This is a genomic window from Pseudomonas sp. PA-1-6B (assembly GCF_021609545.1).
Classification (GTDB): domain Bacteria; phylum Pseudomonadota; class Gammaproteobacteria; order Pseudomonadales; family Pseudomonadaceae; genus Aquipseudomonas; species Aquipseudomonas fluorescens_BV.
On the sequence record NZ_WJZM01000025.1, the window covers coordinates 1 to 56,372 of the forward strand.

Here is a 56,372-nt window from a genome sequence, read left to right on the forward strand (position 1 = left end):
TCTATATTCTGACTTGTTGCAATAAATTTTACTTGATATGAATAATATATGTCGTATGCCCAAATACCGCCACCTCGAAACGTCTTGTAGTCGTTACCTGTATCCTGTATGTAAGGCCCTGTATTTGCACAAATAGAACCGCCAAGCTGGCAATCTCTTGCATGCGTCCTCAAAACAAATCCAATACCTGATGTACGTCCATCAGGCAGGACAACGTGGTATACCGTGTAGCTATTTCCAGCCTCAGAGTAAGATACAGTTGACGGACTGGAAGTAATGGTCAGACCAAACGAACGATAACCCCCAGTAACACCTGTCACCACTGTCTGCCTACCGCTGTCAATCCAACCGGTTAACGCCTCACCTATTATCGAGCCATTGAGCGCAGGCTTTTGGATGTAAACGTTCTGGGTGCTTATAGATGAAGGACGTAATTCCGCCAAAGTGCTGTTAGATGTGAATAACAGCAGCATCGAAAGAACAACAGCACTGCCTTTGCTCATCGCTGTCATGAAAGTTTTCATTACTGATACTCCAAAACAAAATTTGCAGTCGCGTTGGCGGGCCCAGCGATAACCGTACTCGCAGTGGAGCGATACTGCGCATAAAACAACAGGTTATTTTCCCCTTCTACTTGGCTGATCAGAGAATCCGATGCCTGGGTGTTAATGGGAATGCTTGCACCGTTTACATCGAGTATTTCAATAGCCAGGCCTTTGGCAAAGCTGTCCCCCTGTGTAAGTTGTAGAAGATTAGGGTTATCTGTATCGACAGCGCCTTGAAAAGACACTCTCACTGCCCTTGCATCACCACCACATCTTTCAAGGCCAATCACAAACTTCTGCTTGCCCCAAGGAATGTTACTTGCATAAAACTGTTTAGTGGCGACATTACCAAAGTCCACCGTCATCTGCTGCGAAGCGAACGAAACCATACAACCGTTAGCAGCGATCGCACCGTTGATATTAACCAGCACGTCATAGGCCGCGGCGTGATGACAGAAGACCCACCCTGCAATCACCCAAAGAAAGCGCTTTCCCATTACACACACTCCGCCGCCAGTTTGCTAATGTCTTTAAGTTCACTGCCCTCGTCGAGCTGGTAGTTAACCGTGCACTGCCCTCCAGGGCCGTCTTGCCACCACACCTGCAATTGCCCCTCCAGAGCAAGGCCGGACAGGAATACCTGACCGTTGTTACCCACAATGTTATCGCCAGGGTTTGCCGCCTGGGTCACACTCGCACCAAAGGGCACGGGCATACCTTTATAGGTAATATTCATAAGTGCACGCACCCCGACTCGCACAGCGAAGGTGCTACGCACCAGAGCACCTTGAGTCGGCACGGCGTAGGCGACTGGGTTGTCCAACTCGATGTTATTGGCCAGGGAATTGATATCCAGGGCTACCCTGTTTTGTCGGTAAGTCGAAGCTGAAGGCACCACGGCATAACCGCGAGAATCGGTTTTTATCCCCACGCCGCTGGCAAGCTTCACTTCCTTGGCCAGTGGAGCTTTCACCAGGATGTTGGTTTCCCCCAGCGGCTGGCTGAACGTCATACCATCCTCGTGAGCCACGATACCGCCACTGAAACCATAGTTAAGGCGACTATTGCTGTTGCTGTTGTTGTAGCTATAGCCGACATTGGCGTTACCGGAAGCCCCCCGATAATGTGCATTCACGTTACTGCTGGCCACATGATCCTTGTCGCTATAACTCTGTTGTGCGCCATAACTCAGATTATTGTGTTCCAGCGCAGTGCCGTTCACGCCCGCGCTGTATAGTGCATGGCCTTTGTTATCGAGTGTCTGCCCATAATTGGCATACGCAGAATTATTTCGCGGACCTCGTTTACCCGTCCATGCGCCGTCGCCCAATGGCAGGGAGACACTCAGCGCAAAGACCTGATCCGTACTGTTAACCCAAGCGCTTTTGTTATAGCTATACGACAGCGAATAATTGACCCCTTTCAGCGACGTGTGATAGCCAGCCTGCAGCAGGTCGGTTACTTCCGGCGTATTCCAAAAGGTCTGGCGATGACCGCTGACATACACAGAACCAAAGCTGCCCAATGGTTGAGAAATATTGAGCTGCGCACTGCTGCGCTTTGGGTAGTTCAAATTGTAATAATCGTAGAACTCAGGTTTTTGATAAACCTCGCCGTCTTGAGTTATAACCGACGGTCGCCTTTCCATCATTTTACTGGCCGTGTCACTCAGGTTATAAAAGCCACGAGTGGAATACTGATAACCCGCCAGCTTGAAATTGGTACCGGAGCCTATCAGGGTTTTGGCATACAACATGCGGATCGAATAACCGGTATGCTGGCTATCGTCCGCCAGAATGCTGTGGGCCGAAGTCACATCCAGCGACAACGCTCCCAAGTCTCCCAGGTTCTGGCCCGCGCCTAAGGAGTACGCTTTGTATTTCTCTGCATTCTGTACACCGCCGTATAGGGTCAGGCCATGGGGCAGGCCCCATGCCAAGGTGCCCTGGAGAATCGCTGGGCTGCTCTGGTAATCAGCGCCCCGTAGCGTACCGGCAACCAGATCGTATTTGAGCCGACCTTCGCGCTGCAAAACCGGCAGCGAAGAATACGGCACGCTGTATTGATTCACCCGACCATCCGCTTCACGCACACTGACTTGCAGATCGCCATTGGACGAGCTCGGATAGAGGTCGTTGATCGTAAAAGGCCCGGCGGCTACGTAGGTTTGATAGATCACGTTCCCGCCCTGACGGATAGTCACTTCGGCGTTGCTGTTGGCAACCCCTCTGACGACAGGAGCGAAACCTCTTTCACTGTCCGCCAGCATGTTGTCATCCGACAACAGCCGCGCCCCTTCAAAGTTGAAGTTGTTGAAAACCGTATTCGATGTCGATGTCTGCCCCAGTATCAGGCTGCTTTTGATCCCCGGCAGCGCACGTTGCGCGTAACTATTCAAGGTTTTCCAACTGACGCCGGCATCCGAGTAGTAGCCATTGCCCTTGTCAACCGTCGAGTCATTCCTCAAGCGCCAGGCACCGATATTCAGTCCGGTGTTAAGGTTCAAGAAATAGTTATCACTGGATGCACTGTTGGAAGCGGTACTGTGGGCGCCCGTGAAGTTGTAACTGACCAAGAGTGCACTAATGCCGTTGTCCCACTCTTCAACAGGTACGAAGCCTCTGGCCTTGCCGGTCAACATTGCCTGGGGCACGCTCACGTCCAGCCGCAACTGTTCCAGGTTCAAGCGACTTTGCGCTTCAGCCATTAATGACTGTAATTGAACGCAACTACCCGGCAATACAGAGTCCAAACCCGGGACAGCGGCAGGGTTGATATTGAAGTCCTTGATCTCCTGAGCACTGAAACACGCAGCAAGCGCAGGAGCGCCGTCTGTCGAGTATGCATTTTCCTCAAACACCACATCACGAGTATTGATAAACGCGCCATTCAAGTAGACGTCGACTCGATAGGTGCCTGGCTGAATGGTGTCCGCCGCTGAAAATCTGGAAAGGTCTGCAACTTTCGTTTTGGTGTCGGACAGAAAGGCCGGATCAAAGTATTGATCGGCGTTTACCCAACCCCCATAAATCGAGGCAATCAAATACACATAGATCTTGGTATAACGAAAAGCCGTCACGTTGACTGCAGGACACTTAGTGGCTAAATCCATATTAGCCGGTCGGGGACACCATCTCATTCCGCACACCCTAGTTATTCTATCCATATAAATATCGAGGTTTGTAAACCTTCATCCAGTGAACTATCTGACAGGCACCTCACACGAAGTGGCCGGCTTCAATCCGTATCATGTTCAGTAGTGGCTCATGGCTTATTCAAGGACGAACACATACGAGCCGCCATTAAGAAGCTCATTGAACAAATGCACAAAGACCAGGAATTACCGCTGCTTTATTTCAGCTTTATCAAAGCGCCGTAATCATTTACAAAGGAATAGTGAATTTCACCTTTGGCATTTTCCGGCACACGGATCTTCCCTTGTTCATAAGGTGCGACCATGGTGTTGTCCAACACATGCTCGCCAACTGATACTTTGATCAGACTGATGAAATAAGGTGTTGGGTTATTAATGGCCAAGGTGTTACCCACACGCTTGACTTCTACTTTCGATGCGGAGTCCTGAAGCCCGTTTACCAACGCTTTAGGTCGGTAAAAAAGCTTGACGCGACTGACCACCGCCAGCCGGAGTTTGCTCTGCCCATCATCTGCATCCCGCTTTGTCGAAGGGATCGCCTTGACATTGACCCAGAACAGCGTCTCACGATCCTGTGCCAAGGGCGGACCAGCGTAGACCAGGCGTAAGGTATTCTCGGCGGGTGCGCTTTCTGTTGCTTGCTTGATAACGAACAGCGGTGGCGTCATCATGAAGTCTTGCGTGACTCCACCTTCAGCGGTATCGATCCAAGATTGCAGCAAATAGACATTATTTTTATCCGTATTACTAACAGACAGAGAAACCTGCTTGCTGTCTGCCGGATAAACGACCCGTGTCGCTCCCAGCCCTACTCCTCCGGCGAAAGATACGGTCGAGACTAACGACACCAAGAGTGCAACACAGGCAACCATCTTTTTTTTGTACGCATTAAAAACGTCCAAAATCTATTCCTCATCAATTTCCACAATGCATTTTTACATCTTTGCGCTTACTGATAGACCAGGGTGAAGTCGACTGTCGCGTTGGCAACCCCAGGGTGGACAAATTGCTCGACCAATCGATACTTCGCAAAGAAACTTAAAGTATTGACACCTTTGCTCAACGACGCATACTCAATGGGGTCGGCATTGACTGCTAGCAACTGGTTATCAGCATCAAATAACGCCAGACCAATACCTTGCGCTGCGTCGGCGCCTCCAGTAATTGCCAATACCTGTAAATCCTCCTCATTGGCGATGCCGCTAAAGCTGATGCCGACAGACTCACTGACATTACTGTTACAGTCATCCAACTGAATGGAGAAGGGTACTGCCTGGCCGTCACTGCCAACCCCCATAAACTGATTACTTCTAACAGTACCCATGAATACTATCTTGTCAGAATTACTGATACTGACGGAGCAAGCCCCGGTAGTCACGGCGCCAAACACCGCGACTCTTCCACCGGGGAGTGTGACGACAGTATTAGAGCCGCCTGCAGCATTGACCACTGAATGGGCTGAAATCGTCAAAAAGGCTATCAGAACGCTGACCCATATAGACACTCTATATACGCTCAAGCTTATACACCCCCTGCCAGCAAGTTTGTATAGTTATAAAATGCCCGCGCGGGCACTTTATAACCATTTTTTCATCTCCGTTATTGATAGTTCACAACGAAGTCAATATTGGCGCTTGCATCGCCTGCTTCGACAGCAGCCACCAAAGAAATATAGTTCACTTGAAATGGTAAAATATTACGACCCGGAATTAACTGGGTCTGCGCGCTTATCCCGGTATTGGGAGTAACAACAACGCCGTTCTGGTCCCTAATCTGCAGACCAATGCCCTGGGCTCTGCCACTTCCCATGCCTGCATCAAAAGCCTGAGGATTAGAGCTGGCGGTTGCTTGAAATTTTATACTCGCAGTTTGCGAAATAACTGTATCGCAGTCCAGTAGCTCAATGGTGAAGGGTGTTCTGGATGCCTCAACCCCCTGCCCCGTAAAGGACGCGAGTCGTACCTGCCCCATATTTACTGTCAATTGCGAAGATGCCGCACTCACTGCACAGGCCGCGTTGACCACGGAACCGGTGAATTTGATTGTGCCTCCCGTTACGGCCGTGACAGCAGCGCTGGCTATGCCACAAGACATCGCTAAAGCTACACCACAGAATGCCGAGATTCCTTTATTCATTACTGATTTCCATCCGTTATTGATTGCCATTAAGGGTGTAAGCCTCCCCCTTGATATGAGCGCGGACACCAATGTAGTGTGATCTCCGACCTCATAAAATATGACAGCTAAACAACACATAAAGAAATCAATCCGAACCTTTTCACAGCTTTTCACAACAAGGCACTTCTTTTCTCAGCGCTTTTAATGCGCTTTATCGAGCGCAGACGCTATAAAGTCTCAGCGTTCGAGGGGCGACGCAGGTCGTTATCGAGTTGTTATTTATTTACACCAATACGCCGTGAGAACTGCCGACGTAATAGCGTGACCACGCCCGTCGCCAGCACAATGGTCGACAGCGGCAATGCCAGTAATATGCCGTTAACCCCAAGCCAGGGCGCTAGTATCAGCAAAAACGGAATTTGAATGCACATATTTGCCAGGGTAATCATAGTCGCCCTTCTGCTGTCGCTGATCGCTTGATAATACGCCGCGGCGAGCACTAGGAATCCGTCCAGAAACAGCACAAACAAATGCAGGCGAACAGCGTCAATGGCTGCCACATCCAACGCTGGGTCTTCGTCGCTGATAAATATTCGCGTGCCAATGTGTGGGAAGATCAAAATCATCAGTACCAACACCACGCCCGTGCCCACCACCCAGCGCATGGCCAGAAAGAACACCTTACGGACTAAAGCCGATTGCCCCGCTCCATGAAAGTAGCTGACCAGAGGTTGCATACCACTGGCCAAGCCTTCGGCCAGCAGATAATAAACCGTCATCAAATACCCGGTTATGGCATAGGCTGCGACGTTCACAGTGCTGCCGTAATGCATCAACGCGGCGTTGTGCAATAACGCTGCGAAGCTGGCGTAAAGGTACATCAATAAACTGGAAAACCCATTAAGCAGAATCTGCCGACAGGATGCCGGCTGTAGGCCGAACTCGCCTAGGGCCAGGCTCAATGGCAAGGAACTGTAACGGGTGAATAGAAATACCAAGCCGATCAGTGCCGAGAGCGACTCGCCGGTTACTGTCGCAATGGCCGCCCCCTGCAGACCCCAGCCCAACTCAACGATAAATACGTAGTCCAGCACTATATTAGTGAGTGCCCCTACGAGCATCATGATCGTGGCCAACATGGGAGCGCCCAGGTTCCTGACCAGAATGGGCATGGCAATACTGGCCATTACCAACGGTGAGGACCAGCCGATAATTTGCAAATAGCCACTACCATGGCGCTGCACGCTGGCATTGGCGCCTTGCAAAGCAAGCAAGCTATCGCGCCCAGCGATAATCAACAGGCCAACGACAACGCCTAATAATGCCAACAGCCACAAGCCTTGTATGAGAAAGGCCTTGGCCCTTTGGAAGTGCCCTTCGCCCTGGGCGATTGAACAATGAGTGCCCGCCCCCGCACCAATCATAAGGCCAACACCGGCCATCAGGCCGATCCAGGGCCACGCCATGTTAATGGCTGCCAGTCCTTCGGCGCCCACTACATGCCCAATAAAGATCCCGTCGACGATCTGATACAAACCACTGACCAACATTGCCATGACCGTGGGCAAGGCATAACGCCAATAGGCTGCGGCCACGTTATCAGGCGTAATAGCGATTGAGCGCCTGTTCATAGTGCTGACCTGAGCTGATTTGAGAGTAAGGAGTTGCAGTCACTTGCCATATGCATAGTCCAGTATTGCTCTCGTTGAAAATAGATCCACCTCAAATTCAAACAACGTAAACGCGCGGCGCACGCTACACCAATCTCGAGAAAAAAAGGCTAAAAAGTCATTAATTCACAGTTACTCACATGCCTGGCCAGGGGTGCCATTGTATACGCCGCGGCGAGACGCTTTTCATAGAAAATAGAGGCGACCATTAAAACCAAGCACAAACACCCCTATTCACCGCCAATAATAATTCTTCATAAGGTTATAGATGACAAATTAAAAACTCGGCCTAAACTGCGTATAGATCGAAGAGTTTACGGCTTACGATTTATGTGCACCCAAAAACTAACTGTAGGGCAAAAACCTCCAACCCTCGCAGTTATTACGTTGGCTCCAAAAAAGAGCAGATTCTTTAAAGCCCTCGCCTTCGAAACCATAAATCAATGAGCAATCTATTCCTATGCCGCCACCCACCATCATTGTCAACATGGGAAAATCCGTTTCCCTGATCGGAGGGGACGCTATCCTTTCCACCAGCGGGCTCTCTGACTGTTCTGCCTTGGCGATATTATCAAACTGGAACGGGCATACTTACCATAGGCGCACACTGATGCATTTAGTCGGCAGTAGCCTCGACAGAGGGTTGTGGGGCATAGATGTTTACTCTGTAATCTCACGACTTAAAACTTCACTAAGTGCTGGTGGAAAAATCATTCTTGTGGGCGGCCTCAGTTCACAATCCAATTGTGGGCTAGCGTTGACGATCGGACAATCTACAAACTCGGACAGCATGCCATTAGCGGATATTTTAAGAACAAAAAATGTGTCAATCGTCATGGCCGGCGCGTCCTCAGTCTCAATAAATCCCAACGGTGAGTTTGATCTGCTCGACAACGGGCGAGGTGTACTAAACGAGGCCGACGTAAAAGCTGTTTTTGACTCCATCTGACACAGGCCAAACCAACGCAATAGTCTTCAGGAGCAAACATACTATGGATACTCAAGCCAAATTGACCTGGCAGCATTTCCCTGCTGGCTTACAGGGCTTTTTCCGAGCGCCTGTTCTGATTTCCGGTGAGCGCGAGGCTATTCTGATTGACGGTGGCTTTACGCTTTCAGATGGGAAATTAATAGTTGAAGCCATTAAAAACAGCGGAAAGGTCCTGACAACGATTTATATCAGTCAAAGCGATCCCGATTACTACTTCAGCCTGCAGCCAATCAAGGCTGCGTTCCCGGAGGCCAGAGTAATCGCTGCTTCGGCGACTATTGCCGCGATCAAGGAAAGCGTCGAAATGAAGCTGGCGACCTGGGGGCCTCAGCTCAAAGAGAACGGCCCGCAAACCTTGGCAGATGTGGTGATTCCCGAAGCCTTTGACGAGCCTGCCCTCAACCTGGAAGGCCATATCATTGAGGTCGTCAAGGCCGATGGCCTCGTCAATCGCAGCTATCTGTGGGTGCCATCGCTCAGCGCCATTTTCGGCGGCGTCTTGGTATTTTCGGGGGTCCACGTATGGACCGCTGATACCAAAAATCCTGGTACCCGTGCGGCTTGGTTGAACAACCTCGACGCCATGATCGCACGCAAGCCTCAAGTAGTTGTCCCTGGCCACTTGCCCCCCAATGCTCAGGTAAACGCCTCAGCAATCCACTATACCCGCGACTATCTACTCGCCTTCGAGCATGAGCTTGCCAAGGCCGCCGACAGCGCGGCAGTGATAGAAGCCATGACCCAATTGTATCCCGATGCCGGTATGGGTATTGCGCTACAACTTGGGGCCAAGGTTGCCAAAGATGAAATGGAGTGGAGTTGAGTGCAATAAAAAACCCAGAGCGACGATCCGCTATTTCACTTAGCAATGGGCGTTGGAGAAAGCAGCTTTTCTCCCCCGCCAGAAAGCTAAGCTATTTTTAATTGGAGAAATCAATGAGCAAAAAAATTAACGTACTTCTCGTCGGCTGGCACCCTAACGCAGTGGATTACAGCAAATGGCCGGGGCTGACGCACGAGAAACTTCAGGCCGCTCTGGACGCCGATAAAAACACGTTTGAAAGCCTCGGCTACGCGACTGAACTAGGCTTAATCCAAAGTGAACAGACCGCAGAAACGCTCCTTCTCAGTCTTCTTCAGGAGAAACCACGTGATTGCGTCCTGATCGGCGCAGGCGTCCGTACTGATGCAGCGTATCTAAGCCTCTTTGAACGCCTCATCAACACAGTTCATGAACATGCACCCAACGCAAGAATATGTTTCAACAGTGGGCCATTCGACTCGCTTGAGGCTGTGCAACGCTGGGTTCCTTGAGCACAACCGCCAATATGCAACGCCGCTCATTGTCATTTCCCGATGTCAATACACGCGTATTCTTCGTAGCCAAGGTCCAGCAAAGCCATTCCGAATAGGATACTTTTAGAGATAGCACTCTCAAAAACGCCGTACAAACAACAAGGTTTTCAATCGTTTACCATGTCGTTCGATTCCGGGTTCGACCATAGATATCAAGGGCTTGCCAGGGAAACCTGGGCAGGCTCTTATCTTTTCTGCTCCGCAATTCTCATCAGCGGCGTCCTGCCGACCGAACACAATCCGTTCGGCCCATGAAGCGCCACCCCACTACTGCCGCAATGTGGGGCGGCTGCACGGTTTCCCTAGTTGATTTCAGTGACGAAGTTTTCGCGAGACCGCCGTACTTTTTTCAGGTTTACCAGCCAGTCAGACTCTGCTGCCCGATACCCCAACGGCAGGAGCACCACACTGCGTAGATGCCTGGCCCCCAGTCCCAGAATCTCATCGACAGCCGAGGGATCGAAACCTTCCATGGGCGTTGCATCGACTTGCTCGGACGCCGCGGCGATTAAAGCCGAGCCCAGGCCAATATAGGCTTGGCGCGCAGCCGCTTGATAATTGGCCTCCTGCCCACGTTCGGCGACTATGCCGAGGAGCATTTGACGGTAATCTTCCCAGCCCTGGTTGACAGTGGCTCTTACAGTATTGGTCAGGTCGAACATCATGTTGACGCGCTCAGGCGTTATGTCATCCCAGGCGGCGAACACCAGTAAATGAGAGCAGTCGGTCACCTGGGACTGATTCCAGCTGACCGCCTTGATCTTTTCGCGAATGTGCGGATTAGTCACCACCAGCAATTCAAATGGCTGGAGGCCGCTCGACGTCGCCGTCAGTCGTACCGCTTCCAGAATTCGCTCCAGCTTTTCAGCCGGCACGGTCTTGGACGGGTCATAACTTTTCGTCGCATAACGCCAATTCAGTAACTCGGTTATTTTGCTCATTCTTCATATTCCACGTAGGTCAACGGTCTTTATCCAGCCCAATCCGAATACCTTCAGGATTGCGCTCCGGCTTATACTGCGGATTAAAGTCAACTTGAAGGTCAAGCAAAAAATGAAGATCGGCGAGATTTCGCGACGCACAGGCCTTGCTGCTTCAGCAATACGCTACTACGAGGAGCAAGGCCTGCTGGACGCTCCCACGCGTGACGTGAACAACTATCGCTATTACAGCGAAACCACCATTAAACGCTTGGAAGTCGTGATCCACGCGCAAAGGCTGGGGTTTTCTCTCGACACCATTCGTGGCCTCTTCCTTCATGACGGTAGCTGCTCCAAATCCCTCACTCTGGAACAGATCAATGTACGCCTTGAGGAGATACAGCACATCGAAGCCACGTTAAAAGTGCAGCGTGAGGAGTTGTTGATGCTGCAAAAAGTCCTCGAAGAAAGCCTTCGTACGGGCATCGCACCTGGATTGGATTGCCCAAGCAGCGTGGAGCGATTACGACCTGATCGAGCCGTAGTCATGCGAAGCAAACACATGATGGCTACCAGCAAGTAAAGAAAGCGCAATACTGCGAGATCTCGATCTCAACCAAATACAAACCTGATGCTGCCTCTCGCACTGACAGATTGCTATAAAGCGATAAGCAAAAAAAACCCCACAGCCTCAACGATCCTGTGAGGTTCTATCACCGGCTTTACCGATCCGGCATCAAGCCACGCTGATCATCTCTGCACTCAACTGCGCCGCATTGAACCCCACCAAGGTGACACTGCTGTCCCCCGCCAGAATCACGCTGTCACTGCCGTGCTGGGTAGTCGCACCGAGCACAGCATCGGCGCTGGCAAACAGCGACTTGGCGAACACCAGCAGGTCTTTCCCATTCTGATGAATATTGAAGTCACTGATCACGTCGTGACCGAACCCTCGCTGGTCGAAAACAAACAGGTCGCTGCCCACGCCACCGCTGAGTTGGTCATTACCCTGCCCGCCGATCAAGACGTCATTGCCGTTGGCGCCATACAGCGCGTCGTTACCGGTGCCGCCCAGCAGTGTGTCGTTGCCCTCACCGCCGTGCAGCAGGTCATTGCCGGCGCCACCGTCGAGCCGGTCATTGCCGTTCTGGCCGAATATCAGGTCGCGAGCGCCGGTGCCTTTGAGGGTGTCGGCCAGCTGGCTGCCTTCGATGGATTTGGCATACGCCTTATCGGCGCCGAACAGGCCTTCGAAGTCGAGTTTGCCACTGGTCACCGTATAGGCCGGCGTGAGGGCCTCGCCGATACCACCGAAGAGCCCGCCGAGCACGGGCACATGGCCGAGGCTGTTGGCCAGGCCGGTTTCGAACTCCACATGCTCTACGCCGTGCAATTCCTTCAGGCCATATTGGCCGCTGCTGTCGTTCAGAAACAACGTGCCATCGCTGAGTTTCACCGCTTCGTAGGAAGATGCGGTGCCTTTGAGGAAAACTTTATCGTTGCCTTCACCGCCGGCGACGATATCGGTACCGGTACTCACCCGGAAACTGTCGTCACCCTTGAACCCGTCGAGGAAGTCATCGCTGCGGCCGTCCTGCAGCTTGTCCGAACTGTCGGTGCCCAGCAGGAAGGCCGGTGTGCCGTAGTGGTTGGAGGTGGCGGTCTGTTTGTCGCTGACCCAGGTAAAGCTGCGGCTGATGGCGTCGAGGTTACTGATGATGATGGTGCTGTCGCGCTCGATGTAATCGTAGAAGGTCGATTGGGCGATACGCTGGATAGGGTTGATGAAAATGCCTTCCAGGTGCGCGGCCCATCCTGACAGGTTGGCAATCGAGAACGGACCATTGGGCCAGGTTGGCAGCGCGTAGATTGTGTCGAACAGCACGATGTTGTCAGTCGTCGAGGTGTAACTGGCATCACTGCCTTGAAGCGCATCGATAATGGCGCTGCCCACGTTGGTCTCTTGACCCGTGAGACGGTGGACCACATCGTTTTCAAAACCGAAGTTGAAGATGCCGTCGCTGTTGCTGGACTTGGGCGACTCCATGCCAAAGTAGTCCGAATCCTTGAAAAAACCGTCGGCCAAAGTGTCCTTGCCGATATACATGCTGTTGGTAACGGAGCCACCCTGGCTATAGCCGGTGACCAGAACATCCTTGCCGCTCAGGTTATGGCCGGTGGCGTAATCCTTGATTGAGTTGAGCAGGTAGTCGTAGCCGTTGATATAAGAGTTATCGATCATCGCCGGCCAACCCAGCAGATCAATTGGCGAGTTGGTGCCGGCAATGGAAAAACCCATTTTGACTAATTGGCCGCTGTCATCGTATTGACCAAACACCCTGGCTTGAGAACCAAAGACGCCGTCGCCGGTAAAACTTCCAGTGATGTCGGTGTGACTGCTATCAACCTGCAGTTCGCTCGCGCCGATCTCACGCCAGCCCTTGGGCAGCGCGAAGGTGTTGCCCTCGCCCAGCACAAGCCCCGGAATATTGTAGAGCGCGCCCACGGTCGCAACGCCACTGGTATAAGTAGCGAGGTTCCAGGCATCTGAAATCAGGACGCGGGCGTCTTGCCCCTTGTAATCGAATATAGCCATGTCAGTACTCCTTGAGCCCAGCGATCAACACCGAAAGTCAACGGTAATACCTGATGCGTCGGGCTAAACAATATGCATTGAAGTTGTTGTTGTGCATTCTGTTCAGGCTGCTTCGTTGCTTAATATCGAGGTTGACCATTAAGGAAGCTCGTCAACACTAGCCTAGAAGTGCCGCGTTAAAGTGACCGACTATCGGATGACAAGGGTAAGTACTTGGGGACATAGACGACAAAAGCGCCATAAGCGCTGTTTGTCGAACAAGAGGTGAAGTTCTGTGTTGTTCGTGACTGGCGAGTCAAAAAAAATTAAACCCTTATAGCAAGTTGTGAACTGCAATAAGGGCTCAAGAAGTTCAGGTTTCTCTGGAACTCAGGAAGAATAAACCTCAGCACCTTGGCATACAGGCTGCTTGAACCTGGGTAATTGCTGCCGGGCCAGTTGCGCCTGCACGCCCGCGACCGCTTCAAGCACTCGTTGCGCCCAATGCTCATCCTGCGGATCGACCACCACCACGCGAAAGCCGTGGTCGTTACCTTCAAGGCGCACACCCTCGGAATCATCCACGTGCAAATCAATGTCGAAGGCCGGCGGAAACTTCGAGGGGGTGTTCGACAGCCCATGCACCGTGAGGGCGTGGTTATGCCGCACGCTGTTGACTACGCCGTCGACACGAATGCCGTACAGCATCAGCCAACGCCTGATGTAGGAAGGCGCCCTGCCCGATGAGGTGTAGACCCAGATACTGCAACCCTGGCGCCGCAGCTCTCGCGTCAACGAACGTGTGCCAATACGCAGCGGTTCTCCCCACCAGCGATGAGCGCAGGCCGGTAGCCAGCTGCTCTCGACGTCAGCGTGGTGGAGCTGGCAAGCCAATGTGTCGTCGATATCAAAGGAGATGCGTACACGCGGTCGCTTGGCGGCACGCGTGAGAAGCGCCTGCTGGATGGCTTGCACGGCTCGGCTGGCGAGTGTTGGATACCGGCGCATTAATGGCCTCCCTGATAAATAGGCTGTGGTGCGTCGCTCAAGAAAAACGCCTTGGGATCCGGGGCCTGTTCCTCCAGGAAGGCGGCGTACTTTTTCTTGATCTTGGGCAATTCATACAACGCCTTGACCCCATGTTTGGCCGAGTTGCGGATTACCGAGGAAGGATTGAAGTAGCCCTCGGCATTTTCCAGCGTCAGCACGAACGGTGGCAACCCGGCCCGCATCAGCAGATAACTGACGATCAGCGAACCACTGCGGTTGTTGCCCTCGATGAACAACTGCGGCTTGCTGAGGATGCGCACATACACACCGGCCGCACGCTTCCACACCGATTCACTGCGATACGCGCAATACCAATTGAACAAGTCCTTGATACCGCCTTCAACGTTGTTGAAGAAGTGCTCTTCGGTGGCGGCCAGGTGCTGCGCGTATTCCACGCGGCGCGCCGGGTCGCTACCGCAGAGCACCGTGGCGTTTATCTCCAGCATCAGGTCCAGATGATGAAGGTCAAACAGATCAACGCCCCGTGCGACATAGCCGTCAACCAGCGCATAGCCTTCAAGCACGTTGTGCAGCACTTCGTCGGTCAAGGGGTCGCGCGGCTCGGTAAATTGCGTGCTGAGCTGGGCAAAGCGGCTCTGCACTTTGCGGAGCGCGCGTTCAATCGCTGACAAATCAAGACGATGCGTTGCAGACATGGGCGTTCCTGGGCTGACGGTGGCGCATGTGTGGTTTCTATCGAACATGGAGTTACTCAGCTGAACTTGCCGCTGATGTAATCCTCGGTCATCTGTTCACGCGGGCTGCCAAAAATCTGCGCGGTCGGGCCCATTTCCACCAGGTAGCCGGTACGCGTGCCCTGGGAAATATCCACCGAGAAAAACGCCGTGGTGTCCGCCACGCGGATCGCCTGCTGCATGTTGTGGGTGACCAGGGCGATGGTGTAATCCTTCTTCAGTTCCACCATCAGTTCCTCTACCCGGCGAGTCGCAATCGGGTCGAGTGCCGAGCAAGGCTCATCGAGCAACAGCACTTCCGGCTCGGTGGCAATCGCACGGGCAATACACAGCCGTTGCTGCTGGCCACCGGAAAGCGACAGGCCGCTGACCTTGAGCTTGTCCTTGACTTCGTCCCACAGCGCCGCGCCTTGCAGGGCGTGCTTGACGCGGTCGCCCAGGTCGCCTTTGTAGCGGTTCAAGCGCAGGCCGAAGGCGACGTTGTCGAAGATGCTCATGGAGAACGGGTTCGGCTGCTGGAACACCATGCCGATGTAACGGCGCACCACCACCGGGTCTACACCTTTGCCATACACGTCCTGCCCCAGGAAATGTACGTGGCCCTCGAAGCGAAAGCCTTTCACCAAGTCGTTCATGCGGTTGAGGCTACGCAGTACCGTACTTTTGCCGCAGCCGGACGGGCCGATAAAACCGGTGATCTTGTTTTTCTCGATCGGCACATGGCTGTCACGCACTGCCATGAAGTTGCCGTAGAAAATCCTGTCCAGCTTGCAGTCCATGACCACAGGCGATTGGGTAACAAACGGAGCGGCTATTTGCGCAGTTGAGACGTTCAAGATTCAGATGCTCCCGTTCTTAATACTTAGGCTTGCCGAAGATACGGCTCACAATATTCACGACCAGCACGATCATCACCAACACCAACGAGGCCGCCCAGGCGAGCTCCAACTGGTTGTCGAAGGGCATGCCGGAAAAGTTGTAGATCAACACGGCAAGGGAGGCCGTGGGGTTCATCACCGCCAAGTCGCCGTCGTGGTAGATCCAGTAGTTGCTGAACAGCGCGGTGAACAACAACGGCGCGGTTTCGCCTGCGGCACGTGCCACTGCAAGCATTACGCCGGTGAGGATCGCCGGCAGGCCGGTCGGCAAGATGATCTTCCAGATCACTTGGGAGCGGGTGCAGCCCATGCCATAGGCGGCGTCCTTCATGATCTTGGGCACCATGCGCATCGACTCTTCAGCCGTCAGCACCACGATGGGCAGCATCAGTACCGCCAGGGCCACGCCGCCTGCCGGTGCCGAGTAGGTGCCGGTGGTCATCACCACCAAGGCATAGGCAAACACCCCGGCCAGGATCGAAGGCAACCCAGTGAGCATCTTGGCGGCAAAGCGTGCAGCGTTGGCCAATTTGCTGTCCGGCCCCAGTTCGGCCAGGAAGATCGCGGCCATGATGCCGACCGGCACCGCAATCGCCGCAGCGATACCGACCATCACAAAGGTGCCGGCCATGGCGTTGCCGAAACCGCCGCCTGTTTCGAAGCCGGTGGGCGGCAGTTCGGTGAACACCTCCAGGCTCAGGCGTGCGCCGCCACGGGTGATCAGCATGTAGAGCACGGAAATCAGCGGCACACTGGCCAGCAGCGCGCCAAACCATACCAATGTGGTCAACACCAGGCTGCGCAAGGCGCGGCCTTCGAACTTGCGCTGCAGGCTCGGCACAGCGGTTATAGGGGATGTGAGATTAGTCATCATCGGTTACCCCGTTGGGCGTAGAGCATGATCATGGAACCGATGACATTCACCAGCAGCGTGATGAACATCAAGACGAGAGCGGCGTACATCAATACCTCCACCTCGTTGGGCCCGGCTTCGGGGAAGTTCAGCGCCAACAAGGCTGCCAACGTATTGGCCGGCGCGAACAGCGACAGGGAAATGTTGTTGGCGTTGCCCACCAACATCGCCAGCGCCATGGTTTCGCCCAGCGCACGGCCGAGGCCAAGTACCAGGGAGCCAAAAATACCGGTGGCGGCGGATGGCACCATCACCTTGAGAATCGCCTCCCAATGGGTGGTGCCCATGCCGTAGGCGGCCTGCTTGGTCTTCATCGGCACGCTGGTGAGCGCGTCCTGGGATACGGCGGCAATCGTCGGCAGAATCATGATGGCCAACACCAGCGCCGCGGGCAGCAACCCCGGCCCGCTCAGGGACGTGCCGAAAAATGGTATCCAACCCAGTTCGCTGTTCAACCAGGTGGTCAGTGGCCGAATGGCCGGGATCACCACGTAGATGCCCCACAGGCCGTACACCACGCTGGGGATGGCAGCGAGCAGTTCAACGATGGTGCGAAACACAGCGGCCAGCTTGGCCGGCAGAAAATCCTGAGTCAGGAAAATCGCCATGCTGACACCGAAAAAGCCTGCAATCAGCAGCGCGATAAAAGCGCTGTAGAGCGTGCCCCAAATGGCCGGCAAGATCCCGTACTTGCCCTGATTAACGTCCCAGACGCTGCCAAAAAGCACATCGAACCCGTGCTTTTCCATGCCCGGCAAGGCCTTGCGTCCCACCTCGAATACCAAGGCTGCGACCAACGCCAGAATCAGTACCACCCCGATTCGCGCGAGCCCACGGAAGGTGCGATCGACCAGAAAGTCTTTGGCCGAGGGAGGTTGGCAGGCAGAATCCCGGTTAACCGGTAAGACGAAAGGTTTGTTCATTGGCTAATTCCGGAACAGGGGGGAAACGCCCCCGGCGCGGCAAACAGCCCACACCGAGAGCGGCCTCACGGGTGTTACTGAATGTTGGCGGAGGCTTTGCGAACCTGCTCCACCACCGATGGCGGCAGCGGGATGTAACCCATGGAGTCGGCGACTTTCTGCCCCTCGGTCAGGCTGTACTCAACCATTTCGCGCATGGCCTTGGCCTTGGCTGGGTTGCCGTTGTCCTTGCGGAAAATCATCCAGGTGTACGAGGTGATCGGGTAAGACTTGGCACCGTCCGGGTCCGGCAACCAGGCCACCAGGCTTTCCGGCATCTTCACTGCGGCCAGGGCCTCGGCGCCGCTTTCGGCGTTCGGCACCACGTACTGGCCGGCCTTGTTCTGCAACTGGGCGAAGTCAACCTTGGCCAGTTTGGCAAAGCCGTACTCGATGTAGCCAATCGCGCCTGGGGTCTGGCGTACGGTAGCGGTCACACCATCGTTTTTGGGCGACTTGATGAATTTGTCGCTGGCCGGCCAGTTGACGGTGTTGCCCTCCCCCAGTGCCGTTTTGAATTCAGGGTTGATGGTGGCCAGGTGCTTGGTGAATACCGCCGTGGTGCCGCTGGAGTCTGCACGTACCACGACGGTGATCGGCGTGTCGGTGAGTTTCAGGTCCGGGTTGGCGGCGACGATCTGTGGGTCGTTCCACTTGGTGATCTTGCCCAGGAAGATGTTGGAGTAAACATCGCGTGGCAGCTTGAGGCCCTTGGGATTGCCCGGCAGGTTATAGGCCAGCACGATTTCACCGGCAGTCATTGGCAGCAACTGCACGCCTTCGGCAACCTTGGCGATGTCTTCGTCTTTCATGGCCGAGTCACTGGCGGCGAAGTCGACGGTTTTATTCAGGAAGTCCTGCACACCTGCGCCGCTGCCCTTGGACTGGTAATCCACGGTGACGCCAGCGGTCTTCTTGCTGAAATCCTTGAACCAGGTGAGGTAGATCGGTGCAGGAAAGCTGGCGCCGGAGCCGGTGAGGCGTACGTTCTCGGCGGCAAAGGTCACGGAGGAGGCACACAGGGATACCGTAACGGCGAGTGCTGCGGACTTCATCAAGCTTTTCATTAAAAGGAACTCGTTGTGGTGACGGGCTCCCGAACTGTGAAGCAGGGTTGTTACATTTTTATGAAAATTGAATGGCGAGAGGGTGTTTTGTCCCGCTTTGCCGCCACAGCGTTGTATTTTTAGGGCATGGGTTAGTAACAAATTACGACTAAAGTGCTGTCATCCCTCTAGCGGTACTGACCTTGCTTCCGCGACGGTCGACGCCGATCCAACTGTGGGAGCTGGCTTGCCTGCGATGACGGTCTGCCAGCAGACACCTACTTACCTGACACCCACAGTTGGATCGCGCGGTGTCAGATAAATAGGTGCCAGGCGCAATGACGCCATCGCAGGCAAGCCAGCTCCCACATTTGGACCTAGGGGTGTCAGTGAAATAGGCGCTCTACCGTCCCCCTCAGGGCTAGCGGCAGCCTCGCGTCAGGCTTACTTGCCTTCAGTCAACGCGTTGTAGCTGGTGAACAGGTTGCGGTAGTCCGGAATGTGGTTGGAGAACAACGTCCCCAAGCCCTCGATGTCGTTGCGCCAGTCGCGGTGCAGCTCACAGGCCAGGCCAAACCAGGTCATCAGTTGCGCGCCGTTGGCCGACATGCGGGCCCAGGCCGATTGCTGGGTCAGTTCGTTGAAAGTGCCGGAGGCGTCGGTGACCACAAACACTTCAAAGCCTTCGGCCAGGGCCGACAGCGCCGGGAACGCCACGCACACTTCGGTCACGACGCCGGCAATGATCAATTGCTTCTTGCCGGTGGCCTTGATGGCCTTGACGAAGTCTTCGTTGTCCCAGGCATTGATCTGGCCTGGGCGCGCAATGTACGGCGCATCCGGGAACAGTGCCTTGAGTTCGGGCACCAGCGGGCCGTTGGGGCCGGTTTCGAAACTGGTGGTGAGGATGGTCGGCAGCTTGAAGTACTTGGCCAGGTCAGCCAGGGCCAGCACGTTGTTTTTGAATTTGTCCGGGTCGATGTCGCGGACCAATGACAGTAAGCCGGCCTGGTGGTCGACCAACAGTACCGCGGCGTTGTCTTTGTCCAAACGAACGTAAGGTGTAGACATCTTCATACTCCTGATAGATAGACGCGGCGCCCAACATGGGCGAACCGCAAAAGGCCCCAGCGTATTTACATGCGCTGTGAGTCTAGTACTTCGTGGTTGTTTGCCACTTCCTGAGCCTTGATGTAGCTCTCGATGAGAAGCTGATAGTGCGGCATGGCCTGGGTGTAGACGTTGGACCACCCAAAAAACAGTGGAGCCACCTTAATCATCGCGTTCAGGGTTAGGTAGTGGCTGAAACGGGCCGCTCCATCTCAAAAATGGAACAATGCAACCGCACGCCCCTGGGCATGGTGATGCGCAAGACCGAACCGCGCTCGGTCATTGCAGAGAAGTGTTTTGCCGAGGCCAGGCAGTTGTTTGCACCCAATACCCAGGCTTAGCCGGCCTGCGCTTACAACGCGCACAAAAAAGGCGCTCCGCAGAGCGCCTTTTTACCGCCGATTGTTTTACTGCAAGCTGACCTGACGCAGCTCGGGTTTGGCCTCACCACCAATCATGATGCGTTTTGGCTTGGCCTCTTCAGGCACTTCACGCAGCAGGTCGATGTTGAGCAAACCGTTGGTCAGGGATGCGCCACGTACTTCGATATGGTCGGCCAAGCGGAACGACAACCGGAACGCACGTTGGGCAATGCCCTGGTGCAGGTAAGCGACCTTATCGTCGGTTTCGCGTTTTCCGCCGGAAACCGTCAATACACCCCTCTCGACCTGGATATCCAGATCCTCCTCGGTCAGGCCAGCGACGGCGATGACAATGCGGTACGCGTCGTCACCGTGCTTTTCCACGTTGTGAGGTGGATAGGAATTCGGAGCCTCGCTGCGCAGCGCCGACTCGAACAGGTCATTGAAGCGATCAAAGCCCACCGATTGACGGAACAGTGGGGCCAACGACAGGGTAGTAGCCATTTTAAAATCTCCTGAGTTTCTCCAAGTGATTTAGTACGCGACCCGGATTCGGCATCGCGTGATCAAAAATTTATGGACGCGCAAAAGGAATTCAAGAGGGCCGAAAAAAATTTTCTTGTGCAAGGGGCGATCACCCAAGCCCAAGTGTTATGGCGTGTGCTCTAATCAAAATGCCAGGCGTGCTTTACCCCGTGAGCGCCTGAGACAGCCCTTGAGGTACAAAAAAATGAAAATGACATTCCCGGCCCTGGCATTGGGCATCCTGATCTCCCAGGGGGCCCTGGCCGCTGGAGATGGTACGGCCGCGTTGGGAGGCGGTGTCGGCGGCGCGTTGGGCAATGTGGTGGGCCAGCAGCTCGGTGGCTCGACCGGTGCGGCGATCGGCGCCGGCGTGGGGGGCGCAGCCGGGAGTGCAGTGGGTGCGCAGAAGGGCAACAAGACCGAAGCGGCGATTGGCGGCGGTTTGGGCTCGGCAGGCGGTTCGCTGATTGGCAATCGCCTGGGCGGCACCACCGGCTCGACCATCGGCGCCGGCGTGGGTGGCGCAGCCGGTGGCGCGCTGGGTAACAACCTGGCGGATGACGAGAGCGGTCATCGTTCGGGTGGCGGCAAGCACAAAGGCAACAAGCATAAGCACAAGAACAAGCACCACTGATCGCGTGGCACGGCGCTGTTAGCCAACAAACACTGACCTGTGGCGAGGGAGCTTGCTCCCGTTGGGGCGCGAAGCCGCCCCGCTCTTTTGTTCAAAGAGGCTGGGACTGCTACGCAGTCCAACGGGAGCAAGCTCCCTCGCCACAGTTGCCGTTTCGTCGCCTTTACATCGGCGTGCTGCTCACCACCCGCAACGCCAGCCCTTCATAGGCGTCCAGCGTGATCGTGAACGCGCCCTCCTCGGTCAAATCGCCTTCCACCCGCTCATTGATGATATCCACCACCGGGCCCGGTGCGATGTTGGGCAGGTGCAGGGTTTCGGTGATCGGCGTGGCGCCAAAGTTCAGCGCGGTGATTTGCGTGCCCTTACCCGCCGGTAGTTCGTGAACCATGATCAGCAAGCCTGGGTGCTCGACGTCCGGCACCAGGATCTGGCGGCTGGCGGCGATGTCGTAGGCGCGGCGCACGGCGAGGATTTTTTGCAGTTGGGAGGCGAATGACTCCGGGTCCTGCAGTTGGCTGTTCAGGCTGCCATACAGGCTTTTGGAGCGCGGCATCTGCCCGGCCGACAGCTCGGCCTCGGGGTTCAGGTCTACCAGATCATAGGCGCCACGGTGGATCCAGCGAGTGTCGCCATCGGCCATCAGGTGCGCCACTTCTTCGGCCGCCAACGGCAGCGCGCCCACCAGGTCCCAGCCGGACAAGGCAAACACCCCAGGTTGCATGGCGTTGTACATCACCAGCAGCAAGTGGATCTGGCGAATCTGCTGGATATCCGCCGGGGTGATCGCCTCCAGGTCACGAATACCCAGGGCTGCGGTGATGATGCTGGCGGTGGTGCAGGACACGCCGTTGGTGACGAACTTGAGGTTGTACGGCGCATGCTCACCGGTCAGGCGTTCGTACATCTGTTCGCGGATATGCTCGCGCAGGATGTTGCCGGGGAAGGTCTGGCCCTGGAACAGGAAGCTGTCATGGGCGTGCAGCGTCCAGAAGTGCACCAGCTCCAGGGTCAGTTCATCGTGGTTCTGTAGCGCGTGAATCAGCGAGCCGGGGTCGATGCCGAGGCTGTGCATCTGACGCAGCATCAGACGCAGGAACTCGGTGTCGCCCATCAGCAATGCATGCTGGTAGGCCGGCCGGGTGATGAAGTCATAAGACAGGTCAGCGCCACCGTGGGACATCGACGCGATGTCGTCCACGGTGAGGTTGAGCTCCTGGAAACTGAAACCGCCCGCCTTGCGAATGGCGCCGCCGAGCAACTGATTGCCGGTGATCGACAGCGGATGGCTTTCGGACCAGGCCGTGCCATCGAGCTTGCGCTCCACGCCGAGAAAGCCGTTGGCGTCCAGGCGCAGGATTTTCGCGCCCATCACATCAATGGCGTGCAGCGCATCACCGATGATCATCTGCTGCGCAGCAAACGAAGGGTCGAGCCAGTTGAGCGAGGGCTGGCCTTCCTTGAAGTAATGCAGGTACACCCAGCGCCGCGGCTTGCCATCCACGCCGAGCACCACCGGGGTGGCGCTCCAGTCGGTTTCTTTGACGCCGGGCTCGAAGAAAATCACCCGCTGCAATTGGCCGACGATGTAGTGCTTGTCGCGCAGTGCGTCTACCTGGGAGGGGCTAAGGTTGTGTGCATCGCGTCCGGCAGTCACGTCGGGCAGCAACGGCCAGTCTTCCTCGCGTATTTCGACCATGTGGTACAGGCCGGGATAGTCCTCATAGGCCATTTCTGCGAGGCGAAAGTCCGCGCCCTTGCCGGTGTGCGACGGGATCACATCGTCGATGATCACCGCATTGTGCGCGGCAGCCATGCGCGTCAAGGCCTGCAATTGTGCCTCGGTGCCCAGTTGCGGGTCGATGTCGAAGCTGATGCGGTCGAAATTGCCGTCGATGGTCGGGGTGTGCTCGGTGCCAGACAAGCCACCGGACTTCTTCAGCGGGCCGTTGTGAATGCCCTGGATGCCGATCTTGGACAGGGTATGCCACAGGGTTTCGTCCCCCAGCGCCTCCAGCACGGTGCCGCCTTCGCGGGTGACAATCGACGCGGGGTAGGCAGTGAACCACACCGACGACAAGGCTGAAGCGTCACGCGGCCGCGTCTGTGCATAGGGCTGCTGCCACAGGCGGCCTTGCCCCGAATAGAGCTTGGCCCGCTGCCGTGCTGCGTGAAGCATGGACTGTTGCACCAGCCAGTTCACATGATCGTTGTTCGCCGCGGTCATAAGCTCGGTACCTGTCGTGGTGAAAAGGGTCGATGTAAGCATATGAGGGGCGTGGGCGGCATTCGTTGCATCGACTTGGCTTCATCCAAATGTGGGAGGGGGCTTGCCCCCGATGGCGGTGGATCAGATAAAAATATCCTGACTGACACACTGCTATCGGGGGCAAGCCCCCTCCCACATTAGATTTTCATCTGGCCTGCCGCCTTGCGTCGCTTGCCGATACTGCCTCGGGGTAAACCCGGTTGAAGATTTGAACTGCCGGGTAAACGCGCTGTGATCGGTGTACCCGCATTGCAGCGCCACCTCGGTAATCGGCAGCTCGGTATGCAACAACCGCCGGGCATGTTCCAGCCGGACTTTCTGGATCATTTGCCGCGGGGTGAGGTGAAAGACGCGCTTGCAGTAGCGCTCCAGTTGCGCCACGGAAATCCCGGCGATGCGGGTCAATTCCCCCAGGGTGACACGTCGGTTGAAATGGCTGCGGATGTGTTCGTCCACCGCCGCCAGGCGCTGATAGGCCGGGTGGGTTTCACTGGCTGATTGCAGGTCTACCGAGATCCCGGCCAGGCCGATGATCGCACCGAGCTGGTTGTACAGCGGCCACTTGTGGGTCAGGCACCAGCCCGGTTCGCGGGTGCCGTAGAGGTGCAGTTCGAGTTGATCCTCCAGTACCAGGCCTTGCTTCAGCACGCGCCGGTCCTGTTCGGTATAGCCGGGGCCCAATTGTGCGGGAAACACTTCGGCGCTGGTCTTGCCCAGCAGCGGTTGCAGTTGTTTGAGGCCGCAGCGTTGCACCAGGGTGCGGTTGGCGAGCACGTAGCGAGCGTCGATGTCCTTGATGAAAATCGCAGCATTGGGCAGTACATCAAGCATCGGCAGCAACTGCTCTACCCCGCTTAATAGCTGCTCGATGCTGTGGGGGCGGCTGCCCTGGAAAAGGCTCGCGAACGCGCTTTGCAACATGACTTTCTCAGCCCCTTTATTCGTCGACAGCCAGCAGATTGAGGCATGGAGCGAGCGCTGTCGAGCGCGGCAAATTGTGCTGAATTCGTCATCCATCCCTGCGCAAAACATCAATCGTCAGCCTGCCTGATGGGTTCAGGATAGCGCCACTGCATGCCTATCCAATAACTCACAAGAAGGCGCCGCTATGTCAGGCCAAGGCAAGTTCAAGAAACAGCTGTCACTGATGGACCTCACCTTTATCGGGTTGGGAGCCATCTTCGGTTCGGGTTGGTTGTTCGCCGCCAGTCACGTGTCTGCCATCGCAGGCCCGGCGGGGATTTTTTCCTGGTTGCTAGGCGGTTTCGCCGTGCTGTTGCTGGGCATTGTCTACTGCGAACTGGGCGCCGCCCTGCCCCGCGCTGGCGGCGTGGTGCGCTACCCGGTGTACTCCCATGGCCCGCTGCTGGGCTACCTGATGGGCTTTATCACGCTGATCGCGTTTTCCAGCCTGGTGGCGATTGAAGTGGTCGCCTCGCGCCAATATGCGGCAGCCTGGTTTCCCCAGCTGACCAAGGCCGGCTCCAGCGACCCCACCACCTTGGGCTGGCTGGTGCAGTTTGCCTTGCTGTGCCTGTTCTTTGTGCTCAATTACCGCAGCGTGAAGACCTTTGCCATCGCCAATAACCTGGTGAGCGTATTCAAGTTCATCGTGCCGTTGCTGGTGATCGGCGTGCTGTTCACCTTCTTTAAGCCGGAGAACTTCCAGGTACATGGCTTTGCACCGTTCGGCTTGTCGGGCATCGAGATGGCCGTGTCGGCAGGCGGGGTGATCTTTGCCTACCTGGGCCTGACGCCGATCATTTCGGTGGCCAGCGAAGTGAAAAACCCACAGCGCACCATCCCCATCGCCTTGATCCTCTCGGTATTGTTGTCTACGGCCATCTATGTGCTGCTGCAAACCGCGTTCCTCGGCGGCGTGCCTACCGAAATGCTCGCCAATGGCTGGGCCGGCATCAGCAAGGAACTGGCCCTGCCCTATCGCGATATCGCCCTGGCACTGGGCGTGGGCTGGCTGGCCTACCTGGTGGTGGCCGATGCAGTGATCTCCCCCAGCGGCTGCGGCAACATCTACATGAACGCCACCCCGCGCGTGGTGTATGGCTGGGCGCAGACCGGCACCTTTTTCAAGATCTTCACGCGCATCGATGAGAAGTCCGGCATCCCGCGCCCGGCGCTGTGGCTGACCTTTGGCCTGTCGGTGTTCTGGACCTTGCCGTTCCCGTCCTGGGAAGCGCTGATAAACGTGGTGTCCGCCGCCCTGATCCTCAGTTATGCCGTGGCCCCGGTGACAGTCGCCGCCCTGCGCCGCAATGCACCCGACATGGCGCGCCCGTTTCGGGTCAAGGGCATGGCGGTGTTGGGCCCGCTGTCATTCATCATCGCTGCGTTGATCGTGTACTGGTCGGGCTGGAACACCGTGTCCTGGCTGCTGGGCCTGCAAATCCTCATGTTTGTTGTGTACCTGCTGTGCGCACGCTGGGTACCGACCGCGCACCTGAACCTCAAGCAACAGGTGCGCTCCTCGGCCTGGCTGATCGGCTTCTACGCCGTGACCATCCTGCTCTCCAAACTCGGCAGCTTTGGCGGTATCGGTGTGATCAGCCACCCGTTTGACACCCTGGTAGTGGCGGCCTGCGCCCTGGGCATTTACTACTGGGGCGCCGCCACCGGCGTACCCGCCCGCTTGGTACGCCTGGAGCAGGAAGAGGACGAAAGCGAGGCCGTCAGCGATGCGCACTACAGCGCCCCACTGTCCCCGACTACCTACTGATGGAGCGCCTTATGAAACGGCTGCACGTGATTGACTCACACACCGGCGGTGAACCTACACGCCTGGTCATGAGCGGTTTCCCCGCGCTGGTTGGCGACACGATCGCCGACCAACTGGAACACCTGCGCACCCACCACGATCAATGGCGCCGCGCCTGCCTGCTGGAGCCACGGGGCAACGATGTGCTGGTGGGCGCGCTGTACTGCGCGCCAGTCACGCCGGGGGCGACCTGCGGGGTGATCTTCTTCAACAACGCCGGCTACCTCGGCATGTGCGGCCACGGCACCATCGGCCTGGTTGCCTCGCTGCACCACCTGGGGCTGATCCAACCGGGCGTGCACAGCCTTGACACGCCGGTCGGCCCGGTCGCGGCCACCTTGCACGAGGACGGCAGCGTGACCCTGCGCAATGTGCCCGCTTACCGCTACCGCAAGCAGGTGCCGGTTGAAGTGCCTGGGCACGGCGTGGTGCTGGGCGACATCGCCTGGGGCGGCAACTGGTTCTTCCTGGTGTCGGACCACGGCCATGAGTTGCAGATGGATAACGTGGAGGCCCTGACCGACTACACCTGGGCCATGCTCAAAGCCCTCGAAGCCCAAGGCATCCGTGGCGCAGACGGTGCGCTGATCGACCATATCGAACTGTTCGCAGACGACGCCCACGCCGACAGCCGCAACTTCGTAATGTGCCCCGGCAAAGCCTATGACCGCTCCCCCTGCGGCACCGGCACCAGCGCCAAGCTCGCCTGCCTGGCCGCCGACGCAAAACTGGCCGCAGGAGCACCCTGGGTACAAGCCAGCATCACCGGCAGCCAGTTCCTGGGCCGCTATGAATGGGACGGCGAACGCGTACGCCCATTCATCACCGGCCGCGCCTACATGACCGCCGAAAGCACCTTGCTGATCGACGAACAAGACCCGTTTGCCTGGGGCATCTGAGCCCATTATTCATTCCACTGAAACCGGAGTTAGCACCATGAGCGACAACATCTTCACCGGCTGCATGCCCGCCCTGATGACCCCTTGCACCGCCGAGCGCCAACCGAACTTCGACGCACTGGTCGCCAAGGGGCGCGAGCTAATCGACATCGGCATGAGCGCCGTGGTGTATTGCGGTTCCATGGGCGACTGGCCGCTGCTCACCGAGGCCCAGCGCCAGGAAGGCGTGGCGCGCCTGGTGGCTGCGGGTGTGCCGACCATCGTCGGCACCGGTGCGGTGAACAGCCGTGAAGCCGTATCTCACGCAGCCCATGCCGCCAACGTCGGCGCCGATGGCTTGATGGTGATTCCCCGCGTGCTGTCCCGAGGGGCTTCGGTCACTGCGCAAAAGGCCCACTTTGCAGCAATCCTCAACGCCGCCCCCAACCTGCCGGCGGTGATCTACAACAGCCCCTACTACGGTTTCGCCACCCGCGCTGATTTGTTCTTCGAACTGCGCCGCGAGCACCCGAACCTAATCGGCTTCAAGGAGTTCGGCGGCGCCGCCGACCTGCGCTACGCCGCCGAAAACATCACCTCCCAGGATGACGATGTGACCCTGATGGTCGGCGTCGACACCCAGGTGGTACACGGCTTCGTCAACTGCAACGCCACCGGCGCCATTACCGGCATCGGCAATGCACTGCCGCGCGAGGTGCTGCAACTGGTGGCGCTGAGCAAAAAAGCCGCCAAGGGCGATGCCAAGGCGCGTCGCCAGGCCCGTGAGCTGGAAGCTGCGCTGGCGGTGTTGTCGTCGTTCGACGAGGGCTGCGACCTGGTGCTGTATTACAAGCATTTGATGGTGCTCAACGGCGACCTGGGTTACGCCCTGCACTTCAACGAAACCGACGGGCTCAGCGCTGCCCAGCGCCGGTATGCCGAGCAGCAGTACGCGCTGTTCCGCCAGTGGTATGCCAACTGGTCCGCCGAACAGAACGTCGCTTGATTTTGTGTAGGAGCGAGCTTGCTGTGGCGAGGGAGCTTGCTCCCGCTGACTGCGCAGCAGTCTCCGGCTTTTATTGGGGGCGCTTCGCACCCCAGCGCAAGCAAGCTTGCTCGCCACAAAAGCTCGCTCCTACAACACCTCTTTTGTTTTCCAGGATGTCCCCATGACTCTGACAGGCAAGATGCTGATCGGTCAGCAATCCATTTGCGGCCATTGCGATGCGATCCGAGCGATCAACCCCGCCACCAACACCCCACTGGAACCCGCCTATGCCGGCGGGGATGAGCAGCACGTCGACCAGGCCTGCGCACTGGCGTGGGCCGCGTTCGACGCTTACCGCGAAACCACCTTGGCAGATCGCGCCACGTTGCTTGAAACCATCGCCACCCACATCGAAGCCCTGGGCGATGAGTTGATCGAACGCGCCTGCGCCGAAACCGGCTTGCCTCGCGCACGCATTGAAGGTGAACGCGGCCGTACCTGCGGGCAACTGCGCGCTTTTGCCCGCACCGTGCGCCTGGGCGAATGGCTCGACGTGCGCGTCGATACCGCACAACCCCAGCGCCAACCCCTGCCCCGTGCCGACCTGCGCCAGCGCCATATCGCCCTGGGCCCGGTAGCCGTGTTCGGTGCCAGCAACTTCCCCCTGGCCTTCTCCGTGGCGGGCGGCGATACCGCATCGGCCCTTGCCGCCGGTTGCCCGGTGATCGTCAAGGCGCATAACGCGCACCCCGGCACCAGCGAACTGGTGGGCCGCGCCGTCGCCCAGGCGGTGAAAGATTGTGGCTTGCCGGAGGGTGTGTTTTCACTGCTCTATGGTGCGGGTAACGAGATGGGTATCGCATTGGTGCGCCACCCGCGCATCAAGGCTGTGGGCTTCACGGGGTCACGCAGTGGCGGTATTGCCCTGTGCCAAGCGGCGCAGGCACGCCCGGAGCCGATCCCGGTGTATGCGGAAATGAGCTCGATCAACCCGGTGTACCTGTTTCCTGCTGCGCTTGAAGCTCGGAGCGAAGCCTTGACCGAAGGGTTCGTCGCGTCGCTGACCCAAGGCGCCGGCCAGTTCTGTACCAACCCTGGCCTGATGATTGCCCTGCAAGGCGCCGCTCTGGACCGTTTTATTCAGTCTGCCAGTGAGCGGCTCTCGCGTTGCCCGTCCCAGACCATGCTCACACCGGGCATCTTCAGCGCTTACGAAACCGGCCTGAAGACCCTGGCCCAGCACGCTCACATCGCTGCCAAGGGCTTGCCAGCGACCGGGCCGAACCAGGGCCAGGCCCATCTGTTCGTGACCCAGGCCGAGGCGTTCCTGGACAATGAACACCTGCAAGCCGAAGTATTCGGCGCCGCCTCGCTGGTGGTGCAGTGTCGTGATGTCGAGCAAATGCGCCAGGTGTCCGAGCACCTGGAAGGTCAACTCACCGCCACCCTGCACATGGATGACCACGACCTGCCACAGGCGCGGGCATTGCTGCCGGTGCTGGAGCGCAAGGCTGGGCGCCTGCTGGTGAACGGCTGGCCGACCGGCGTAGAAGTGTGCGACGCCATGGTGCATGGCGGGCCCTTCCCAGCGACTTCGGATGCGCGCAGCACATCGGTGGGCACGGCGGCAATTCTGCGGTTCCTGCGCCCGGTGTGTTACCAGGACTTCCCGGACGCGTTGCAGCCCACCGCCCTGCATCACGACAACCCGCTGCAGCTGCGGCGCCTGCTCGACGGCCAGCGAGAAGCATAATCATGGCCGATCCCAAGCAAGCAGACATCGTAGTAGTCGGCGCCGGCATTATCGGCGTCGCCTGCGCCTTGCAGTTGGCGCGCCAAGGCCGGCGAGTCGTTGTGCTCGACCCGCAAGCACCCGGCATGGGCGCCTCCTACGGCAACGCCGGCCACCTGGCGACGGAACAGGTGTTTCCCATCGCCGACCTGTCGATCCTCAAGCGCTTGCCCGCCATGCTGCTGGACCCCATGGGCCCGCTGCGCCTGGACTGGACCTATCTGCCCCGCGCCCTGCCCTGGTTTATACGCCTGCTGCTGAACCTGCGGCCAGCGCGTTACCAGCGCACCGTGGCAGGCCTTCGCGCGCTGAACGAAGGCAGCCTGGGCGCGTGGCAACGCTTGCTGCAATCGATGGGTCAAACGCAATTGCTGCGTCAAGAAGGTTCGCTATTGGTGTTTGAGCGCGCCGAATCCCGCGCAGCGCTGGATGCATTGCAGCACCGCATGACCCAGCAAGGCGTCGAAGTGGACTTCTGGAGCGGCGATGCGGTGCGCAAGGCTGCGCCGCAACTGAGCGACGCCATACAAGGCGGGTTGTTCTTCCCCGCTACCGGACACTTTCTGGACCCGTACACGGTGGTTGGCGAACTGGTGAACGCGGCCAAGGCTGAGGGGGTGCAATTTCTTCAGCAGCGCGTTCTGGACGGACGCCTGGAGGGTAGTGGCGTTTCCCTGATGACCGACCAAGGCGTACTGACAGCGCAGCAAGTGCTGATTGCCTGCGGCGCCCACTCGGCCAAACTCACCGCAGCTCTCACCGGCAAACAGGTCCCATTGGACACCGAACGTGGTTACCACCTGATGCTGCCCCACGAACAACAACGACTGCCCTTCGCGGTCACTTCGCTGGAGAGAAAATTCATCATGACGCCCATGACCGGTGGCCTGCGCCTGGCCGGCACGGTCGAATTCGCCGGCCTCGACCGCCCGGCCAATATGCAACGGGCCTGGCAGTTACACCGGTTGAGCAAAGGGCTGTTCCAACACGACTTGAGCGACAGCGAAGCCACGCCCTGGATGGGGTTTCGCCCTTCCCTGCCCGACTCGCTGCCGATCATTGACCGGGTGTGCGACGGCAAAGTGCTGCTTGCATTTGGTCACCAGCACCTGGGGCTGACACAAGCGGCGGTGACGGCCGAGCGGGTTGGGCAGCTTGCTGCGGGTGAGCAGGTGCCAGAACTACAGCCTTATCGGCTGGATCGTTTCTGAACCTTACTGTGGTAGGCGCGAAGTGCTGAATAACGCATCAGCCGTTTCTTGGATTTCATCGCGCATCCATAGCTTGTTCAACCAACCGACAGGGATAGCCTGGACGCCGTAATACGCCCCCGCCAGTTGCCCAACGATTGCGGCAGTAGTGTCTGCGTCATCCCCAAGGTTGGCGGCGGCCAGTATCGCTTCAGCAAAGTTGGAGGTCTGATCGAAACACCAGAATGCGGCCTCCAGCGAAGCCACCGCATAACCTGAGCCAACGATTTGAGCAGAGGTTTTATCGCGATAGTCGCCAGAGGCGATAGCCTTGACCTTAGGAGCCGACAGCGCGGTGTGGGAAAAACTCAGCACCTGTTTCTTTGGCACGCCGCTCAGGGCATTGCTGATAGCCTCGGCCAGCAGCAGGCAGCACTCGATAGCCTCATGCGCGGCATGCGTAGTTCGCGAGCTTTGCTCGGCAAACAGGTGGATGTCCGCCCTATCTGGAAAGTAAAACAACACGACAGGTGCGAGACGCATCATTGAACCATTGCCGGCCGAATACGGATGCGTTGAGCCCGCAAAAGCGTTGCCACTTTGCTGAAATTGCTCCAGCGCTTCGCGAACCGTCATGCCGATATCAAAGCACTCTCCGGTAGAACTCAAGTAACCCCATTTCCACCAATTCAGATAACGTCCCATCTGGTCCATCGCGTCAAAACCGCCTTTGCGCAACAGGCTTTCGGCCAGACACAGTGCCATGGACGTATCGTCAGTCCATTGGCCAGGCTTGAGGCTAAACGGTCCGCCGCCTAGCATATCCGTCACCGGAGAAAAGCTGCCGCGGGGCATGAATTCAACCGTCGTCCCTACAGCATCGCCACACGCCAGCCCAAGTAGGCTGCCGCGATAACGATCCAAAAGCGTGATGTCCATTGCCACTCCTTGTGAAAATCTTTCTACACCCGCCAGGCTACTTGACCAACCGCTTCTCCTTGGAGGGGCGATAGCCGAAATACGCGCTGTAGCATTTGCTGAAATGGCTCGGCGAGACAAACCCGCACGCCACCAGCACATCCACTTGGGATAACTCGGTGTGCTGCAACAGGCGTCGCGCCTCAGTGACGCGCAGTTCCATGTAGTAGCGCTGCGGCGTGGTACCCAGTTGTTCTTTGAACAGGCGCTCCAACTGGCGGCGGGAACGGCCGGCGTAGACGGCGAGTTGATCGAGTTCCAGGGGTTCTTCGAGGTTGGCGTCCATCAGCTTCACTACCTCGCGCAACGGCGCGCTGACACACATATTTTCAGTGGGTTTGATACGGCGGTAGCGCGACTCTTCGAACGCCAGGATATCTTCGATGCCTTCGACCAAGGCTTTGCCATGCAGGCTCTTGATCCAGTCCAAGGCCATATGGAAAGCCCCCGAGGGGCTGGACGCGGTGAGGCGGTCGCGGTCGATCACGTAGGGTTCGCTGGTGACCTGCGCCGCCTTGGACACTTCGGCCAGCGCCGGGCGATGTTCGGGGTGGATGGCACAGCGGTAACCCTGCAGCAGCCCCGCACGCCCGAGGAACCACGAGCCGTTCCACAAACCGGCGAGGCGCACGCCCGCTTCACCCGCACTGCGCAGCCATTGGATAAATGGCTCGCTGGCCTTAAGTTCGGTGCGAAAACCACCGCAGATCACCAACAGGTCCAAGTCCTGCAAGCTCGCCAGCATCAGGTTCGCATCCGGGCGAATGACCAGGCCCAGGTCGCTGATCACTTCGCCCTCACCCCAGCCGAAGGTGCGCGTAGCGAACAGATCGGGGCGCAACAGGTTGGCGGTCACCAGCGTGTCGAGGGTCTGGGTAAAGGCCGGCAAGGAGAAGTGTTCGAGCAGCAAAAAACCGACACGGGTGACCGAGGTCGATTGCTGGGGATTATCACTGAGGTAGCGCAGGTTCTTGCCTTGCATGCCACCGCTGAACTGGCGTCTTTCCATCGAGGGTCGGCCCACGCTTATTGTTGTGCAGTGGGCGCTATCTTAGGGGCAAATGCGGTGCCTGTCTCAGGTGACGCTCGAGGCTGGCAGCGGCCATTGCACTGATCTTGATAAAAACTGTTCGCTTGAAAAGCCACGGCCCAGGCGCTGCGCGGTGATCTGATACGGTTTTTTCTTTTCGATCTGCGCCTGTATTGAAAACCGCTTGAGGCGGACAATAGCCCCATCCCGACACTCCTGTCGTCCCCTTCCCCTCGGAGGCCTTATGACCAAGATGGCAATTTTCCTGTTTGGCTTTTTGGTGTTGACTATTGGCATCGGCATGTTGGCGACCATCTCGCCGGTCTAAGTCCGCATTAGTGTGGCGAGGGAGCTTGCTACCGTGACGGCCTGACAGCCGACGCCTATCTCCATGACACCCTGCAATCCAACTGTGGGAGCTGGCTTGCCTGCGATGGCGGCCTATCAGCCGACACTTCTCTACCTGACACCCCACAATCCAACTGTGGGAGCGGGCTTGCTCGCGAAGGCGGCCTGGCGGTCAATACAGTTGGATTGTGTACATATCCATTGCTGAGGTAACGGCCACTTAGGGTTCCGCCTGACGGCGGGTCACTTTCGAAAAGCGCGAAAGTAACCAAAGCGCTCTTGCCCCACCCCTCGGCACCTCGCCCAGGCTCGGTGTGCCCGTAATCCGCCAGTGATTTGGGGGGCCGCCGCCACGCGCCATCCATGGCGCGGGGCGGCTAAACCGGCATCCCTGCCGGTTTACCCCCCAAATCCCTGTCGAATTCCGGCCAGCGGGGTTTAACGGGGCGCTTCAGATCAAAAGCAGGTCAAGATCAAGAGCAAGAGCGGCTCGCTTCGCATCGTGGTTACCTACGCCCGACTCAGCCCACAAACAGCATCGGATACAGCGACAGCACCAACAGCCCGGCCATGGACCAGTTGAACATCCGCAACCAGCGCGGCTCACGCAGCAAGTTGCGCAAGCCGCTGCCACACCCCACCCATACGCACACGCTCGGCAAATTGACCACCGCAAACACCAGGGCGATCACCAGCACATTGGTGACATAACCCTCGGCCGGCGTGTACGTGGTGATCGCCCCCAGCGCCATGATCCACGCCTTGGGGTTGACCCACTGGAAGGCCGCCGCACCGAGGAAGGTCATCGGCTTGCCATGTTCATCCGGGTTATCAGACATGCCGCCCGCATTGGCAATCTTCCACGCCAGGTACAACAAATACGCGGCGCCGACATACCGCAACAGCGTATAGGCCCATGGGAACAGCTTGAACACCTCGCCCAAGCCCAGCCCCACACAGATCACCAAGAGCATGAAGCCGATACTGATCCCCAGTGCATGGGGCATCGAACGGCGAAAGCCGAAATTCACGCCTGAGGCCAGCAACATGGTGTTGTTGGGCCCAGGGGTGATCGAAGAGACAAACGCGAACAGCACGAAAGCTGATAACAGGCTGGTAGACATGATCATGGCGCGGCATCCAAGCGGTGGTGATGTGCCTGCGACAGTAGGGGGTTATGGCGCGCTGCGCCCCGTACAGCTAGGGATGGATCGAGGCGTACACTTGCAAAGCCTTCATCGAGAAGTAGCGCTTACCGAGGCGCATCGGGAACCGGTGTGGGAACCTGCCATGCCGGTTTTTTGCCCTCCTGACTGTCGAAAATACGCCGAGCCTTGCGAAAGTCCTCCACGTTTTCCACCACCCAGGTCCAGATAGGCGACATGCGAATCAAAAGCTCTCGGCCCAGGGGCGTCAGCTCGTACTCGACGCGTGGCGGAATTTCACCGAACTCGCGCCGAACCAACAAACCATCGCGCTCCATGGTACGAAGCGTCTTGGTCAACATGCGCTGAGTCACACCCGTCATCTGTCGTTTTATCTCGGCATGACGCATTGCACCGTACACACCCAGGGCATGCAGGATGCCCAATGCCCAGCGGCTACCAGCGTGAGCAAGGACTTCACGCCTGACGCCATCGTCCTCCTCCCTGAGCGACTGGCAGATAACTTCTGCCTGGCTGAGCGTTTCCTGATCGGTCATTTCTACCCCTGGTATCACACGTGTGCCTTCTTATGAGCGCTGCCGAATCGTGCCAGCATGGGCTCATCTTATCGCCAACAGGTCTGCGGAGAAATCATGCCAGAAATGACCCCACTTCCCCCTCAATCGATCCTCGTTCTAGGTGCCGGCGAACTCGGCCTGCCGGTTTTGCGCAACCTGGCGCGTGAGGCCAAACGCGCACCCGGCTCCACCATCAGCGTATTACTCAGGGAATCGACCATCAACACTCAAGCGCCCGAGAAAAAGGCAGACATCGATGAGCTGCGCAGTCTGGGCATCCAGATGGTCGCCGCAGATCTGGTGAACGACTCAATCGATCAACTTGCCAAGGTCTTCGCACGCTTCGATACCGTGATCGGCTGCGCGGGCATGGTCGCGGGCCGAGAAACCCCGATGAAGCTGGCGACCGCCGCGCTCAAATCCGGCGTGAAGCGCTACTTCCCCTGGCAGTTTGGCGTGGATTTCGAAGTGATTGGCCGGGGCAGCCCCCAGGATCTGTTCGATGCCCAACTGGATGTGCGTGAGTTGCTGCGCGCCCAGGACAACACTGAATGGGTCATCATCTCGACAGGCATGTTCACCAGCTTCCTGTTCGAGCCGGTGTTCGAGGTTGTCGACTTCGACAACAACACAGTGAACGCCCTGGGCAGCCTCGAGAACAGCGTGACGATCACGACACCGGACGACATCGGTACGCTGACAGCGCAAATCGTGTTCTTCGAACCGCGCATGCGCAATCAGATTGTCTATCTCGCCGGCGACACCGTCACGTATGGGCAGGTTGCGAGCATGCTGGAACGCGTTCTGGATCGCCCGTTCAAACGCAACGTGTGGACGGTTGACTATCTCATGCAGGCACTGGAAAAAGACCCCACGCACCACATCAAGAAGTACCGTGCTGTATTCGCACAAGGCAAAGGTGTGGCCTGGCCTAAGGCGGCCACGTTCAACGAGCAACAATCGATTCCTGTCACCACTGCTGAGCAGTGGGCTCGGGAAAACCTTGCAGTTCATTGAAAAGCGGATGCTGAAGCCAGCCGTAAAGGCTGGCACGGGTGAAGGGACGGTTAGCGGCTCTGAGCTTCACGCTGCTGGCCAGAAACATGTTGTTTTTTTACATGCTTACGTGACTTGAGCTCGTATTGATGGTGAATAAACCAGGCGATCAACGATAACCCAGTGACGCCAAAAACCAAGACCAACAGCTCTAGTGCAGTACCTTCATGTGAAAACATTTTTCGTTCCTCGTCCTGAAGCCGTATGACCTAAAAAACAGCCACACCGAAATTGTTTGTAATAATTCAAACATTTTCAGGGTAGTCGGCAAATCCGCACGTGACAACCCCTGATCGACCCAGAACCCTTGATCTAGACATGTCACTCGTCGAAAACACGTCTAAATCACAGGCAATAAAAAACCCCGTAGACGCTGATCTACGGGGTTTGTGTTCGCTTACTTGCTGCCAGAAGCGTCCTGCTCGACCACCATATCCAACACATAGACCGTCGAAGGCGCATCCGCTGGCGGATTCTTCCATTCGTACTGCTTGACCCGCAGCACAGTGCGCACGCCGTCATGATGCACAAAGCCTTCGATAGGCTGGTAAAGCGGATGCCAGGTGTCTTGGGTCGCCAGTTGCAGGCCCGCGTCGTCATAGCGACGCTCGCGCACTTGCAGGCACTGATAATCTGGAATCAAAGGATGGCTGCACTTGACCGTCTTGGCCGCCACCTCCAGAAACTTGACCTCACCCTCGCTACCGTAGCGGGTCTGCGGGGTGGCCTCGCCTTGCAGCTTGAGCACCGAGCCATCCGTTGTCGTCAGTTGCAGCATCGGCGCCACGTTATCGCCGGTGATCACAGCGCGCAGATCGCCCTTGAACAGCCGCCCTACCTGGGCATCAAGGTCCATCAGGCTCTTGTCACAGGCCATCAGCGTAGAGGCCAGTGGCTGAACCTTCAGAACCCCGTCCTGATAGTGAAAGCCGCCGAACTGACGATTGCAGCCACCGCTGATGCTCAGGTTCTTGTCACCGAAGGCAACGCGCAACTTGCGCTCGATGCCTTTGTTCATCGCCACAAGAGGCTTGCCCGATGCATCCGTTGCCGAGACCAGGTTCCAATCGTAAGCAGATAAGGTTGGCTGGGCTACAGCGGCTGAGGTAGTTGGCATCGAAGGTGATTCTTCATGGCTTTTGGAAGGGGCGGCACAGCCTTGGATGAGTGCAGCACACACGGCTACAAGAAGAATTTTTTGTTTCATGGGTCACTCTGTCAGCTTTGATGAGTGCGGGCGTTATCCTGCGCTGGCAGGATAAGCGCGCGGCTAAACCGGCATGAGGAGGTCGCTTGAGGCTTTACTGAGCGTAGACCCAATGCGCGCTTGGCGGACCTCTTCCTTGGCCGATAGCAATCGGACATCATTTGCTTCGATCAGTTTCACGGAATCAGGGCGGTGGCGGTATTGCTGCATTTTAGGCATTAAAAAACCCCGTAGACGCTAATCTACGGGGTTTTCAAGAGTGGAGGCCGAGGTCGGAATCGAACCGGCGTAGGCGGATTTGCAATCCGCTGCATAACCATTTTGCTACTCGGCCTCAAACGATCAATGCCCTGGTTGCTGACATTCACCGCATACAAACTTGAGTGGGCTACGTGAAGCCTGCCTCTACTCTAACTCATTGAATACATTGAAGTTTTTAATGCTTCGTTGCGTTCGATGGGCGCCATTATGTACTCATTTGCCTAGGCCTGCAACCCCTTGATTTCAAAAAATATTCTGCCTTGGCATCAAGGGGTTGCGCCTCTGCCCTACTCCTTCACCGTATGGATTTGGTAGTGCGGGTCGGCCTTGATCTGGGCCTCGGTGAAGGGCAATGGGCGCAGTTTTTTCTCGGAGAAGGCTTGGGTCTGGTCCTTTGAATAGGCGGACGCCGGGTTGCTGGACTCGGAGAATGCCAGGACGCCGACTGCGTTGGGGCCTTTGTCGTCGAAGCTGACGATTTGCAGGTAGCTGGTGCCGCTGACGACTTCGCGTTTGCCGTCGGCGCGGGGCACGGTTTGCATGGCGTTGTAGATACCCAGCTCTTGCGGGCCGCCGTGGATGGGGGTTTGGCCGGAGACTTGGATATCGCCCCAGCGGGTCTGCCCCAGTTTGCTGACCTCAGCGCTGGAGGCCAGCATGGCTGCGCGCAGGGCCTTGGCGACAGGGGCGCGGTCAATGGCGAGGCCGCTCGGGGTGGTCAGTGGATGGGCCGGGTCGAAGGCCACGCGCCAGGCGTCAGGGATTTGCTGCAGGTGCTGCACCAGGTTGATGAAGTGCACCAGGCCGACGCCGCTGTCGAGGTTGGCGCGCTGGTCCCAGTTTTTCAAGCTGGTGCACAGCGGCTGTAGCGCAGCGGCGTCAGCGCCCAGGTGTTTGGCGCAGAACGTCAGCAGGTCGGGCATGACTTGGCCCGCCAGGTACACCTCGTTGTCCATGACCATGTCTTGCAGATCAGTGACGGTGATCGGCTGCTGCTCAAGGGTTTGCAGGCGCTGGAGCGCGAAGCGCGCACGCGGGCCGAGGCCGATGTTGTCCTGGCTGATCACCGGCGAAAAGCCACTTAGCGGCGCCTTGGAGTTGGCCATCCAGGCGGAATCGTTGGAGTGTTGCACGTAGTCGGTGCGTTGCAACTGGGGCAACTGGTCGGCCGGGAAGATACCCGGCTGGGCCGCGCGCGGGTCGATGTCCCACGCGCAGGCGCTGTGGGCGCCGTCGAGCATGATCATTTGCAGGCCGGCCCGTGGGTCGCTGCATTTTGCCAGCTTGGCGGCGCTGACGTTGGGCACTACCGACAGGTTCATGTACAGGCTTTGGCCCTGGTCATCGGCGGCCAGGGTGTTGACCCAGGGGATGCCTTGCAGGGTATGCACTGAGGTTTGCAGCTCCTTGAGGCTACCGGCGCGGTTCATGGCGTACCACTGTTGCAACACCCGGTCGTTGCCCAGGTTGGCGTCGCGCAGGCTGAAGGCGTAGTGGTTGTCCCAGTCGAGCTTGCCCGGCCATTGCACCACGGGGCCGAACTGCGAACTGTAGACGGTGTGGGTCACGGCCTTGAGGCTGCCGTCGGCTTGCTTGACCTGTACCGTTACGGCGGTTTTATCCAGGGGGATGGACTTGCCGTCCAGCAGGTAACGGGTGGCGTCCTTGGGGTCGAGGGTCAGGCGGTACAGGGTGAAGTGTTTGGACGTGTCCACGGTGTGGGTCCACGCCACATGCTGGTTGAAACCGATGTTCACCACGGGCAGCCCTGGCAGTGCGGCGCCCATCACATCCAACTGGCCCGGGATGGTCAGGTGCATCTCGTAAAAACGCATGCCGCCCACCCACGGGAAATGCGGGTTGGCCAGCAGCATGCCACGGCCATTGAATGAGCGGTCACGGCCCACGGCAACGGCATTGCTGCCTCGATCCAGCGTGAAGCGTTGCTGGTTGGCGGCGGCCATGGCAAAGGCTTTGGCACCGGGCTGCACACTCGCGGTGGCCTGCGGTGGTGCTGCCCCGACCAAGGCTTCGGCGAATTGGCCGATGCCCCCTTCTACCAATAGCCTGCGGGTCAACTTCACCAGGTCTTGCACTACCAAGGGCCGTACCCACGCGGCCTGGCACTGTGCGGGTGCGCCCTTATCCTTGAGATAACGGTTGTAGCCGGCCACGTACCCTTCGATGCGCTGTTGCATCTCGGGCGTCTGGGCTTTCCAGAACGCCGCCACAGTCTCGGGTGTATTCAACCAGTTGAAGAACACATCGCTGGCGAGGTTGTTGCGCTCTTCCAGGGTCGCTTGGTCCGGCCCGAAAAACCTGGCGCGCTCGCCATTGACCGTGACCACTTCATTGGCCAGCAGGCACAGGTTGTCCTGGGCATAGGCGTAACCCATACCCACCCCCAGGCCACGCTCATCAGAGGCGCGAATATGCGGCACGCCATAACTGGTACGCCGTATATCCGCCGACGTTTGCGTCACTTGCTCGCGTGCCGATACGGCCAGGCTCAAGGCGAGTAACAGCCCTGTCGCGCCCACTCTGGACAACCCCTTGGAAATAATCACGCCGACTCCACAGTCAAATTGAACAGCCTCACGAGGGATGTTTACCCCACCGTAAGAACGCACATGGCCGGGAATAATTTAGCCGCACAAGGTTGCCTATCGACGGCGCAGGGGATGTGACAAACCTGATACCGACAAATTTTCTACATTCATCGTTTCATGATTTGCGTCACTCGTTCGTCTTATTACTCAAGAGCACCATCTTTTTCCTGATCAGGCTCTGAAAAGGAGTTTTTGCATGTATAACCCGCAAGTGCCCACGGATGGACATTCAAAGGCCGCAGATACCCACTATGGCAACGACGCACGGGCATTCGGCAACGCGCCCGAACAGCAGGGCAACCAGCGCATCCGCCATTTACTCAAGTGTTTCGGTTTGCGCACCAGCCTGATCCGGCTGAAGGTCATCGACGCCCTCCTCACCGCCGCCGACAACCAGCGCACCCTCGGGGTCCGCGGCGTGCACAGCCACTTGCTGGAGCTGGGCATTCCGTTGTCGTTTCTCAGCGTGCGCGAGGTACTCAAGCGTCTATGCAGCGAGGGCGTGATCACCCTCAACGCTGACAAGAGCTACAGCCTCCATGAAGAGGCTGCCAAGGTACTCGAAGGTCGTGCCTGACTGACGCCCGTCAGAAGTTAGGCTTGACCTTGCGGCGCATGATGCCGTTGATCACGACGACGACCACGGCAATCGCGATGGCCAGGTACTGGAAGGTTTTTTCGCTGATCACGCCTGTGTTCTGCAGATAAGACAGGCCAAACATCGCGCCCAGTACAGCCAGGGCAATCAGAAGCGAGTATTTCAAGCGTTGCTTTTGGGTCATGACGAGTTCCTGAACCTGAAGAATGTATCCACTGTGTATCGCCGTGCATGCCAAGCACATACCCAGTCACGGGGATGGCGCGGTTTCGGCAGGGTCTTATGTTACAGGCGATGAAAAGTTTTGGCTTGCCCTCCGCCTGACAGGCCTTGCGAATACCCCTTGGAGAACCGTGAAATGCTGCGACGACTCATCCTGCTGGTTCCACTGATGATCATGCTGAGCCTCGGCGGTTGTTTCTTCTTCCCGCGCGGCGGGGGCTGGCATGATCACCGCTATGAGGGTGGTGGCGGTTACCAACGCCGCTGATCTGCATCCGGATAACGCTTCGTGCACAACGCGTGCAGCACGCTTGGGAGCTTCACGCGTTACTGCATCGACATTACCTACTCGTCAGGCGGGTTCGGAACCTCGACGCCGGTTGCAACCACTTAGCCGCCATGCACCCACCGCCGATGCAACCAACGCGCAAACGCATCCAGCGCGAACCCCAGCACCCCGATCACCACTACCATCGCCATCAACTCCGAATACGCGAGCCGATCACGGGTGTCGAGGATGTAATACCCCAGCCCCGCACTGACCCCGAGCATTTCGCAGGGCACCAGCACGATCCACAGGATGCCGATGGCCAGGCGCACGCCGGTCAGCACATGCCCTACCACACCAGGAATGACCACCCGGCGCAAGGTTTCCCAACGCGTGGCGCTCAAGCTCTTGCTCAACTGTAACCAGCGCGGGTCGAGCTGACGCACGCCCGCTGCGGTGTTGAGCATGATTGGCCAGACAGCGGCAAAGGCCAGCAGGAAGTAGATGGGCTGGTCGCCCACGCCCATCAGCATCACCACGATCGGCATCCAGGACAGCGGCGAAATCATCCGCAGAAACTGGAACGCCGGCGTGGTCGCCGCCTCCAGGTTACGCGAACTGCCCACCAGCAACCCGAGGGGTACGCCTACCAACAACGCGATAAACAGCCCGACGAAAATACGCTTCAGGCTCACGGCGATATGCAGGTACAACTCACCCCGCCCGAGCAATTCCCACAAGCTGCTGGCGGTGGCTGCCAGGGAAAAGCGCGCCGACAGGCCATCGGCCTCGCCAAACACTTTCACGCCCAGCCACCACAGCACCAACAAACCCGTCAAGCCACTCAGCCCCAGCCACCAGCCGGGGATTCTGCTGTTATTCAAACGCCGATCTCCTCGCGCCGCTCATAACCATCCGGCAAACCGAAGGTCTGCATGCCGCCCACGGCTTCGATCGCGTTGCGCACGAAGCGGTCGTCCACCAGGTCCTTGGCCACGAAGGCTGGGTCCAGGCCGGCGAGAAACTTTTTGTCGCCTTCGATCAAGGTGTCCTTCAAGCGCCGCACCAGTTCTTCGGTGTAGCTGGGGAACGGGTACGGTTGGAAGTCGATGCGGTGCTCGTCCCAGTTGGCATGCTGGATCGCACCGTCGGCCACATAGGTGGCGCGGTCGCTGGCCGCCGGCGCCAGGACTTTGCTCAACACCGGCTCGGCATGGGGCGTGTAACGGTTCGGGCCATCCTTGGACAGCAGCTTCACCGCCTCTTCACGGTTGTCCCGGGTCCACACCTGGGCCTTGACGATGGCGTTCACCACCTTCTGCGACCACTCTGGACGGTTGGCCAGGTCGTGCTCGTGCATGAACACCACGCAGCACGCGTGGTTGCGCCACACGTCACCCGTGAAGCGCTGCACGCGACCGACCTTGAGGTTTTCTGCCAGGGCATTGAACGGTTCGGCGACGATGTAGCCGTCGATGCGTTTGCTGGCCAGGGCCGGAGGCATGTCCGAGGGCGGCAACACGATCAGGTTGACCTCATTGGCGGCAATCGAACTGCCGGTGGCACGAGTGACCGGCGTGAGGCCGTTATCGCGAAACAGTTGCTGCACCACCACGTTATGAATCGAGTACCAGAACGGAATCGCCACCGACTTGCCACCCAGTTGCTTCACGTCGGTAATACCTGGGGATACGGTCAAGCCCGAACCGCCCACATGGTTCCACGCCACGACTTTGGCCGGCACTTTACTGCCGTAGCGCGCCCATACGGTCATTGGCGACAGCAGGTGTATCACGTTGACCTGGCCGGAGATAAACGCCTCGATCACCTGGGCCCAACTGCGCAACAACACGGGGCGCTCGGCCTTGATGCCTTCGGCTTCGAACAGGCCATTGTTGTGGGCCACCAGCAGTGGCGTGGCGTCAGTGATAGGTAGATAGCCAATACGCACCGGCGCGTCGGGCTCGTTGGCGGCACGCGCCTGCAGGCTGCTCAGCAGAGGCAAGGCGCCGGCGGCACTGAGCACGGCGGAGAGTTTGAGAAAGTCACGGCGCGAGTGGGCCAGGTCATCCAGACACATAAGTAAACTCCTGTTGTTCAAGGGGGTTGGGTTGAGGGCGGCTCGCCTGCCGTAAGGTTTTCAAAATTTCGATACGCAGCGCGCCGATGGCCTCGACCTGTTCTTCCCGAGGGTGCGGCAAATCGATAGCCCACTCGCCCAACGTCCGCGCCGGGCGGTTACCCAGTAGCAGGATGCGGTCCGACAGCAGCAGCGCTTCGTCGATGTCATGGGTGATCAATACCGCCGCCGACCCCTGCTCACGATTGACCTTGAGCAAAAGGTGCTGCATGTCGGCGCGGGTAACTTCGTCCAGGGCGCCGAAGGGTTCGTCGAGCAGCAACACTTGTGGCTGACGCGCCAGGCAGCGAGCCAATGCCGTGCGCTGGGCCATGCCACCGGACAATTGCGCCGGGAACTGCTGGCGCGCAGGTTCCAGCCCTACCGCCGCAATGGCGTGGTCGACACGCCGGCGGCGCTCTTCACCACTCAAGTGCGGTTGGCGGGCGAAATCCAGACCAAAGGCGACGTTCTTTTCCAGGGTCAACCAAGGCAGCAGGCTCGGGTCTTGAAAGGCCACCACCACGCGCGGATGCGGGCCGCTCAATGGCTCGCCCAATACCTGCACACGGCCAGATTGAGGTACCTGCAAGCCAGCCAGCACCCGCAGCAGGCTGGATTTGCCCACGCCGCTGGGGCCCAGGATCGACACCACTTCACCCGGTTGCAAGTGCAAGTCGAAGCCTTGCAACACCGGCCCGCTGCCGTACCCCAGGCAAATGCCCTGGGCCGTCAATACCGCCTGGCTCATAGACTGGCCTGGCGGTGCAGCTCGGTACGCAGTTGCACCAGGCTGGGCGTCACAATCGGCACAAAGGCCGACTCGCGCCAGCGCCGCGCAAAACCGCTGCCGTGGGCGGTAAGGTAGGCCTTTCCGCCACTGGCTTGCAGTTCAAGCTGTACGGCGCTGGCGGCGGTTTCGGCCAAGGCGATACGCAGTTTGAACAGCGGTATGGGCTCGGCGGTAAAGCGCCCGGCCAACAGCCCCTTTTTAAGCTCGCTGACCAGATGATCCAGCGTTACGCGCAGGGCTTCCAACTCGTCGCGCAACACGGTACGACTGGCGCCCAAATGGTGGGCTACTTCAGCCAGGGAACGCCGCGCCAAACCAATCGACATGCCGCACTGCAAGCCCAGAAACGCCGGGCGTACTGCCGGTAAAAACGTGCGCGCATCCTCGTGCAGCAACCACTCGCGACTCAGCTCCACGCCTTCCAGGCCAAGCGCTGCGGTGTTGCTCGATTGCAGCCCGAGCAGCTCCAGGTCGCGGGAGCGCTGCAACCCGGCCACCGAATCCGGAATCGCCAGGATAAATGGCGCGCCGCCCCCTGCATGCTCGATGGCCGCCGCAGCGACAAAGCCATTCTTGCGCAAGTTGGTCACCCAGTGCAGGCGACCGTTGAGGGTCCAACCGTGGTCGTTGGGCTCGGCGCTGATCTGCAACGTCTCGATACCCGACAGGAACTTCATCGCATTCGACAGCCCGGTGGCGCCGGCCAACTTGCCGCTGAGCAGGTCTGGCATCAGCTGCTCGCGCAAGCGCTGATTGGGGCTCTGCAGCAAGTACTCGATAAACGAGCGCTGGCCCCAGCACACAAACGCCGCCGCCAGGGAATGGCTGGCCACATTGGCGATGGCCTCGACCGCACCCGCCACATCCCCGCCCAGGCCGCCCAGGTGGGTGGGCACGCCGATTCTCAGAATATTGGCTTCTGCCAGCCGTGGCAGCACTTCCTGTGGATCGCAACTGCCCACGTCCAGGGCCTGCGCTTGAACATCGAGCCAACGGCTCAAGATTGGGTCAAGCATTCATGTCTCTCCTTTTACAGCAGGTGGGCCAACGCCGAATCAGTTGGCCGGTTTTTCCCAACGGTATTGCGCCAGCTCCGGGTTCAGCGGGGTGCGGGCAAACACGTTGGCGAAGTTGCACAGGGTTGCCAGGCTGACACCCAGGATGACTTCCAGCGCGTGGCCGTCGGTATAGCCAGCGGCGCGGAACGCCTCAAAGCTGGCGTCACTCACATCCCCACGGGTGGCGATCACTTCACGGGTAAACGCGGCAAGTGTCTCATAGCGCGCGTCAGGCAACTCACCCCGGCGGCGCAAGGCCTCGATCACCTCCTCGGGCAACTTGGCTTTGTTGCGGGCAACCGCAGTGTGGCCAGCGACGCAGAAATCACAACCGTGGGTAGTAGCGGCAATCAGTTGCACCACTTCACGGTCGGCCAGGCTCAGCTCGGCCTTGGCATTCAAGCCGGAGACGGTGATGTAGGTTTCCAGCGCAGCCGGTGCGTTGGCCAGTACGCCCAGTAGGTTGGGGATAAAACCCGAGGCTTTGAGCGCGTTTTCCAGGAAGGGCTTGGCGGCTTCCGGTGCGGTTTCAGGCGTGAGCAACGGTACACGGGACATGAAGTGGACTCCTGTTGGGTTTGAATGCCCCAGTCTGTTGGTTCTAAAAAAAGCGCTCAATAGGCTAAAGTAGCGATTACTTGCTCTTGAGTCTTTCCATTAGATGAATTCGTCCGATGTACTTGTCGATTGGTTATTAGATAGCCTCGAACTCAACACCAGCCTGTTTCACGTCGGCCGTTATTGCGGTGACTGGCACGCGAGCACCCATGGCCTGGCGCAGGCGAGCTTCCACTTGATCGTGCAAGGCGAATGCTGGCTGCATATCGACGGTGATCCAACGCCCCAACACCTGAACAATGGTGACGCGGTGTTCCTGCTGCGTGACTTTGCCTTCAGGCTTTCCGGCCAAGCCACGGCGGCCGGCGCCCAGCAGTGCCCACGCCGCTCGATGCTGCCCCTCGATAGCACGGCCACGGACGGCGTAGGACTAGTCTGCGGTTTCTTTCACTTCCAATCCGGATTGTCGACGCTGATCGTCGACACCCTGCCCAGTTGGATCATCCTGCGCGCCGACGACCCGTCGCTGATGGCTGCACGCAACCTGTTCGAATTGATCCTGCAAGAATGCGCACGCACCCCAGCGCCCTCTTCCGCGCTGCTGGAGCGCCTGTGCCACCTGCTGTTCCTGTATGTGCTGCGCCAGCAAGTGCTCGACAACACCGAGCTTGGCGGCCTTGCGGCGCTTGGCCGGGCACCGGCGTTTGCACATTTGCTGGAGCAATTGATCGCCCGCCCCGCCGAGCCCTGGAGCCTGGAAAGCATGGCGGCCTGTACCGGGTTGTCGCGCTCGGCGTTTTTCAAGCGCTTCAGCGAACTGTGTGGGCAGTCGCCCGGGCAAGTACTGCTGATGATCCGCATGCGCCACGCCTGTGGGTTGCTCAAGGCGGACCAGACCGTGGCCGAGGTTTCGCTGGCGGCCGGGTATCAATCGGTGGCGGCGTTTACCCGAGCCTTCCATAAAGTCACCGGGCAACAGCCTGGCGCCTATCGCAGGGCGCAAGCCTAGCCTTGCAAGCCGGTGCCGGGCCGAGCGCACAACTGCACCAGCCAATCGACGAACACCCTCACCCGCTGCGACAACTGCCGATGAGGCGGGTACAACGCAGTCAGCGCCATCTTCGGCACTGCCACATCAGGGAGCACCTGCACCAGCGTGCCCTCGGCCAGTTGGCGCAGGGCGTGATAACGAGGTGCCTGGATCAGCCCGTAGCCGGCTTCGCACGCAGCGAAGTAACCGGCAGAGCTGTTCACGGCAACCACTTTCGGCAGGTTGATCGTACGCAACTCGCTGCCCAGCAGAAATTCCAGGCCAAAACGTTTACCGCTGGCGCTGGAAACGTACTCGACCATTTGGTGACCCGCCAACTGCTCCAGGCAAGTGGGCGTGCCCATGCGTTCAAGGTACGCGGGGCTGGCCAGGGTCAGTTGCTCCATCATCGCCAACGGCCGCGCCACCAGCGATTCATCCAGGGCCGGACCACCGCGCAACACACAATCGACGCCTTCGCGAATCAGATCCACTGGCCGGTCATTGAGGCCGATCTCCAACTCGATCTGTGGGTACAGCGCGGTGAACGTTGGCAAGGCCGGAATCACAATCAAGCTCCCAATGCCTGAGGGCATATCGATGCTCAATGTGCCCCGGGGGTTCTGGCGCCGCGTGGAGAACACCGCCTCGGTTTCCTCAAGATCAGTCAGCAATTGCACACAACGTTGGTAGTACGCCGCGCCATCCAGGGTCGGGCTGACGTGGCGCGTGGTGCGCTGCAGCAGTTGCACGCCGAGATGGGCCTCCAGTTGCTTGATCAGGATCGTCACCGAGGCGCGTGGCAATTGCAGGCTGTCGGCGGCCTTGGCAAACCCGCCCAATTCAACAATCCGAGTGAACACGCGCATGGCGTTAAAACGATCCAAGAGAATGCTCCTGTGGAAGATTGTTTAGATATTACGAACAGTGATAGCACTTTTAGCCGGTTTATCTGCATTTTTTCAAGGGTAACAATGGGCCCCTCATCACAAGGAGCTTCCCTATGCACACTCGACAACTCGGTAAAAACGGCCCGCATGTGTCCGCCATCGGCCTTGGCTGCATGGGCATGACCGATTTCTACACACCTGGCACCGATACCACCGAAGCCACCGCAACCTTGCACCGCGCCCTGGAGTCGGGCGTCAACTTTCTCGATACCGCGGACATGTACGGCCCGCACACCAATGAGCAACTGATCGGCAAGGCTATTGCCGGCAAGCGCGACCAGGTGTTCCTGGCCAGTAAATTCGGGATTGTGCGCGACCCTGCCAACCCCGTAGTGCGCGGGGTGAATGGCCGGCCCGAGTATATCCGCAACGCCATCGACGGCACCTTGCAACGCCTGGGGGTGGATACGCTGGACCTGTACTACCAGCACCGTATCGACCCCGACGTGGCCATCGAAGAAACGGTCGGCGCCATGGCCGACCTGGTGAAACAGGGCAAAGTGCGCTATCTGGGCCTGAGCGAAGCGTCCGCCGCTACTCTGGAACGGGCGCATAAGGTCCATCCCATCAGCGCCCTGCAAAGCGAATATTCGCTGTGGAGCCGCGACCAGCAAGACAACGGCTGCCTCGCCGCCTGCCAGCGCCTGGGCATCGCGTTTGTGCCGTACAGCCCGTTGGGCCGAGGTTTTCTCACCGGTACCTTGAGGAGCCCGGATGATTTCGGCGCTGATGACTACCGGCGCTTCAGCCCGCGCTTTCAGGGTGAGAACTTTGCGAAAAACCTGCTGCTGGTAGAACAGGTCAAGAGCCTGGCGGTAGACAAAGGTGTCACGGCCGGGCAACTGGCGCTGGCCTGGGTATTGGCCCAAGGCGATTACATCATCCCGATTCCCGGCACCAAGCGGCGCACCTATCTGCAAGAGAATGTGGAGGCGCTGTCGATTTCCCTCAGCGCGGACGAACTGGCTGCGCTGGATGCGATCTTCCCTGCCGATGCAACCGCAGGCCTGCGTTACCCCAAGGAAGTGCTGGCCATGCTGGATATCTAGCGTCTGCTGGAAACTCTTGTGGGGGCCGTTCTCAGCGGGATTGACGAACGGCCTGCCGACGCCCGTGCAAAGCGCGGGCGTCAGACTATCCTCACAGCTCCTAGTGTAAAACCCGCCACACAGGAGGTGTGTCATGCACGCGACTGAGCATTCGGTCCGCTTGGAGCAGATCAGTCAGGAACGCTTCATCCAGGCGCCGATCGAGGCGGTTTATGACTATGTGACCCAGCCCGACCGCTGGCACGAGTGGCACCCCACCTCCCTCAGCGCCGACACCGGCATCACCGGCTCATTACCGGTCGGCACGCGTTTTACCGAGATCATCGACCTGCTGGGCATACGCGTCCCCATGAGTTACCGCGTACAAATCGCCCGCCGCCCCAGCGAGTTCAAGACCGTGTTCACCTCCCTGGCGGTTGACGGTTGCATCCATTACTGCTTGCGCGCTCATCAGGGCGGCACCCTGTTCAAACGGGTGCTGACTTACGAGACTGAACTGCAACTGGCGTCTTTGCATGAGCGCATGGTCGCGTTGTCGGCGATTGCGTTGGACCGGCTCAAGCAGCGGCTGGACAATCAGGGTTTCGTATAATTTAGAAACATTACAACCACGTCACATTGCAAACATGCCTGCAAAAGCAGGGAGAATGCCCGGCTTATTGCCGCGCCTTCAGTGAGACCCACGATGAAAACCCCATTGCGATTGGCCCTGCTCAGTGCCCTGTTTACTACCACCCTGGCCCAGGCCGCCGAACTGATCCCCATCGATGTACACCGCGACGCCAACTGCGGCTGCTGCAAGAAGTGGATCAGCCACTTGGAGAGCAACGGATTCAAGGTCAACGACCACGTTGAAGCCGACATGAGCGCGGTGAAACAACGCTTGGGCGTGGCGCCACGCCTTGGCTCCTGCCACACCGCGGTGATCGACGGCAAGTTCGTCGAAGGCCACGTACCTGCCGAGCAGGTCCTGGCTCTGCGCAAGCGCAACGACCTGCTGGGCCTTGCCGCACCGGGCATGCCATTGGGCTCGCCAGGCATGGAAGTAGACGGACGCAGCGAGGCGTATCAAATCATTGGCCTGACCCGCGACGGCGAAGACGTGGTGGTAGCGGACTACCCGGCTCACTGACCGGTGTTGATGGGGTACGTGGGGCTGTTCGGCGCGGCATTTGGCGCCGCGACGTTATTGCCCCTGCAGTCAGAAGCTGTGTTGGTCGGCCTGCTGCTCAGCGGGCATTACAACCTTTGGCTGCTGCTAGGCATCGCGACCCTGGGTAATGTGCTGGGCTCGCTGGTCAATTGGCTGCTGGGGCGCTCGGTCGAGCGCTTCAAAGAGCGACGCTGGTTCCCGGTGAGCGCCAGTCAGTTGAACAAGGCTCGCAGCCATTACGCGCGCTGGGGGCACTGGACGTTGTTGCTCAGTTGGGTGCCGATCATTGGTGATCCGCTGACGTTGGTGGCTGGGGTGATGCGTGAGCCGTTGTGGCGTTTTCTACTGCTGGTAACCCTGGCGAAAAGCCTGCGGTATGGCGTAATCGCAGCGCTGACGTTGCAGTGGGCGTTAATCCCCCGTTAATCCCCCGTTAATCGCGGGCAAAGAGCATCCGGGCATCTGTCTCGGAGCCAAAACCCATGCCTTTTATCCGTACATTATGCGTAGCCGGTTTGTTTTCGGTCAGCGCGGCGCCCGTGTTAGCTGACACCTACGGCCCTGAGTTGCAGGGCTTTGAATACCCCTACCCTTTGAATCATTTTGCCTTCCAATCCCAGGGCAAATCCCTGCAAATGGGCTACATGGACGTCGCCGCCACCGGCACTCCAAACGGCCGCAGCGTGGTGCTGATGCACGGCAAGAATTTTTGCGGCGCCACCTGGGAAGGTTCGATCAAGGCGCTGAGTGACGCCGGCTACCGCGTCATCGCCCCGGACCAGATTGGTTTTTGCACCTCCAGCAAGCCCGACCACTACCAGTACAGCTTCCAGCAATTGGCGACCAACACCCATCAACTGTTGGAAAAGCTCGGCATTCAAAAGGCCACGGTGATCGGCCATTCCACCGGCGGTATGCTCGCCACGCGCTATGCGCTGATGTACCCCCAGCAAACCGAACAGCTGGGGCTGGTGAACCCCATTGGCCTGGAAGACTGGAAAGCCCTCGGCGTGCCCTACCAGAGCGTCGACCAGTGGTACCAGCGCGAGCTGAAACTGAGCGCCGACGGTGTACGCAACTATGAGCGCACCACCTATTACGTGGGGCGCTGGAAACCCGAGTACGAGCGCTGGGTAGACATGCTCGCCGGCCTGAACAAAGGCCCGGGGCATCTTCAGGTTGCCTGGAACTCGGCGCTGATTTACGACATGATCTTCACCCAACCGGTGTACTACGAGTTCAAGGACTTGCAGGTGCCCACCCTGCTGCTGATCGGCACCAGCGACACCACCGCCATCGGCAAAGATGTGGCGCCGGCGGCGGTCAAGGCCAAAATTGGTCATTACGAGGTACTGGGCAAGCAGGTGGCCAAGCTGATTCCCCGAGCCACGTTGGTGGAGTTCCCCGGCCTGGGCCATGCGCCCCAGATGGAAGAGCCGGAACAGTTTCATAAAGCCCTGTTGCAGGGGTTGAACGCCCTTTAATTGCCACTTTTCGAGGCCCGCGTGCATGTCGATACAGATCGCAGTGATGGATGATTGGCAAAACGTGGCCAGCGACGTGGCGGATTGGTCGGCGCTGGCCAGCGTGGGCAAGGTGCATTTTCTCCACGACTACCCCGCCGATACCGCCACCATGATCGAGCGCTTGAAAGGGTTCGAGGTGATTTGCCTCATGCGCGAACGCTCAACCTTTGACAAAGCCCTGCTGCAAGGGCTGCCCCAGCTCAAATTGCTGGTGACCGGCGGCATGCGCAATGCCGCCATCGACCTTCCCGCAGCCAAGGCCCTGGGCATCCAGGTATGCGGCACCGACAGCTATAAACACGCGGCTCCGGAACTGACCTGGGCCTTGATCATGGCCTCTACACGCAACCTGCTCGCCGAAGCCAACTCACTGCGCGGGGGCGGATGGCAGGTCGGCCTGGGCGGCGATCTGCATGGCAAGACCTTGGGCATCCTGGGGCTGGGCAGTATTGGCCAGAAAGTCGCAAGGTTCGCCCAGGTGTTTGGCATGCGGGTGATTGCCTGGAGTGAAAACCTCACACCGGAGCGCGCGGCTGAATCGGGGGTGACCTGGGTCAGCAAGCGCGAGCTGTTTGAGCAGGCGGATATTCTGACCATCCATCTGGTGCTCAGCGAGCGCAGCCGTGGTCTGGTGGATGCGCAAGCGTTGGGTTGGATGAAGCCCACAGCGCGCCTGGTAAATACCGCACGCGGGCCGATTGTGGATGAGCAGGCACTGCTGCAAGCATTGCGCAGCGGACGCCTGGCCGGGGCGGCGCTGGATGTGTTTGCCGAAGAGCCGCTGCCGGCTGACCACCCGTTTCGCCGCTTGCCCAATGTGCTGGCTACGCCACACGTGGGGTATGTAAGCGAGCAGAATTACCGGCAGTTCTATCAGCAGATGATCGAAGATATCCAAGCCTGGGCCAATAGTGTGCCCATTCACGTGCTCGCCTGACGCACCATTAAAGTGCACCCCCCCTGTGGCGAGGGAGCTTGCTCCCGCTGGAGTGCGCAGCGCTCCCAAAATTTTGGGGCGGCTACGCGCCCCAGCAGGAGCAAGCTCCCTCGCCACAGGGGCATATCGTTAAAAGTTTTTTGTCCTACAAAATCTGCATGAAAACCCGGCAGGCGCTGGGATCTGTCCTAGACTCATGACCGATGGGTCCGTTGGAAAACAAAAACCCCGCAAAAAATCTAAACTTTCGAAACCTGCCGCTGGTCAAGTTTTAGGTAAGGGCGAGCACGCGCGCTTCGGGCCGAATGCCCGCTCATCCAATCTTTTTAAGCCGACGTTGCAACTGGCATACGCCTTGCCAGCTTGTATAGCGCTTGTGTGCCTGACCGCAGGATGCGGTCACTCGGAGCCGATGGCAGCGGGCCATTAGCCAACCAACAGATGGGAGTGCATTATGATCAGTGCCGCAGTAGATACTCAGGGAGAGCGTTTTAGTCAGCCGGCAGGAGGGCCAAAGTCTTTGGCCGACCTGCCCAACACTGTGCGGCCGGTCGTGAGTCAGAATCCGAATCGAAAGAAAGTCTTGTTTGTCACTTCCGAGTTCGCGGACCTGGTGAAAACCGGCGGCCTGGGCGACGTCTCCGCGGCCCTGCCCCGCGCCATGGCGCACCTGCATGACGTGCGGGTGCTGATTCCGGGTTACCCGCAAGTGATGGAAAGCGATAACCCGATCCATATCGTCGGTGAACTGGGTGGCCATGCCGCGTTGCCACCGTGCAAGATCGGGCGCATGGACCTCAAGGACGGCCTGGTCATCTATGTGCTGATCTGCCCCGAACTGTATGAGCGCGAAGGCACGCCCTACGGCGCCAACAACGGCCGCGACTGGCCGGACAACCATATTCGCTTCGCCCGCCTGGGCTTGGCTGCCGCGGACATTGCCGCCAACCTTGCACAAATCCACTGGTGCCCAGACCTGGTGCACGCCCACGACTGGCCTGCGGGCCTGGCCCCCGCGTATATGCACTGGCGTGGGTCACGTACGCCAACCCTGTTCACCATTCATAACCTCGCCTACCAAGGCGTGGTCAGCCTGGCCTCGACGCCCGAACTGGGCATTCCGCCCCACGCCCTGCAACAGGAAGGCATGGAGTTCTACGGCAAGATGTCGTTTCTCAAGGCGGGCATGGCGTATTCCAGCCATATCACCACCGTGAGCGCCACCTACGCCCAGGAGATCACCACCCCGGAATTCGGTTGTGGCCTGGATGGCTTCCTCGCCAGCAAGACCCAGCAAGGCCTGCTCAGCGGCATTCCCAACGGCATCGACGAAAGCTGGGAAACCTCCACCGACACGCACCTGACTCACAACTTCAATATCGGCGACTGGGAAGGCAAGGCCATCAACGCCGCCCATGTGCGTGAGCTGTTTGAGCTACAGCCATCCAGTGGTCCGCTGTTCGCGGTGGTCTCGCGCCTGGTCTACCAGAAAGGCCTGGACCTCACCGAGGCCGTCGCCGGTTTCATCGTCGAAAACGGCGGCCAGATTGCGATCATCGGCCGTGGCGAGCCGGAAGAAGAACAGGCCATGCGTGAATTGGCGCTGCGCTTCCCGGGTCAGGTGGGGGTGCGCATCGGCTTCAACGAGACCGATGCCCGCCGTATGTTCGCTGGCAGCGATTTCCTGCTGATGCCGTCGCGCTATGAGCCCTGCGGCCTGAGCCAGATGTACGCGCAACGCTTCGGCTCGTTGCCGGTGGCGCGTAACACCGGCGGGCTGGCGGACACCATTGAGGATGGCGTCACCGGGTTCCTGTTCAATGAATCCACGGTGCAAAGCTACGAAGAGGCGCTGCGCCGCGCCTTCAAGGTGTTCGCCTTCCCCGGTCTGCTCAATGCCATGCGCAGCCGTGCCATGACCCAGCCGTTCAACTGGTGCCAGGCCGTGGAACCCTACGCCGAACTCTACGAACAACTGGTGGCCAAGGCCCTGGGGAAATCGAACAAGTAGCGACTGGAACAACTAAGGGAGGTCTTCATAGATGCCGTCAAGGACTCTGGAAACCTGGCCCCACGGCGCAATCATGCTGGACGCGCACCGCACGCGCTTTGCGTTATGGGCGCCAGACGCATTTTATGTCAGCGTTGAATTGGAACAGGGTAAAACCATCGTCATGCTGCCCCAGGCCGGTGGTTGGTTTGAAGTCGAAATCGCGTGCCCTGCCGGCACGCTTTACCGCTTTAACATCGATGGCGAAAACACGGTGCCCGACCCCGCCTCCAGGGCCCAGGCGCTGGACGTGCATGGGTGGAGCCGAGTAGTCGCCCCCCTCGCCTATGAATGGCGCCACAGTCAGTGGCAGGGTCGCCCGTGGCACACGGCGGTGATCTACGAGCTCCACGTCGGCGCCATGGGCGGCTACGCTGCCGTTGAGAAACACCTGGCACGCCTGGCCGAACTAGGCGTCACCGCGATTGAATTGATGCCTTTGGCGCAATTTCCCGGCGAACGCAATTGGGGCTATGACGGCGTGCTGCCGTATGCGCCCCACGCCGCCTACGGCACTCCCGAGCAACTCAAGCAGCTGATCGACAGTGCCCACGGCCATGGTTTGGCCGTGATCCTCGATGTGGTCTACAACCACTTCGGCCCCGACGGCAATTACCTGGGCCAGTACGCCCAGGGGTTCTTCCAGGAGGACGTGCACACACCCTGGGGCGCCGGCATTGATTTCGAGCGTCGTGAAGTGCGGGATTTCTTCCTCGATAACGCCTTGATGTGGCTGCTCGAATACCGCTTCGACGGCCTGCGCCTGGATGCCGTGCACGCCATCGACAACCCTGGGTTTCTGCAGGAACTGGCACAACGGGTACGCCAGCAGGTGGACGGCGGGCGCCACGTGTGGCTGATGCTGGAAAACGAACTGAACCAGGCCAGCCTGTTGCAGCACGATTTCGACGCCCAATGGAATGACGACTTTCATAATGTGCTGCACGTGCTGCTCACCGGTGAAACCGACGCCTACTACAGCGACTTTGCCGAGCAGCCTACCGCCAAGCTGGCGCGCTGCCTGGCCGAGGGGTTCATCTACCAGGGCGAGACGACACGCCATGGCCATGCGCGCGGCGAACCCAGTGCGGATCTGCCCCCCAGCGCCTTCGTCGCGTTCCTGCAGAACCACGACCAGGTCGGCAACCGCGCCCTCGGCGAACGCCTGCACCAGCTGTGTTCGCCCCAGGCACTGAGCGCCGCGACCGCCCTACTGTTGCTGTGCCCCATGATCCCGATGTTGTTCATGGGTGACGAGGTGAATGCCGCCGAGCCGTTCCTGTTTTTCACCGACCATCATGGCGAACTGGCCGAGGCGGTGCGTGAAGGGCGGCGCAATGAATTTGCCGACTTCGCGGCGTTTCACGACCCCGAGCAACGCCAGCGCATCCCCGACCCCAACGCGCTGCAAACCTTTTTACAGTCGATGCCTTCCTTCGTCGAGAACGACCACAC

At 58.5% G+C, this 56,372-nt stretch carries 55 protein-coding genes, 1 tRNA gene and 2 pseudogenes (1 of these 58 running past the window's edge); 23 read left to right on the plus strand and 35 right to left on the minus strand.

Features of this window, described 5'->3' with window-relative positions; translation table 11 throughout:
- The 7 genes from GIV35_RS13710 to GIV35_RS13740 form a co-directional block, all read right to left on the minus strand.
- Positions 1–524, minus strand: a 524-nt coding sequence (locus GIV35_RS13710) for a hypothetical protein (protein WP_236491405.1), incomplete at its 3' end; no start/stop codon positions are given.
- A complete protein-coding gene (locus GIV35_RS13715) occupies positions 524–1,042 on the minus strand; it encodes a fimbrial protein (protein ID WP_236265221.1) in 519 nt (172 codons plus the stop codon). The genes GIV35_RS13710 and GIV35_RS13715, both read right to left, overlap by 1 nt.
- Positions 1,042–3,657 (minus strand): fimbria/pilus outer membrane usher protein, encoded by a 2,616-nt coding sequence (locus GIV35_RS13720; protein ID WP_223023547.1) that lies wholly within the window; start codon positions 3,655–3,657, stop codon positions 1,042–1,044. The genes GIV35_RS13715 and GIV35_RS13720 overlap by 1 nt, the downstream gene beginning before the upstream one ends.
- Positions 3,658–3,896: 239 nt before the next feature.
- Positions 3,897–4,601 (minus strand): fimbria/pilus periplasmic chaperone, encoded by a 705-nt coding sequence (locus GIV35_RS13725; RefSeq protein ID WP_223023546.1) that lies wholly within the window; start codon positions 4,599–4,601, stop codon positions 3,897–3,899.
- A gap of 47 nt (positions 4,602–4,648) precedes the next feature.
- Positions 4,649–5,203, minus strand: coding sequence for a fimbrial protein (locus GIV35_RS13730; RefSeq protein WP_237495150.1), 555 nt, complete (start codon positions 5,201–5,203; stop codon positions 4,649–4,651).
- Positions 5,204–5,298: 95 nt separating this feature from the next.
- Complete coding sequence (locus GIV35_RS13735; RefSeq protein WP_223023544.1) at positions 5,299–5,835, minus strand: fimbrial protein; 537 nt, start codon at positions 5,833–5,835, stop codon at positions 5,299–5,301.
- A 257-nt stretch (positions 5,836–6,092) separates the two neighbouring features.
- Entirely contained in the window at positions 6,093–7,448 is a 1,356-nt protein-coding gene (locus GIV35_RS13740) for an MATE family efflux transporter (protein ID WP_236304334.1), read from the minus strand.
- A 499-nt stretch (positions 7,449–7,947) separates the two neighbouring features.
- Between GIV35_RS13740 and GIV35_RS13745 the strand changes: the two genes are divergently transcribed.
- From GIV35_RS13745 to GIV35_RS13755, 3 genes are all read left to right on the plus strand, one after another.
- On the plus strand, positions 7,948–8,436 hold the full coding sequence (locus tag GIV35_RS13745) for a hypothetical protein (RefSeq protein WP_236265922.1): 489 nt from the start codon (positions 7,948–7,950) through the stop codon (positions 8,434–8,436).
- Between the two features lie 43 nt (positions 8,437–8,479).
- Positions 8,480–9,301, plus strand: a complete 822-nt coding sequence (locus tag GIV35_RS13750) for an MBL fold metallo-hydrolase (protein WP_236265923.1) — start codon at positions 8,480–8,482, stop codon at positions 9,299–9,301.
- Positions 9,302–9,414: 113 nt separating this feature from the next.
- Complete coding sequence (locus GIV35_RS13755; RefSeq protein ID WP_047710955.1) at positions 9,415–9,792, plus strand: SGNH/GDSL hydrolase family protein; 378 nt, start codon at positions 9,415–9,417, stop codon at positions 9,790–9,792.
- A 344-nt stretch (positions 9,793–10,136) separates the two neighbouring features.
- Here GIV35_RS13755 and GIV35_RS13760 read toward each other — a convergent pair whose 3' ends face one another.
- Positions 10,137–10,775, minus strand: coding sequence for an NAD(P)H-dependent oxidoreductase (locus GIV35_RS13760; RefSeq protein WP_034127517.1), 639 nt, complete (start codon positions 10,773–10,775; stop codon positions 10,137–10,139).
- A gap of 94 nt (positions 10,776–10,869) precedes the next feature.
- On the opposite strand from GIV35_RS13760, the gene GIV35_RS13765 reads away from it, so the two are divergent.
- Positions 10,870–11,337 (plus strand): MerR family transcriptional regulator, encoded by a 468-nt coding sequence (locus GIV35_RS13765; protein ID WP_236265808.1) that lies wholly within the window; start codon positions 10,870–10,872, stop codon positions 11,335–11,337.
- Positions 11,338–11,490: 153 nt separating this feature from the next.
- On the opposite strand, the gene GIV35_RS13770 is transcribed toward GIV35_RS13765, so the two are convergent.
- The 9 genes and pseudogenes from GIV35_RS13770 to GIV35_RS13810 form a co-directional block, all read right to left on the minus strand.
- Positions 11,491–13,350, minus strand: coding sequence for a calcium-binding protein (locus tag GIV35_RS13770; RefSeq protein WP_236265809.1), 1,860 nt, complete (start codon positions 13,348–13,350; stop codon positions 11,491–11,493).
- Between the two features lie 369 nt (positions 13,351–13,719).
- Positions 13,720–14,337, minus strand: a complete 618-nt coding sequence (locus GIV35_RS13775; RefSeq protein ID WP_034127519.1) for a hypothetical protein — start codon at positions 14,335–14,337, stop codon at positions 13,720–13,722.
- The gene (locus tag GIV35_RS13780; RefSeq protein ID WP_236265810.1) at positions 14,337–15,035 is read right to left on the minus strand and encodes a hypothetical protein; all 699 of its coding nucleotides are present in this window, start codon (positions 15,033–15,035) and stop codon (positions 14,337–14,339) included. Before GIV35_RS13780 ends, GIV35_RS13775 begins: the two co-directional genes overlap by 1 nt.
- A 56-nt stretch (positions 15,036–15,091) precedes the next feature.
- Positions 15,092–15,853 (minus strand): phosphate ABC transporter ATP-binding protein PstB, encoded by a 762-nt coding sequence (pstB, locus tag GIV35_RS13785; RefSeq protein ID WP_019817112.1) that lies wholly within the window; start codon positions 15,851–15,853, stop codon positions 15,092–15,094.
- Positions 15,854–15,929: 76 nt separating this feature from the next.
- Complete coding sequence (gene pstA, locus GIV35_RS13790; RefSeq protein ID WP_014718563.1) at positions 15,930–16,823, minus strand: phosphate ABC transporter permease PstA; 894 nt, start codon at positions 16,821–16,823, stop codon at positions 15,930–15,932.
- Positions 16,823–17,788 carry a phosphate ABC transporter permease subunit PstC gene (gene pstC / locus GIV35_RS13795; protein WP_236265767.1) on the minus strand — a complete coding sequence of 322 codons (966 nt, stop codon included), beginning with the start codon at positions 17,786–17,788 and terminating at the stop codon, positions 16,823–16,825. The genes pstA and pstC overlap by 1 nt, the downstream gene beginning before the upstream one ends.
- A 74-nt stretch (positions 17,789–17,862) precedes the next feature.
- Positions 17,863–18,894 carry a phosphate ABC transporter substrate-binding protein PstS gene (gene pstS, locus GIV35_RS13800; protein WP_223023540.1) on the minus strand — a complete coding sequence of 344 codons (1,032 nt, stop codon included), beginning with the start codon at positions 18,892–18,894 and terminating at the stop codon, positions 17,863–17,865.
- A gap of 423 nt (positions 18,895–19,317) precedes the next feature.
- Entirely contained in the window at positions 19,318–19,944 is a 627-nt protein-coding gene (ycaC, locus tag GIV35_RS13805; RefSeq protein WP_003191542.1) for an isochorismate family cysteine hydrolase YcaC, read from the minus strand.
- Between the two features lie 65 nt (positions 19,945–20,009).
- Positions 20,010–20,123 (minus strand): annotated as a pseudogene (locus tag GIV35_RS13810) (hydrolase); the annotation flags it as partial.
- Between the two features lie 99 nt (positions 20,124–20,222).
- Here GIV35_RS13810 and GIV35_RS13815 point away from each other — a divergent pair.
- Positions 20,223–20,324: pseudogene (locus GIV35_RS13815) on the plus strand (LysR family transcriptional regulator); the annotation flags it as partial.
- A 66-nt stretch (positions 20,325–20,390) separates the two neighbouring features.
- Here GIV35_RS13815 and GIV35_RS13820 read toward each other — a convergent pair.
- Positions 20,391–20,849, minus strand: coding sequence for an Hsp20 family protein (locus tag GIV35_RS13820; protein WP_003191546.1), 459 nt, complete (start codon positions 20,847–20,849; stop codon positions 20,391–20,393).
- Positions 20,850–21,075: 226 nt separating this feature from the next.
- On the opposite strand from GIV35_RS13820, the gene GIV35_RS13825 reads away from it, so the two are divergent.
- Entirely contained in the window at positions 21,076–21,504 is a 429-nt protein-coding gene (locus tag GIV35_RS13825) for a glycine zipper domain-containing protein (RefSeq protein ID WP_186607559.1), read from the plus strand.
- A gap of 163 nt (positions 21,505–21,667) precedes the next feature.
- Here GIV35_RS13825 and treS read toward each other — a convergent pair whose 3' ends face one another.
- Positions 21,668–23,731 (minus strand): maltose alpha-D-glucosyltransferase, encoded by a 2,064-nt coding sequence (gene treS / locus GIV35_RS13830; protein ID WP_223023539.1) that lies wholly within the window; start codon positions 23,729–23,731, stop codon positions 21,668–21,670.
- 153 nt (positions 23,732–23,884) lie between these two features.
- Positions 23,885–24,694 carry an AraC family transcriptional regulator gene (locus GIV35_RS13835; protein WP_034127525.1) on the minus strand — a complete coding sequence of 270 codons (810 nt, stop codon included), beginning with the start codon at positions 24,692–24,694 and terminating at the stop codon, positions 23,885–23,887.
- 187 nt (positions 24,695–24,881) lie between these two features.
- Between GIV35_RS13835 and GIV35_RS13840 the strand changes: the two genes are divergently transcribed.
- From GIV35_RS13840 to GIV35_RS13860, 5 genes are all read left to right on the plus strand, one after another.
- On the plus strand, positions 24,882–26,507 hold the full coding sequence (locus GIV35_RS13840; RefSeq protein WP_200647791.1) for an APC family permease: 1,626 nt from the start codon (positions 24,882–24,884) through the stop codon (positions 26,505–26,507).
- An 11-nt stretch (positions 26,508–26,518) separates the two neighbouring features.
- Positions 26,519–27,445 (plus strand): 4-hydroxyproline epimerase, encoded by a 927-nt coding sequence (locus GIV35_RS13845; protein ID WP_236264788.1) that lies wholly within the window; start codon positions 26,519–26,521, stop codon positions 27,443–27,445.
- Positions 27,446–27,482: 37 nt separating this feature from the next.
- Positions 27,483–28,430, plus strand: coding sequence for a dihydrodipicolinate synthase family protein (locus GIV35_RS13850; RefSeq protein WP_236264787.1), 948 nt, complete (start codon positions 27,483–27,485; stop codon positions 28,428–28,430).
- 163 nt (positions 28,431–28,593) lie between these two features.
- Positions 28,594–30,165 carry an aldehyde dehydrogenase (NADP(+)) gene (locus GIV35_RS13855; protein WP_223023535.1) on the plus strand — a complete coding sequence of 524 codons (1,572 nt, stop codon included), beginning with the start codon at positions 28,594–28,596 and terminating at the stop codon, positions 30,163–30,165.
- Positions 30,166–30,167: 2 nt separating this feature from the next.
- On the plus strand, positions 30,168–31,415 hold the full coding sequence (locus tag GIV35_RS13860) for an NAD(P)/FAD-dependent oxidoreductase (RefSeq protein WP_223023534.1): 1,248 nt from the start codon (positions 30,168–30,170) through the stop codon (positions 31,413–31,415).
- A gap of 3 nt (positions 31,416–31,418) precedes the next feature.
- Here GIV35_RS13860 and GIV35_RS13865 read toward each other — a convergent pair whose 3' ends face one another.
- The 4 genes from GIV35_RS13865 to GIV35_RS13880 all read right to left on the minus strand — a co-directional run bounded on the left by GIV35_RS13865 (position 31,419) and on the right by GIV35_RS13880 (position 35,452).
- Positions 31,419–32,333, minus strand: coding sequence for an ADP-ribosylglycohydrolase family protein (locus GIV35_RS13865; RefSeq protein WP_089041771.1), 915 nt, complete (start codon positions 32,331–32,333; stop codon positions 31,419–31,421).
- Between the two features lie 37 nt (positions 32,334–32,370).
- Positions 32,371–33,354 (minus strand): GlxA family transcriptional regulator, encoded by a 984-nt coding sequence (locus tag GIV35_RS13870; protein WP_050516238.1) that lies wholly within the window; start codon positions 33,352–33,354, stop codon positions 32,371–32,373.
- 917 nt (positions 33,355–34,271) lie between these two features.
- Entirely contained in the window at positions 34,272–34,880 is a 609-nt protein-coding gene (locus GIV35_RS13875; protein ID WP_034127532.1) for a LysE family translocator, read from the minus strand.
- Positions 34,881–35,002: 122 nt separating this feature from the next.
- Positions 35,003–35,452, minus strand: a complete 450-nt coding sequence (locus tag GIV35_RS13880) for a winged helix-turn-helix transcriptional regulator (protein WP_198715539.1) — start codon at positions 35,450–35,452, stop codon at positions 35,003–35,005.
- A 96-nt stretch (positions 35,453–35,548) separates the two neighbouring features.
- Between GIV35_RS13880 and GIV35_RS13885 the strand changes: the two genes are divergently transcribed.
- Positions 35,549–36,490: an aromatic alcohol reductase gene (locus GIV35_RS13885; RefSeq protein ID WP_236264785.1), complete on the plus strand. Its 942-nt coding sequence runs from the start codon at positions 35,549–35,551 to the stop codon at positions 36,488–36,490.
- Positions 36,491–36,540: 50 nt separating this feature from the next.
- Here GIV35_RS13885 and GIV35_RS13890 read toward each other — a convergent pair whose 3' ends face one another.
- The 4 genes from GIV35_RS13890 to pvdQ all read right to left on the minus strand — a co-directional run bounded on the left by GIV35_RS13890 (position 36,541) and on the right by pvdQ (position 40,564).
- Positions 36,541–36,708 (minus strand): hypothetical protein, encoded by a 168-nt coding sequence (locus GIV35_RS13890; RefSeq protein ID WP_168220174.1) that lies wholly within the window; start codon positions 36,706–36,708, stop codon positions 36,541–36,543.
- Positions 36,709–36,926: 218 nt separating this feature from the next.
- The gene (locus GIV35_RS13895; RefSeq protein WP_234452168.1) at positions 36,927–37,646 is read right to left on the minus strand and encodes an META and DUF4377 domain-containing protein; all 720 of its coding nucleotides are present in this window, start codon (positions 37,644–37,646) and stop codon (positions 36,927–36,929) included.
- A 350-nt stretch (positions 37,647–37,996) separates the two neighbouring features.
- Positions 37,997–38,070, minus strand: a tRNA-Cys gene (locus GIV35_RS13900).
- A gap of 214 nt (positions 38,071–38,284) precedes the next feature.
- A complete protein-coding gene (pvdQ, locus tag GIV35_RS13905) occupies positions 38,285–40,564 on the minus strand; it encodes a bifunctional acylase PvdQ (RefSeq protein ID WP_236264783.1) in 2,280 nt (759 codons plus the stop codon).
- Positions 40,565–40,802: 238 nt separating this feature from the next.
- Between pvdQ and GIV35_RS13910 the strand changes: the two genes are divergently transcribed.
- Complete coding sequence (locus tag GIV35_RS13910) at positions 40,803–41,183, plus strand: hypothetical protein (protein ID WP_034127544.1); 381 nt, start codon at positions 40,803–40,805, stop codon at positions 41,181–41,183.
- Between the two features lie 10 nt (positions 41,184–41,193).
- Here GIV35_RS13910 and GIV35_RS13915 read toward each other — a convergent pair whose 3' ends face one another.
- Positions 41,194–41,388 (minus strand): hypothetical protein, encoded by a 195-nt coding sequence (locus GIV35_RS13915; protein ID WP_014718591.1) that lies wholly within the window; start codon positions 41,386–41,388, stop codon positions 41,194–41,196.
- A gap of 174 nt (positions 41,389–41,562) precedes the next feature.
- Here GIV35_RS13915 and GIV35_RS27275 point away from each other — a divergent pair, with 174 nt between their 5' ends.
- Positions 41,563–41,694, plus strand: coding sequence for a hypothetical protein (locus GIV35_RS27275; RefSeq protein WP_254914091.1), 132 nt, complete (start codon positions 41,563–41,565; stop codon positions 41,692–41,694).
- A 122-nt stretch (positions 41,695–41,816) separates the two neighbouring features.
- Here GIV35_RS27275 and GIV35_RS13920 read toward each other — a convergent pair whose 3' ends face one another.
- The 5 genes from GIV35_RS13920 to GIV35_RS13940 are packed head-to-tail and all read right to left on the minus strand — an operon-like array spanning position 41,817 to position 46,222.
- Positions 41,817–42,578 carry an ABC transporter permease gene (locus tag GIV35_RS13920; RefSeq protein WP_223023530.1) on the minus strand — a complete coding sequence of 254 codons (762 nt, stop codon included), beginning with the start codon at positions 42,576–42,578 and terminating at the stop codon, positions 41,817–41,819.
- Complete coding sequence (locus GIV35_RS13925; RefSeq protein ID WP_223023529.1) at positions 42,575–43,774, minus strand: ABC transporter substrate-binding protein; 1,200 nt, start codon at positions 43,772–43,774, stop codon at positions 42,575–42,577. The genes GIV35_RS13920 and GIV35_RS13925 overlap by 4 nt, the downstream gene beginning before the upstream one ends.
- A complete protein-coding gene (locus GIV35_RS13930; protein WP_034127546.1) occupies positions 43,761–44,564 on the minus strand; it encodes an ABC transporter ATP-binding protein in 804 nt (267 codons plus the stop codon). Before GIV35_RS13930 ends, GIV35_RS13925 begins: the two co-directional genes overlap by 14 nt.
- A complete protein-coding gene (locus GIV35_RS13935; protein ID WP_200647784.1) occupies positions 44,561–45,622 on the minus strand; it encodes an acyl-CoA dehydrogenase family protein in 1,062 nt (353 codons plus the stop codon). Before GIV35_RS13935 ends, GIV35_RS13930 begins: the two co-directional genes overlap by 4 nt.
- Positions 45,623–45,661: 39 nt before the next feature.
- Complete coding sequence (locus GIV35_RS13940; RefSeq protein WP_105226935.1) at positions 45,662–46,222, minus strand: carboxymuconolactone decarboxylase family protein; 561 nt, start codon at positions 46,220–46,222, stop codon at positions 45,662–45,664.
- Positions 46,223–46,325: 103 nt separating this feature from the next.
- Between GIV35_RS13940 and GIV35_RS13945 the strand changes: the two genes are divergently transcribed.
- Positions 46,326–47,231 (plus strand): AraC family transcriptional regulator, encoded by a 906-nt coding sequence (locus GIV35_RS13945; protein WP_105226936.1) that lies wholly within the window; start codon positions 46,326–46,328, stop codon positions 47,229–47,231.
- Here GIV35_RS13945 and GIV35_RS13950 read toward each other — a convergent pair.
- On the minus strand, positions 47,228–48,139 hold the full coding sequence (locus GIV35_RS13950) for a LysR family transcriptional regulator (RefSeq protein ID WP_236264782.1): 912 nt from the start codon (positions 48,137–48,139) through the stop codon (positions 47,228–47,230). The genes GIV35_RS13945 and GIV35_RS13950 overlap by 4 nt on opposite strands.
- Positions 48,140–48,255: 116 nt before the next feature.
- Here GIV35_RS13950 and GIV35_RS13955 point away from each other — a divergent pair, with 116 nt between their 5' ends.
- The 8 genes from GIV35_RS13955 to treZ form a co-directional block, all read left to right on the plus strand.
- The gene (locus GIV35_RS13955; protein WP_223023528.1) at positions 48,256–49,251 is read left to right on the plus strand and encodes an aldo/keto reductase; all 996 of its coding nucleotides are present in this window, start codon (positions 48,256–48,258) and stop codon (positions 49,249–49,251) included.
- A gap of 133 nt (positions 49,252–49,384) precedes the next feature.
- Complete coding sequence (locus GIV35_RS13960) at positions 49,385–49,843, plus strand: SRPBCC family protein (RefSeq protein WP_105226940.1); 459 nt, start codon at positions 49,385–49,387, stop codon at positions 49,841–49,843.
- A gap of 93 nt (positions 49,844–49,936) precedes the next feature.
- Positions 49,937–50,383 carry a DUF411 domain-containing protein gene (locus GIV35_RS13965; protein ID WP_034127552.1) on the plus strand — a complete coding sequence of 149 codons (447 nt, stop codon included), beginning with the start codon at positions 49,937–49,939 and terminating at the stop codon, positions 50,381–50,383.
- A gap of 3 nt (positions 50,384–50,386) precedes the next feature.
- Complete coding sequence (locus GIV35_RS13970; protein WP_198715531.1) at positions 50,387–50,830, plus strand: YqaA family protein; 444 nt, start codon at positions 50,387–50,389, stop codon at positions 50,828–50,830.
- Between the two features lie 56 nt (positions 50,831–50,886).
- On the plus strand, positions 50,887–51,888 hold the full coding sequence (locus tag GIV35_RS13975; protein ID WP_198715530.1) for an alpha/beta fold hydrolase: 1,002 nt from the start codon (positions 50,887–50,889) through the stop codon (positions 51,886–51,888).
- A gap of 25 nt (positions 51,889–51,913) precedes the next feature.
- A complete protein-coding gene (locus tag GIV35_RS13980) occupies positions 51,914–52,867 on the plus strand; it encodes a D-2-hydroxyacid dehydrogenase family protein (RefSeq protein ID WP_236304368.1) in 954 nt (317 codons plus the stop codon).
- Positions 52,868–53,321: 454 nt separating this feature from the next.
- The gene (gene glgA / locus GIV35_RS13985) at positions 53,322–54,878 is read left to right on the plus strand and encodes a glycogen synthase GlgA (RefSeq protein WP_073521523.1); all 1,557 of its coding nucleotides are present in this window, start codon (positions 53,322–53,324) and stop codon (positions 54,876–54,878) included.
- A gap of 31 nt (positions 54,879–54,909) precedes the next feature.
- On the plus strand, positions 54,910–56,372 hold the 5' portion of the coding sequence (gene treZ / locus GIV35_RS13990) for a malto-oligosyltrehalose trehalohydrolase (protein ID WP_236265754.1). It continues 283 nt past the right edge of the window; the window shows 1,463 of its 1,746 coding nt (coding positions 1–1,463); its start codon is at positions 54,910–54,912; its stop codon lies off the right edge, out of view.

Excerpts from the sequence above, each read along its gene's own strand:
- GIV35_RS13715 (WP_236265221.1), bottom strand. The coding sequence starts at position 1,042 with ATGGGAAAGCGCTTTCTTTGGGTGATTGCAGGGTGGGTCTTCTGTCAT.
- GIV35_RS13720 (WP_223023547.1), bottom strand. The coding sequence starts at position 3,657 with ATGGATTTAGCCACTAAGTGTCCTGCAGTCAACGTGACGGCTTTTCGT.
- GIV35_RS13735 (WP_223023544.1), bottom strand. The coding sequence starts at position 5,835 with ATGAATAAAGGAATCTCGGCATTCTGTGGTGTAGCTTTAGCGATGTCT.
- GIV35_RS13740 (WP_236304334.1), bottom strand. The coding sequence starts at position 7,448 with ATGAACAGGCGCTCAATCGCTATTACGCCTGATAACGTGGCCGCAGCC.
- GIV35_RS13745 (WP_236265922.1), top strand. The coding sequence starts at position 7,948 with ATGCCGCCACCCACCATCATTGTCAACATGGGAAAATCCGTTTCCCTG.
- GIV35_RS13750 (WP_236265923.1), top strand. The coding sequence starts at position 8,480 with ATGGATACTCAAGCCAAATTGACCTGGCAGCATTTCCCTGCTGGCTTA.
- GIV35_RS13755 (WP_047710955.1), top strand. The coding sequence starts at position 9,415 with ATGAGCAAAAAAATTAACGTACTTCTCGTCGGCTGGCACCCTAACGCA.
- GIV35_RS13760 (WP_034127517.1), bottom strand. The coding sequence starts at position 10,775 with ATGAGCAAAATAACCGAGTTACTGAATTGGCGTTATGCGACGAAAAGT.
- GIV35_RS13770 (WP_236265809.1), bottom strand. The coding sequence starts at position 13,350 with ATGGCTATATTCGATTACAAGGGGCAAGACGCCCGCGTCCTGATTTCA.
- GIV35_RS13775 (WP_034127519.1), bottom strand. The coding sequence starts at position 14,337 with ATGCGCCGGTATCCAACACTCGCCAGCCGAGCCGTGCAAGCCATCCAG.
- GIV35_RS13780 (WP_236265810.1), bottom strand. The coding sequence starts at position 15,035 with ATGTCTGCAACGCATCGTCTTGATTTGTCAGCGATTGAACGCGCGCTC.
- pstB (WP_019817112.1), bottom strand. The coding sequence starts at position 15,853 with ATGGACTGCAAGCTGGACAGGATTTTCTACGGCAACTTCATGGCAGTG.
- pstA (WP_014718563.1), bottom strand. The coding sequence starts at position 16,823 with ATGACTAATCTCACATCCCCTATAACCGCTGTGCCGAGCCTGCAGCGC.
- pstC (WP_236265767.1), bottom strand. The coding sequence starts at position 17,788 with ATGAACAAACCTTTCGTCTTACCGGTTAACCGGGATTCTGCCTGCCAA.
- pstS (WP_223023540.1), bottom strand. The coding sequence starts at position 18,894 with ATGAAAAGCTTGATGAAGTCCGCAGCACTCGCCGTTACGGTATCCCTG.
- ycaC (WP_003191542.1), bottom strand. The coding sequence starts at position 19,944 with ATGTCTACACCTTACGTTCGTTTGGACAAAGACAACGCCGCGGTACTG.
- GIV35_RS13820 (WP_003191546.1), bottom strand. The coding sequence starts at position 20,849 with ATGGCTACTACCCTGTCGTTGGCCCCACTGTTCCGTCAATCGGTGGGC.
- GIV35_RS13825 (WP_186607559.1), top strand. The coding sequence starts at position 21,076 with ATGAAAATGACATTCCCGGCCCTGGCATTGGGCATCCTGATCTCCCAG.
- treS (WP_223023539.1), bottom strand. The coding sequence starts at position 23,731 with ATGACCGCGGCGAACAACGATCATGTGAACTGGCTGGTGCAACAGTCC.
- GIV35_RS13835 (WP_034127525.1), bottom strand. The coding sequence starts at position 24,694 with ATGTTGCAAAGCGCGTTCGCGAGCCTTTTCCAGGGCAGCCGCCCCCAC.
- GIV35_RS13840 (WP_200647791.1), top strand. The coding sequence starts at position 24,882 with ATGTCAGGCCAAGGCAAGTTCAAGAAACAGCTGTCACTGATGGACCTC.
- GIV35_RS13845 (WP_236264788.1), top strand. The coding sequence starts at position 26,519 with ATGAAACGGCTGCACGTGATTGACTCACACACCGGCGGTGAACCTACA.
- GIV35_RS13850 (WP_236264787.1), top strand. The coding sequence starts at position 27,483 with ATGAGCGACAACATCTTCACCGGCTGCATGCCCGCCCTGATGACCCCT.
- GIV35_RS13855 (WP_223023535.1), top strand. The coding sequence starts at position 28,594 with ATGACTCTGACAGGCAAGATGCTGATCGGTCAGCAATCCATTTGCGGC.
- GIV35_RS13860 (WP_223023534.1), top strand. The coding sequence starts at position 30,168 with ATGGCCGATCCCAAGCAAGCAGACATCGTAGTAGTCGGCGCCGGCATT.
- GIV35_RS13865 (WP_089041771.1), bottom strand. The coding sequence starts at position 32,333 with ATGGACATCACGCTTTTGGATCGTTATCGCGGCAGCCTACTTGGGCTG.
- GIV35_RS13870 (WP_050516238.1), bottom strand. The coding sequence starts at position 33,354 with ATGCAAGGCAAGAACCTGCGCTACCTCAGTGATAATCCCCAGCAATCG.
- GIV35_RS13875 (WP_034127532.1), bottom strand. The coding sequence starts at position 34,880 with ATGATCATGTCTACCAGCCTGTTATCAGCTTTCGTGCTGTTCGCGTTT.
- GIV35_RS13880 (WP_198715539.1), bottom strand. The coding sequence starts at position 35,452 with ATGACCGATCAGGAAACGCTCAGCCAGGCAGAAGTTATCTGCCAGTCG.
- GIV35_RS13885 (WP_236264785.1), top strand. The coding sequence starts at position 35,549 with ATGCCAGAAATGACCCCACTTCCCCCTCAATCGATCCTCGTTCTAGGT.
- GIV35_RS13890 (WP_168220174.1), bottom strand. The coding sequence starts at position 36,708 with ATGTTTTCACATGAAGGTACTGCACTAGAGCTGTTGGTCTTGGTTTTT.
- GIV35_RS13895 (WP_234452168.1), bottom strand. The coding sequence starts at position 37,646 with ATGCCAACTACCTCAGCCGCTGTAGCCCAGCCAACCTTATCTGCTTAC.
- GIV35_RS13910 (WP_034127544.1), top strand. The coding sequence starts at position 40,803 with ATGTATAACCCGCAAGTGCCCACGGATGGACATTCAAAGGCCGCAGAT.
- GIV35_RS13915 (WP_014718591.1), bottom strand. The coding sequence starts at position 41,388 with ATGACCCAAAAGCAACGCTTGAAATACTCGCTTCTGATTGCCCTGGCT.
- GIV35_RS27275 (WP_254914091.1), top strand. The coding sequence starts at position 41,563 with ATGCTGCGACGACTCATCCTGCTGGTTCCACTGATGATCATGCTGAGC.
- GIV35_RS13925 (WP_223023529.1), bottom strand. The coding sequence starts at position 43,774 with ATGTGTCTGGATGACCTGGCCCACTCGCGCCGTGACTTTCTCAAACTC.
- GIV35_RS13930 (WP_034127546.1), bottom strand. The coding sequence starts at position 44,564 with ATGAGCCAGGCGGTATTGACGGCCCAGGGCATTTGCCTGGGGTACGGC.
- GIV35_RS13935 (WP_200647784.1), bottom strand. The coding sequence starts at position 45,622 with ATGCTTGACCCAATCTTGAGCCGTTGGCTCGATGTTCAAGCGCAGGCC.
- GIV35_RS13940 (WP_105226935.1), bottom strand. The coding sequence starts at position 46,222 with ATGTCCCGTGTACCGTTGCTCACGCCTGAAACCGCACCGGAAGCCGCC.
- GIV35_RS13945 (WP_105226936.1), top strand. The coding sequence starts at position 46,326 with ATGAATTCGTCCGATGTACTTGTCGATTGGTTATTAGATAGCCTCGAA.
- GIV35_RS13955 (WP_223023528.1), top strand. The coding sequence starts at position 48,256 with ATGCACACTCGACAACTCGGTAAAAACGGCCCGCATGTGTCCGCCATC.
- GIV35_RS13960 (WP_105226940.1), top strand. The coding sequence starts at position 49,385 with ATGCACGCGACTGAGCATTCGGTCCGCTTGGAGCAGATCAGTCAGGAA.
- GIV35_RS13965 (WP_034127552.1), top strand. The coding sequence starts at position 49,937 with ATGAAAACCCCATTGCGATTGGCCCTGCTCAGTGCCCTGTTTACTACC.
- GIV35_RS13975 (WP_198715530.1), top strand. The coding sequence starts at position 50,887 with ATGCCTTTTATCCGTACATTATGCGTAGCCGGTTTGTTTTCGGTCAGC.
- GIV35_RS13980 (WP_236304368.1), top strand. The coding sequence starts at position 51,914 with ATGTCGATACAGATCGCAGTGATGGATGATTGGCAAAACGTGGCCAGC.
- glgA (WP_073521523.1), top strand. The coding sequence starts at position 53,322 with ATGATCAGTGCCGCAGTAGATACTCAGGGAGAGCGTTTTAGTCAGCCG.